The organism is Pseudomonas sp. PKS (genome assembly GCF_051913525.1).
Taxonomy (GTDB): Bacteria; Pseudomonadota; Gammaproteobacteria; order Pseudomonadales; family Pseudomonadaceae; genus Aquipseudomonas; species Aquipseudomonas guariconensis_D.
Genome location: NZ_JBEGDO010000016.1, coordinates 57672 through 113508 on the forward strand (window position 1 = coordinate 57672; position 55837 = coordinate 113508).

Here is a 55837-nt window from a genome sequence, read left to right on the forward strand (position 1 = left end):
CTGCATGACGAGGAGGACCGTCACTGGTCAGATGGCACCAGAGGTCGGATCTGACCGGCTGGATGCCATGGTCCCCGGTGACTGCTTACGGCAGCACCGTCGGACTGTCGGACATGGAACCAGTTGGTGACTGATAAATAAAATCGATTTATCGTATTTCACACATAAGCCCAGCTTGTAACGGAGTGCGTCATGTCGGTCTCCCACGCTCAACTGAAGGCCTTTCACGCTGTCGCCCTGCACGGCAGCTTTACCCGCGCCGCCGAAAAACTCTTCCTGACCCAGCCGGCGGTTTCCGATCAGGTCCGCAAACTGGAGGAGCGTTATGGCGTGTTGCTGTTTCACCGCAACAAGCGCTCGGTCCAACTGACCGACCTGGGCGAGCGTCTGCTGGGCATCACCCAGCGCTTGTTTGCCTGCGAGACCGAGGCGGTGGAACTGCTGCAGGACTCCCGCGCCCTGCACACCGGCAGCCTGGTACTGGCCGTGGATGCCCCGGTACACGTGCTGCCGCAGATCGCCCGGTTCTGCCAGCGCTACCCGGGCATCCAGGTGAAGATCGAAACGGGCAACACCGACGAATCCCTGGCCCGGCTGTTCAGCTACCAGGCCGACCTTGCGCTGCTCGGCCGCGATGTGGATGACGAGCGGTTGTTCTGCGTGCCCATGCGCCGCGACCCGATGGTCGCGTTCGTCTCCCACAACCACCCTTGGGCCAGCCGCGGCGCGATCCACCTGGCCGACCTGGACGACACGCCACTGGTGCTGCGTGAGCCCGGCTCGGTGACCCGCCAGACCCTCGAAGAAGAAATGCAGCGCGCCGGACTGCGCATGCGCTCGGCGATCCAGGTGGAGGGCCGTGAGGCGGCTCGCGAGGCGGTAGTGGTAGGGATAGGCGTGGGCGTGGTCTCAGCGGCCGAATTCGGTGCCGATGCACGGGTATGCGCCTTGCCGATCCTTGATTGCCAACGGCACCTGACCGAGACGCTGGTCTGCCTGAGCGAGCAGCGCACTCGGCGGGTGGTGGCGACTTTCCTGCAGATGGTGCAGGACGAACACTGACAATCGCGGTGGCCTGTTCACGGGTAAACCCGCGAATAGGCCGGGACAGGCAATACCAGACGTTTAGCCGTCAGCGTCGCCCGATGACATATGCTCAAGACACCGTTGTTGCGCATGGACACACTGCATGCTGTACCGCCTCGCCGCCGACGTTTTGGTCCTCGTACACCTGGCGTTCATCCTGCTGGTGCTGTTCGGCGGCTTGCTGACCGTCAAATGGCGCCCTGCCCTGTTCATTCACCTGCCCGCCCTGGCCTGGGGGCTGGCGGTGGAGGGCCTGCACCTGGCCTGCCCATTGACCGGCTGGGAAAACCGGATGCGCGCCGCGGCCGGTCAGGCCGGCTACCAGGGTGGCTTCGTCGAGCACTATCTCTGGCCGCTGATCTACCCCGCCGGGTTGACACCGCAGATTCAGACGCTGCTGGGGTTGTTCGTGCTGTTGCTCAACCTCGGCGTGTACAGCTACGTGATCTGGCGCTGGCGCCGCCCTAGCGGGTAGCGACCACGAACAACCGTGGAAACGCCAACAGCACCTTGCCATCGCTCGATGGCGGGTAGTCGCGCTGCATCGCTTGCAGGTACAACTGCAAAAAATCGCTTTGCTGCTGCGCGTCCAGGCGCGCCAGGTAGGGACGCAAGGCTGAGCCCTTGAACCACTCGACCACAGCCTCTGCCCCGCCCACCAGCGGATGATGGTAGGTGGTGCGCCACACATCCACGCGGCTGCACAGCGGGCTGAGCAAGTCGTAGTAGAACGCCGCGTTGTGCCGGGGCGGCAGGGAGAAGTCGGCGAACAGGTCGGCCCAGGGGCCTTGGCTGGCGATCTCGCGCAACTGGCGATGGGCGGGCTCATCCAGGTTGTCGGGGGTCTGCACCGCCAGACTACCGCCCTCGGTGAGCTGGCGAATCAGGTGCGGATAGAGGGTGCCATGGTCGGGCACCCATTGCAGCGAGGCATTGGCGAGAATCAGGTCCTGGGGCTCTGGGGCCGACCAGCCGGCGATATCGCCGACTTCGCAACGCACCTGCGGCACGCACAGGCGGCGACGCTGGCGCGCCTTGTCGATCATGTCCGGGTCACTGTCCAGCGCCACCACCATCGCATCGGGATGCTGACCGCGGAGCACTTCGGTGGAATTGCCCGGCCCGCAGCCCAGGTCAGTGGCATGGCGTACCGGCCGAGGCGGCACCGCGGCCAGCAGGTCACGCACGGCGCGGGTGCGCTCGTCTTCGAACAGGGAATACTGCGTAGCGGACCAGGCCATGACGGGGCTCCTGCGAAAGGCTCAATGCCAAGAGCCTAGACTTCGGTCAGCGGGATGTCACCGGCACTGCCCTTGCCCTCGCGCCGCTCGCTCATCCAGTCATTGATTTGCTGGCCGAACTGCGCTGGCGCCTTGCGCCCGAAACGCCGGGCCAGGTCGAGGATAGTCTGCTGGGCCAGGGCCTCCTCCATGCGCTTCTGCGCCCCCAGCATCACCGCATGGATGGCGCAGACGCCCTCGGTGGCCCAGCCCGGCGGCGCGCCCTCGAACAGGACACAGCGCTCGCGGATCTCGCGGCAATCGAAAATCTTCTTCGGTCCATCGATGGCGTGGACGATGTCCAGCACGGTGATCTCATCGGACGGCCGCGCCAGGCGAAAGCCGCCACGCACGCCTTCTGTAGCGGCCACAAGCCCTGCACGGGCGAGCTTGGTGAACACCTTGGCCAGGTATTCCTGGGGCACGCCTTGCAACTCGGCCAGGTCACGGACGCTGGACTCACGGCTTTCACCACGCTCGTCCACCAAAAACAGCAGGCAATGGATGCCGTATTCGACCCCGGCACTGTAAAGGGACATGTCAATCTCCGACCAATATTGTCGCAAATAGTACGCCTTTGTGAATCGGCGAGCAAAATTTCACGATGCCGTCCGTCTTGCTCATGATCGTCGCAAGTCCCCTTAAACCGAAGGTTCCAGCCAAACGGTGGGCGGCGCTTGCAGCGCCGTGCGCAAAAAAACCTTGCCGTTTTAAACTACGATCAATACAGTCGTAGTTGTTCGGCGACAGTGCAGCCCCTCGCCGAAGGCTCGTCCACCCTCCCCTTGCGACCCCTCTTGGAGCACCTTCATGAACCCACATATCCTGATCATCGGTGCCGGCTTTGCCGGTGTCTGGAGCGCCCTGAGCGCCGCCCGCCTGCTCGACCAGGCCCAGCGCGGCGACGTCAGCATCAGTGTGCTGGCTCCCCAGGCGGAACTGCGCATCCGCCCGCGCTTCTACGAAAGCGACGTGCACAGCATGAAGGCGCCGCTGGGCGCCCTGTTCGAGACCGTAGGGGTCACCTTCATCAAAGGGCACGCCCAGACCATCGATGTGGAGGGCCGTAACGTCGGCTACACCGATGCCAACGGCCAGCCTCAGCAGATTGGCTACGACCGCCTGGTGCTCGCCGCCGGCAGCCAGGTGGCCCGCCCACCGGTCCCGGGCCTGGCCGAGCACACCTTCGATGTCGACCAGATGGAATCGGCCATGCGCCTGGAGCAGCATCTGGTCGGCCTGGCCAAGCAGCCGGCCTCTCCGGCCCGCGATACCGTGGTGGTGTGCGGGGGTGGTTTCACCGGCATCGAGACCGCGACTGAAATGCCGACGCGCCTGCACGCCATCCTCGGAGAAGACGCCTCCGTGCGGGTATTGGTGGTCGACCGTGGCCCCAGCATCGGCGCGGCGCTGGGTGCGGGCATCACGCCCTCGATCGTCGAAGCCTGTGAACAGGCGGGGGTGCAATGGCTGACAGGGCGCTCGGTGGTGGCGGTCGATGCGGGCGGCGTGACCCTGGACGACGGCGAGTACATCGCCAGCAAGACGGTGATCTGGACCGTGGGCGTCAAGGCCAGCCCGCTGACGGCTCAAGTGCCCGGCGAACGTGATGGCTTTGGCCGCCTGCGAGTGGATGACCACCTCAAGGTGATCGGCCAGGAACACATCTACGCCACTGGCGATGTGGCCTGGGCGGCGGTGGACGAGACGGGCAATCACGCGCTGATGACCTGCCAGCACGCCATCCCCATGGGTCGCCACAGCGGCAACAACGCGGCCGCCGACCTGCTGGGCGTAACACCAGTGGTGTACCGCCAGCCGGTGTACGTGACCTGCCTTGACCTGGGCGGTTGGGGCGCGACGTTCAGCGAGGGCTGGGAACGCACACTCAAGTACAAAGGCCAGGAGGGCAAGGACCTCAAGCGCCAGATCAACACGGTGTGGATCTACCCGCCGGCGGCGGATCGAGCCGTGGCCCTGGCGGCGGCCGATCCGCTGATCCCTGTCGTGTAAACCCCTGTCTCAAAGAGGCCGCTATGCGGCCTCTTTTTTTTGACGTCTTTTATTTGACTGCCTGTTCAGCAATGGTGGCACTGTGTCATCATTCGGCAAAAAACAACATGAATGGTAAGGACTTAACCTAATCCGCAGCCTAGAGCGCTTGATCATCCCTGCCATCTTGCGCTCCGGATACTGCCAATGCGATGGAGCATTTCAATGCAATTACGCAACCTGAAGATCGGCATACGGGCTGCCTACATGTTCGTCCTGCTGGGCGTCCTGGTCTTGCTCATGGGCCTGGTCTCTCTTTACGAGACCCGGCAAATGGACCAGGCCACCGATGAGATCCGCGTCACCTGGATGCCCGCGATCATTTCCCTGGGCGATGTCAGCAGCGCCCTGGGTCGAGCCCGGGCCTTGACCCTACGCAGCGCCCTGGAAGACCAGGCCTCCGCACGAAAGACGACGCTGGAGAGGATCAGCGAAATCAACCAGAACCTCACAAGCAACGTCGATGCGTATGAACGCACCATCATCGCCGATGACGACCGCGCCCTGTTCAACACCTTCGTGCAAGCGAGCAAGCGTTACCACGGCCTGCAGAAATCCATCCACGATGCGGTCGCCGCGGACCAGCTCGACGAAGCTCGTCGGTTGATCAACGGCCCCTTGGCCGAATACGCCGACACCATGATGAAAGCCCTCGCGGCGTTGATCGAGTACAACACCAACGGCGCCGAACAAGCATCCCAGCGCAGCAGCGCGGTGTTCGAGGAGGCCTTCTCGCTGATCATCGTTGCCTTGGTGATGATACTTGTAGCGCTGATCGCCATCGCCACCCTGCTCACCCGCAGTATCGTCCTGCCCCTGGCCGATGCCGTGGCCGTGGCCGAGCGCGTGGCCACCGGCGACTTGACCCAGGATATCCAGGTGCTCGGACGCGACGAACCCGCCCTGCTGCTGCGCGCCCTGAGCCGCATGCAACAGAGCCTGCGCGATACCCTCCGCAAGATCGCCGCCTCCTCCGACCAGCTGGCCTCGGCCTCCGAGGAGCTGCACACCGTCACCGAGGACACCAGCCGCGGCCTGCACCAGCAAAGCGCGGAGATCGACCAGGCCGCCACCGCGGTCAACCAGATGACCGCCGCAGTCGAAGAAGTCGCGAACAACGCCGTGAGCACCGCCGACGCGTCCAAAGGCGCCGACCAGACCACCCGCGATGGTCGCGAGCAGGTCAACCAGGCCCTGGCGTCGATCCAGCATCTGGTCAGCGATGTCACCGACACCTCAGGGGAGATCGAGCAACTGGCCAGCAATGCCAACGAGATCAGCCGCGTGCTGGACGTGATCGGAGCGATCGCCGGGCAAACCAACCTGTTGGCGCTCAACGCTGCCATCGAAGCGGCCCGGGCCGGCGAGGCCGGACGTGGGTTTGCCGTGGTCGCCGATGAAGTGCGGGCCCTGGCCCACCGCACGCAGCAGTCCACGGCGGAAATCGAGCAGATGATCAGTGGTATTCAGTCCGGCACCGAGCGTGCGGTCACCGCCATGCATACCAGTCAGGATCGTGCCAACGGCACGCTGGAGGTGGCGCAGTCGGCAGGCCAGGCCCTGGAAGTGATCGCCGAGGCCATCACCTCGATCAACCAGCGCAACCTGGTGATTGCCAGTGCCTCGGAGCAGCAGGCCCAGGTGGCCCGCGAAGTGGATCGCAACCTGGTCAACATCCGCGACCTGGCCATGCAGACCTCTGCGGGCGCCAACCAGACCAGCGCGGCGGCGCAAGACCTGTCCCGCCTGGCGGTAGACCTGAACGCGATGGTGGCGCAGTTCAAGGTCTGAGCGTAGGGGCCGCTCCCACAGGTACAGTGATAGGTTTCAGAGCAACACAGAACCTGTGGGGGCGGGTTTACCCGCGAAGAAGTCGCCACGCACAGGCCCCGTTAAAACGGGCCTGTGCCGCGCTGTCAGTCGCTGACACTCACCGCCCGGCCTACCTTGGCCAGGGACTTGCCCCGGGTCGCCAGGCAGTAGTACAGCGGGCAGGTCACCAACAGGCCGAACAGCCATGACAGGTCCGCCCCTTCCACCAGGTTCGAGTACGGCCCGACATACAGCGACGTATTGGCGAACGGCAACTGGACCAGGATGCCGCAGGCATAGGCGACGATCGCATGATGGTTGAAGCGTCCGTAGATGCCGCCGTCGGCTCGGAAGATCGAGGCGATGTCGTATTCACCTTTCTTGATCAGGTAGAAGTCGATCAGGTTGATCGACGCCCAGGGCACCAGCACCAGCAGCAACGCCAGGATCAGGCCGATGAACTGGCCAATGAAGTCCGCCGAGGCGTTGAGCGCGACCATCCCGCATGCCAGCAGAATCACCGAAGCCAGCACCACACGCACCTTGACGCTGGGCGTCCATTGGGCGGCGAAGGTCTGGATGGCAGTGACGATCGACAGCACCGCGCCATACAGGTTCAGTGCGTTGTGGCTAATGATGTTGCACAGGAACAGCACCATCAGCCCCGGGCCCAGCCAGCCGGTGGCCTGCTCCACTGCTGCCATGGCGTCGGTGCCTTCGGGCACGCACAGCACCGCCACGACACCGAAGCTGAAGCACAGGATGGTGCCCAGGGTGGCACCGAAGTAGGTCGCCCAGAACGGCCGGGCAATGCCCACTTCACGCGGCAGGTAGCGCGAGTAGTCGGAGGTGTAGGGCGAGAAGCTGATCTGCCAGATCACCCCCAGCGATACCGTGGCCACGAAACCTGAAAGGTTGAAGGCACCGCGGCTGAAAAAATCCACCGGCAGCGCCTGGCTGAACATCATGACGAAGCCCGCCAGCAACGCCGAGCCCATGACCCAGGTGCCGATGCGGTTGAGGGTGTGGATGAAGCGGTAGCCAATCACACCGATGGCCGTGGCACTCAAGGCGCCAATCACGATCGCGGTGGGCATCGGCACACTCGGGGCGATGCCGTGGATCGACTTGCCCGCCAGCACGATATTGGAAATGAAGAAACCGACGTAGATCAACGCCGTGAAGAACACGATCAGCAACGCGCCGTAGCGGCCGAACTGGCCCCGGCTCTGGACCATCTGCGGAATGCCCAGCTGCGGTCCCTGCGCAGAGGCCAGGGCGATGACCACACCGCCCAGCAGATGACCCAGCACAATGGCGACGAGCCCCCACAGCAGGTTCAGGTGAAATACCTGGACGACCATGGCGCCGGTGACGATGGGCAACGGTGCGATGTTAGTGCTGAACCAGAGGGTGAACAGATCTCGCGCCTTCCCGTGGCGCTCGGCAGGTGGGACGTAATCGACCGTGTGGTTTTCGACAAACTGGTGCTGCGACGACGGTTGGGACATGGTTTTCAGCTCGAAAGGGTCGTTTTTTATCTTTGTAGGAAACCGCTCAAGGCGGCCTCTCAGCTGCGCACCATATTATGGTATTCCAAGTTTTTGACAACACTGCGCTGCGCTTTTTCGGCGCATCTGCTCCGTATTGCGCTCCACTCCGATGCACTCCCTTCCTCAGCAACACCAATGATTACGGGGCCTGTACCGTTCATCGCATGCGCCGGGCGGGTGAAAATTCCACTTGCAATCCAGGTATTACGGTATACCATCAGACACATCAACGATAAAAATGCGGACCACCGCTGCCCTACCCCGAGGAACACGCCATGATCGACGCAACCGTCTACAAGAACGTCCTGGGCTCCTTCCCGTCCGGCGTCACGGTCATCACCACCCTGGACGACGACGGCTCGGTCGTCGGCCTTACCGCCAGCGCTTTTTCGTCCTTGTCCATGGACCCGCCGCTGGTGCTGTTCTGCCCCAACTACAGCTCCGACTCCTACCCTGTACTGATCAAGCAGAAGCGCTTTGCCATTCACCTGCTCTCCGGCGAGCAGCAGGCCGAAGCCTATGCCTTCGCCAAGAAAGGCAAGGACAAAGCCGCCGGAATCGAGTGGCGCCTGAGCGAGCTGGGCAATCCGCTGCTGGCCAATGCCACGGCGATCATCGAGTGCGAGCTGTGGCGCGAATACGAAGGTGGCGACCACGCGATCATGGTCGGCAAGGTGCATAACCTCATCGTCCCTGAAGAGGCGCCACGGCCGATGGTCTACTGCCGCGGCAAAATGGCCAGCCTGCCAGCCTTCGCCTGAGGCCACCCTTTAGATGACGGATGCCCAGGCATGCGTCGAGACTCCTGACGCCTGCCCCGACAGGCGACACTTCCAAGCTTCGAGGAAAGCCCCATGAAATTTTCGTTGTTCGTGCACATGGAACGTTGGGATGAACAGGTCAGCCACCGCCAGCTGTTCGAAGACCTCACCGAACTGACCCTGATGGCCGAGCGCGGCGGTTTCAGCACCGTGTGGATCGGCGAACACCACGCCATGGAATACACCATCTCGCCAAGCCCGATGCCGTTGCTGGCCTACCTGGCCGCGCGCACCGAGACCATTCGCCTGGGTGCCGGCACCATCATCGCGCCGTTCTGGAACCCCATCCGTGTGGCGGGCGAGTGCGCGCTGCTCGATGTGATCAGCAATGGCCGCATGGAAGTGGGCCTGGCCCGCGGCGCCTATCAATTCGAATTCGACCGCATGGCCGGCGGCATGCCCGCTACCGACGGCGGTAAAGCCCTGCGTGAGATGGTCCCGGCGGTGCGCAAGCTGTGGGAAGGCGACTACGCCCACGACGGCGAGGTCTACAAGTTCCCCACCTCCACCAGCGTGCCCAAGCCGGTCCAGAAGGGCCAACCGCCAATGTGGATCGCCGCCCGCGACCCGGATTCGCACAACTTCGCGGTGAAGAACGGCTGCAACGTCATGGTCACCCCGTTGATGAAGGGTGACGAAGAAGTACTGGACCTGAAGAACAAGTTCCAGACCGCCCTGGACAACAACCCCGAGGTACCACGCCCACAACTGATGGTGCTGCGTCACACCCATGTGCACAGCCCGTCCGACCCCGAGGGCTGGAAGATCGGCGCCCAGGCCATCTCACGCTTTTACCGCACCTTCGATGCCTGGTTCGGCAACAAGACCACACCGGTCAACGGCTTCCTGGAGCCAAGCCCTGAATCGAAGTTTGCCGAAGTGCCGGCGTTCGAGCTGGAGAACATCCGCAAGAACACCATGATCGGCACACCTGAGCAAATCATCGCGCGCATCAAGTACTACCAGGAGCTGGGCGTCGATGAGTTCAGCTTCTGGTGCGACAACAGCTTGCCCCATGCCGAGAAGAAGAAGTCGCTCGAGCTGTTCATCAAGGAAGTGGTGCCGGCGTTCGCCTGATTCCCCGGCGGATAGCGGCGAGCTGCAAGAAACAGCAGCGCGCGCACGGCTTGGAGTTTCCCGCTCAGTTCTGAAGAGAAATTCCATCGCCCTCTTGCACAACCAATATTATGGTATACCATCAGACAACAAGAGCTGATACCCCTCACCAGGAGCCACCCATGAGTTTCGAAATCCGCAAGATCGTCACCTACTCCGAAGAGACCCGCATCGAAGGCGGCAAGGCCACCGACAAGCCGGTGACCATGGTCGGCCTGGCCGTGGTGATCAAGAACCCGTGGGCCGGTCGCGGTTTCGTCGAAGACCTCAAGCCCGAGATCCGCGCCAACTGCTCCGAGCTGGGTGCCCTGATGGTCGAGCGCCTGTGCGCAGCGATCGGCGGTGCCGACAAGATCGAGGCCTACGGCAAGGCTGCCGTGGTCGGTGCCGACGGTGAGATCGAGCACGCCTCCGCCGTCATCCACACCCTGCGCTTCGGCAACCACTACCGCGAAGCCGTGCAGGCCAAGAGCTACCTGAGCTTCACCAACAAGCGCGGCGGCCCAGGCACCTCGATCCAGATCCCGATGATGCAGAAGGACGACGAAGGCTTGCGCTCGCACTACATCACCCTGGAAATGCAGATCGAAGATGCCCCGCGTGCCGATGAGATCGTCGTGGTCCTGGGCGCCGCCGACGGGGGCCGTCTGCACCCGCGCATCGGCAACCGCTACATCGACCTGGAAGAACTGGCCGCCGAGAAGGCCAACGCTCAATAACAACAACCAGACGGGCCGGGGCGTTGCGTGCAAGCACTGCCGCCACGCCCGACCTTCAAGGAGCGCCCTCCATGATTCAGCCTGTTGCTGAACGTACACCCGCCGGGACCAGCTACCTGAGCCTCGGTCAGGGCCAACCCGTGGTGCTGATCCACGGCGTGGGCCTGAACAAGGAAATGTGGGGCGGACAGTTCGTAGGCTTGGCCGGCGACTACCGCGTCATCGCCTACGACATGCTCGGCCACGGCCAGAGCCCACGCCCCGACGCCGACACCGACCTTGCCGGCTACGCCACGCAACTGGCCGAGCTGCTCGACCACCTGCAGATCCCGCAGGCCACGGTCATCGGTTTCTCCATGGGTGGCCTGGTCGCCCGCGCCTTCGCCCTGCACTACCCTCGGCGCCTGGCGGCGCTGGTGGTGCTCAACAGCGTGTTCAACCGCAGCCCCGAGCAGAGCGCCGGCGTCATCGCCCGCGCTGCCCAGGCCGCCGAGCACGGCCCCGACGCCAATGCCGAAGCGGCGCTGGCGCGTTGGTTCAGCCGCGAATACCAGGCCGCCAATCCGGCCCAGGTCGCGGCCATTCGTCAGACCCTGGCCGGCAACGACCCGCAGGGCTATCTGACCACCTATAAATTGTTCGCCACCCAAGACATGTATCGCGCCGATGACCTGGGCAGCATCCAGGTGCCGGCCCTGATCGCCACCGGCGAGCACGACCTGGGCTCGACCCCGGAGATGACCCGCCAGCTGGCAGCACGTATCCCGGGTGCGCGCAGTGTGGTGCTGGCCGAGCAACGCCACATGATGCCGGTCGAGGCACCACGGGAGGTCAACAAGATGCTGCTGGACTTCCTGGCGCACGCCCGCACCCTCAACGAATCCGCCAAGGGGATTGTTGCATGACCCTCGTACGTTTCCAGATGTGCATCGACGGCCAATGGTGCGATGCACAGAGCGGCAAGACCTTCGACAGCCTCGACCCGGCCACCGCCAAGGCCTGGGCGCAACTGCCAGACGCCGATGAAGCCGATGTGGAACTGGCCGTGCAGGCCGCCCAACGCGCCTTCGAAAGCGCCGCATGGCGTGGCCTGACCGCGACCGCGCGGGGCAAGCTGCTGCGCCGGCTGGGCGACCTGATCGCCGAGAACAAAGAGCACCTGGCCCAGCTGGAAAGCCGCGACAACGGCAAGCTGATCCGCGAGACCCGCGGCCAGGTCGGCTACCTGCCGGAGTTCTTCCACTACACAGCAGGGCTTGCCGACAAGCTCGAAGGCGGCACCCTGCCGCTGGACAAGCCTGACCTGTTCGCCTACACCGTGCACGAGCCGATCGGCGTGGTGGCCGGGATAATCCCCTGGAACAGCCCGCTGTACCTGACCGCCATCAAGCTCGCCCCCGCCCTGGCGGCCGGCAACACCATCGTGCTCAAGCCTTCCGAGCACGCCTCGGCGACCATCCTGGAGCTGGCCCGCCTGGCCCACGAAGCCGGTTTCCCGGCAGGTGTGGTCAACGTGGTGACCGGTTTCGGCCCGAGCACCGGCGCAGCGCTCACCCGTCATCCGCTGGTGCGCAAGATCGCCTTTACCGGCGGCGCCGCCACCGCCCGCCATGTAGTGCGCAGCAGCGCCGAGAACTTCGCCAAGCTGTCCCTGGAGCTGGGCGGCAAGTCGCCGAACATCATCTTCGCCGACGCCGACCTGGACAGCGCGATCAACGGCGCGGTGGCCGGCATCTATGCCGCCTCCGGCCAGAGCTGCGTGGCAGGTTCGCGCCTGCTGGTGCAGGACGAAATCTTCGATGAATTCGTCTCGCGCCTGGTCGAGCGCGCCAAGCGCATTCGCATCGGCAACCCCCAGGACGACGCCAGCGAAATGGGCCCGATGGCCACCGCCCAGCAATTGGCCGTGGTCGAAGGCCTGGTCGCCGCGGCCAAGGCCGAGGGTGCCAAGCTGCACCTGGGCGGCAAGCGCGCCGAGGTCGAGGGTGACGGCTGGTTCTACGAGCCGACCCTGTTCGAGTGCGACAGCAACTCGATGAAGATCATGCAGGAAGAAGTCTTCGGCCCCGTGGCGGCGGTGATCCGCTTCAAGACCGAAGAAGAAGCCCTGGCGATCGCCAACGACTCGCAGTTCGGCCTCGCCGCCGGTATCTGGACCCGCGACCTGGGCCGTGCCCACCGCCTGGCGCGCGACGTGCGCTCGGGGATCATCTGGGTCAACACCTACCGTGCGGTCTCGGCCATGGCGCCGATCGGCGGTTTCAAGAACAGCGGCTACGGCCGCGAGAGCGGCATCGACTCGGTGCTCGCCTATACCGAGCTGAAGACGGTGTGGATCAACCTCTCCACCGCGCCCATGCCCGACCCGTTCGTGATGCGTTAACGAGGTAGCACCAAGATGATCGAACCTGGCATCTACAAAGACGTGATGGGCTCCTTCCCGTCCGGCGTCACGGTGGTCACCACCCTGGACGCCGAAGGCGGCATCGTCGGCATCACCGCCAGCGCGTTCAGTGCGCTGTCGATCGACCCGGCGCTGGTGCTGTTCTGCCCCAACTACGCCTCCGACACCTACCCGATCCTGCGTGACAGCAAGCAGTTCGCCATCCATTTGCTGTCCGCCGACCAGACCGCCGAGGCCTATGCCTTCGCCGGCAAGGGCAAGGACAAGGCCAATGGCATCGAGTGGCACCTGAGCGAGCTGGGCAATCCTCTGCTGGCCAAGGCCACGGCAATCATCGAATGTGAACTGTGGCGCGAGTACGACGGCGGTGACCACGCGATCATCGTCGGTCAGGTGAAGAACCTGGTGCTGCCGGCCGAGCCGGTCACGCCGATGGTCTATCACAAGGGCAAGCTCGGCGCGCTGCCGCCGCTGGGTTGAGAACTGAACGGACGGCGTTGGTCTACCCGCGAAGAAACCAACGCCGCTCCCTGTTTCCGGGGGCCGCGCATCCTCCCCCTCACCTTCGGTTGCGGCCCCTTTTTTCCACGCAGGAGCACGGCAATGAGCAACGAGAAGTACGAGAAAGGCCTGAAGATCCGCACCCAGGTGCTGGGCGAGGACTATGTCAACCGCTCGATCCAGAACGCCGACGACTTCACCAAGCCCTTGCAGGAGCTGGTCACCGAGTATTGCTGGGGCCACGTCTGGGGCCGCGACGGCTTGTCGCTCAAAGAGCGCAGCATGATAAACTTGGCCATGATTTCCGCGCTCAACCGGCCCCACGAGCTCAAGCTGCACATTCGCGGCGCCTTGCGAAATGGCCTGAGCCGTGAACAGATACGCGAGATCCTGCTCCAGGTCGGCATTTATTGCGGCGTGCCCGCGGCGGTGGACAGCTTCCGCCTGGCCCGCGAAGCGTTCGCCGAGGCCGATGCGGAGTCAACCCGTTAACAGCGGGCTGTTCGAACCACGCAAGGAGAGCGCCCCAGGTTCGTGGTGCTCCCAGGTTGTGGCCAGGCAGCCTCATTCAGAGCGCAATCGATGAAACGCCAGCCCCTCGACGACAGCTTCAAGGTCAACCGCAACCCCGTTACCCTGCGCGAAATCGTACTCGACAAACTGCGCGGGGCGATCATGAACTTCCACCTGCTGCCCGGCGATCGCCTGGTCGAGCGCGACCTCTGCGACCGCCTTGGTGTCAGCCGCACCTCGGTGCGTGAAGCCCTGCGCCACCTGGAGTCCGAAGGCCTGGTGGAATTCGCCGATGCCAAGGGCCCACGGGTGGCGATCATCACACTAGAAGACGCCCGCGACATCTATGAGCTGCGCTGCGTGCTCGAAGGCCTGATCGTCCAGCTGTTCACCCTCAATGCCAAGGCCAAGGACATCCGCGCCCTGGAGCGCGCCCTGGAGGTCAACCGCGAAGCCCTCGAAGAAGGCGAACTGCAACAGGTGCTCGAATCGGTGCAAGGCTTCTACGACGTGCTCCTGGAAGGCTCCGGCAACCAGGTCGCCGCCCAGCAGCTGCGCCAGTTGCAGGCGCGCATCAGTTACCTGCGCGCCACCTCGGTGTCCCAGCAGAATCGCCGCGGCGCCAGCAACCAGGAAATGGAAAAGATCGTCGAGGCGATCAAGAGCGGCAATCCCCAGCTTGCCCACCAGGCCTCGGTCGACCATGTGCGCGCCGCCGCCAAGGTGGCCCTGGATTACCTGCGCCAGAAGCAGGACGACAACGCCAAGGTCCGTGACATCGTCGAACCCCTGGCCCTCAAAGACCCTCGCATAGGCCGCTGATCATGCCCGCCGCCCCGCGCTACTGCCCGCATTGCACCACGGCGCTTGTCCGGGGCGTTCCCAGTGGCGACACCCACGAGCGCCTGCATTGCACCGGGTGCGGCTACGTCCACTACATCAACCCCAAGATCATCGCCGGGTGCATCATCGAGCGCGACGGCAAGTACCTGTTGTGCCAACGCGCCATCCCGCCACGTCCCGGCACCTGGACCTTGCCGGCGGGCTTCATGGAAGCCGGCGAGACCACCGAGCAGGCGGCGCTGCGCGAGGTATGGGAAGAAAGCGGCGTGCGCGGCGAGATCGTCTCGCCCTATTCGATCTTCAGCGTGCCGAAGATCAGCGAGGTCTACATCATCTTCCGCGCCATCGCCACGGAAGAAACCGGCCAGTATGGCCCCGAGACCCTCGCCTACCGCTTCTTCGAGCCCGACCAGATTCCCTGGGACGAGATCTACTACCCCGCCATCCGGCAGATTCTCGAGCGCTATATCCTGGAACGCCAGGCTGGGGTCTATGGCATCTACATGGGCAACGACGACACCGGCAAGGTGCACTTCATCCGCTGACCGACGTGTCCGGGCAGCTTCAGCGCATCTGCCCGGCAATCAGCCCCAGCGCAATCAAGATCATCACTAGCCCCGACACTCGCCCCACCACCTTGGCCGCCGCCGGCCGGGTGCGCAGCACGGCTTTGGCGCCGTAACCCACCATCAGGTACACCACCAGCGAACTGGCCAAGTGCACCAGGCCCAGCAGCAATATCTGCATCCACACCGGCCAGCTCGATGCCGGGTCGGTGAATTGCGGCAGCAGCGCAACGAACAACAGGAACACCTTGGGGTTCAGGCCACTCACGCAAAACCCTTTCAATGCCCAGCGCGATCCGCTCTCCTGCGCCTGCGACGCACCGGCCTGCGGCACGGAGGGGCTCAGCAGCAGGTTGCCGCCCAGCCACAGCAGGTAGGCGCACCCTGCCAACGTCAGCAATGACAACGCCAGTGGATGCCCGGCGATCAAGCTGCCGACACCCGCCGCAACGATCAACGTCGCCAGGAAATGCCCCGACAGCATCCCTGCCACCGCAGGCATCACCCAACGTCCGCGCATGCCCGCCGAGATGGCGTAGGCCCAGTCCGCGCCAGGAGTGATCACGAACAACATCGATACAGCCCAGAACGCCGTCAACACACTCATTGCCACTTCGAATCTTCCTTCACACGCAGTTGGGTGAAAAAAGATTACGGATTTCATCGGGGAATTTTCTTTCGTATATTCCCGAGACACCTTACAAATATGGAAGATTCTTCCCAATGGACAGAACAGATCGAAAGATTCTTGCCGAGCTGCAAAAAGATGGGCGCCTCTCGGTGACCGAACTGGCCGATCGTGTGGGCCTTAGCCTCTCGCCCTGCCACCGCCGCCTCAAGGCCCTGGAGGAGTCCGGCGCGATCCTGGGCTATCACGCACGCCTGGCGCCCAGCGCGCTGGGCCTGAATTTCGCCGCGCTGGTGTTCGTCACCCTGCGCGAGGTCACCCGACAGCCGGTGGCGGATTTCGAGGCAGCGGTGGCGGCGATCCCGCAGATCGTCGAGGCCCAACGCCTGTTCGGCGACCCGGACTACCTGCTGCATGTGGTCGCTCGCGACTTGCCGGCATTCCAGAAGCTGTACGACGAACAACTCACCAGCATCCCCAATGTGCAGCGGCTGAGCTCCACTTTGGTCATGAAGGAAGTGCTTCCGGATCGGCAACTGCCCATGTAGGTGCGATCAGTCGCCGCGCACCTGGAACATGCGCTCGTCATAGACGAAGTCGAACACCTCCCGCACGCGGATATCGGCCACGACCGGGTGCGAGGGGTTGAGCACCAGATCGCGCTCCAGTTGCAGGACCACCGACGGCACGATCAACCCCAGGTGACTGCGGGCCTCAAGCCAGCGTGTGCCAAAGGCCAGGCTGGGGCTGTCGGTGCATCCCAGACGCTCGGCAGTTCGGCCGGCCCGGACTCGAGGTACAAATTGGGGGGCATCGGGCAGTTCGAAGCAGGTGATCTTCAAGGCAAACTGCGGGCGCCCGGCAGCGTGGACGAAGGTTTCCAAAGTGCAGATCGCCGGTGAAAGGCCCATGTACAGCGCCGGAACATCGACCTGGTACCCCAAGCCTTTGCGCTCGCCGTTTGCTAACCGTTTGTCAGCCTTAGTTTTTTTAACGTTTGTGGGCACATATTTACTAATTTATCGATCCCTTCCCACCCCTCATGATCGCGCTTACAAGAACGCGTCGCCCTTTGCCGGCCCGCACCCGGGCACTTTTCAGCGCCCCCTCCCTGCCTTGGAGTCCGTCATGACCCGTGCAGCTACATCGGCACCTCTCATAGAAAAACACACGATCGGATACGTGCCCCCGCAAGACCGCCATGGAAAGGTAAGGGATTTGTTCACCCTCTGGTTCGGGGGCAACATCGCCCCCCTGCCGATTGTCACCGGCGCCTTGGGCGTGCAATTGTTCCACCTCAACCTGATATGGGGCATCGTTGCCATCCTGGTCGGCCATTTGGTCGGCGGTGTGTTGATGGCGCTGCACTCGGCCCAGGGTCCACAAATGGGCATCCCGCAGATGATCCAGAGCCGCGCCCAGTTCGGCTCGCTCGGCGCACTGCTGGTGGTGGTGATCGCCGGGGTCATGTACATCGGCTTCTTCGCCTCCAACATCGTGCTGGCCGGCAAGTCGCTGCATGGCGTGGTCGAGACCGTGCCGGTCCCGGTGGGCATCGTCATCGGCGCGCTGGGCTCAGGCATCATCGGCATCATCGGCTACCGCTTCATCCATGTGCTCAACCGCATCGGCACCTGGGTGCTGGGCATCGGCATCGTGGTGGGCTTTGGCTACATCTTCACCCACGTGCAAAGCGATGACTTCCTGACCCGCGGCAGCTTCAACATCTCCGGCTGGCTGGCCACCGTGTCGCTGGCAGCACTGTGGCAGATCGCCTTCGCCCCGTATGTGTCCGACTACTCGCGCTACCTGCCGGCCGACGTGAAGGTGTCGTCGACCTTCTGGACCACCTACCTGGGCTCGGCCCTGGGCTCGAGCCTGTCGTTCGTGTTCGGTGCTGTGGCGGTACTGGCGATCCCGGCGGGCATGGACACCATGGATGCCGTCAAGCTCGCCACCGGTGCCATCGGCCCGCTGATGCTGGTGCTGTTCCTGCTCAGCGTGATCAGCCACAACGCCCTTAACCTGTATGGCGCGGTGCTGTCGATCATCACCTTGGTACAGACCTTCGCCTACCGCTGGATCCCCACTGCCAAGAGCCGCGCGGTGCTGTCGCTGGTCGTGCTGGCGGCGTGCTGCGTGGTGGCGGTGTTCGCCTCGGCGGACTTCATCGGCCACTTCGTCGACATGGTCTTGGTGCTGTTGGTCGTACTGGTGCCCTGGACCGCGATCAACCTGATCGACTTCTACGTCATTCACCAAGGCGACTATGACATCCAGTCGATCTTCAAGGTCGACGGGGGCATCTACGGGCGCTACAACCCTCAGGCATTGATCGCCTACGCGGTGGGTATCGCAGTGCAGATCCCATTCATGAACACCCCGCTGTACGTGGGCCCGGTGTCCGCCCACATCGATGGCGCCGACCTGTCATGGCTGGTGGGCCTGCTGGTCACCTCGCCGCTGTACTGGTGGCTGGCGACCCGCGACAGCGCCTACCGCCGCCGGCAAATGAGCGCCAAGCTCGCCGCGGGAGTCTGACGATACCGCGTGACTTGAAACGCACAAGCCCCGCTCTGGCTGGGCTTGTTCTGCCTGGGGTTTGCGATATCCCCTATAGGGCGACTTGATTCAGCTGATACCCATCAAAGCCACTCATCGCCAGCATGCCTGCTCCTCGGACAAGGAGTTCCCCATGCAAAAACTTCCACTGGTCAAGTTCATCGCCCCTCGCATCAACCGCAAGCTCGTCACCACCGTCACCCTCCCGGTACTCGCCCTTGGCGGCCTGGCTGTGCTGTTCAACAGCGTGTTCTTCTACAACGAAGCGGGTCAAATGACCCATGTGCGCACGATCTTCGGCGAAGAGAAAGTGGTCGAGGACGTGGGCTATGCCACCAAGTGGTTCGGACGCAGCACGGTCTGGCGCCGCACCATCGGGGTCCAGTCCGCGCTGCAGGCGGACATCCAGGACGACAGGCGTAGCGGGCAGCCTTCGATCGTCCTGCCAAACCTGCCCATCGTGTTCCTGGGCAACGTCGATGCAAAGGCCGAGTTCAGCACGCAGTTTCGCCTGCCGTCGGGCGAAGCCTTCCTCAAGATCGCCCAGGAATACCGAACGCCAGACAACTTCCTGCAACGCGCCTTGCTGCCCGCGGTCAAGGAAACCCTCCAGGCCACGGCCTCGTTGATGAGCGCAGACGATTACTACGCGGGTAACCGCAGCCACTTCGGCGCCGAGTTCGAAAACCAGTTACGCAACGGCCTGTACCTCACCAGCCGCAAGGAAGTGCGTATCAAGCGCGACACCTTGCCGGCACAGACCGCCATCCTGCAGGCCGGCACCGACCAGGGCAGCTTCGGCGACAACACCGCCACCCGCTTCATCATCGAGAAGAAACTCGACAAACACGGCCAGGAGCTACGCAAGCAGCAGCAATTTCGCCTGTACGGCGTAGAAGTCGTCGACGCGCGGGTCACCCACATCGACCCCAATCCCCAGTACCAGCAACGGATGGTCCGGGTGCAACAGGCCTTGGCGGAACTGGCGGTAGCCCGGCAGAACCGCCTCAAGGAAGAGGAAGAAAAGGAGCTGGTGTCCGCCCGGGGAGCCAAGGATGTCGAGGCCAAGCGCCAGGAAAGCCTACGCCAGCAGATCGAACGCACGACCGAGGCCGAGACGGAAAAACAGCTCACACTGATCAACGCCGAGCGGGAAAAGCGGCGCGCCGAGATCGACAAGCAGACAGCCGAACTGTTACGCGACAAGGCCCGGGTCAATGCCGAGGCAACCAAGATCACCGCCGACGCCGAAGCCTACGCCCGCGAGGCATCCCTGAAAGCCGACGGCGCCCTGCAGAACAAGCTCGATGCGCTGGTGCAGATCAACAAGGCCTGGGCCGATGCAGCCGCCCGGGCCTCCGTGCCCACTGTGATGATGGGCGGCACGGAAGCGGGCATCGGTCGCCAGGATGAAATGAGCAAGCTCATGAGTGTACTGGCCACCAAGGCGGCCAAGGACCTCGCAATCGACCTCAAGACGCCCTGAGCCCAGCACTCGTTGCGCCCTGCAGCGTCAGGGCGCAATGCCCTCGACGATGATCACCTCGGCCTTCGCCACCCCCTGCCGATGTCGGCACGCCTCCTGGTACGCCTCGGACCGGTAACACGCCAATGCCTGTTCGTATGAATCGAACTCGATCACCACGCTACGCTGTGGAGTGGGCCGTCCTTCCATCGCCTCGCTGCGCCCGCCACGGGCCAGCAGGCGTCCGCCAAACGCGGCGAAGGCCGCTGGGGCGCGTTGGGTGTATTGCTGGTACTGCTCAGGGTCGGTGACATCCACGTGGGCAATCCAGTAGGCCTTCATCCATCGCTCTCCTGTAAACGGTTATTTGTGTATGATGGTATACCATAAAAACCACCCTACCACAGTGAGTGTGCAGCATGGCTTTCAACAGCATCGAAGAACTGCTCGAGGACTACCGCCAGGGCAAGATGGTCCTGCTGGTGGACGACGAGGACCGTGAAAACGAAGGCGACCTGCTGATCGCCGCCGAGCGCTGTGACGCCCAGGCCATCAACTTCATGGCCCGCGAGGCGCGTGGGCTGATCTGCCTGACCCTGACCGACGAGCACTGCCAACACCTGGGCCTGGAGCAGATGGTGCCGGCCAACGGCAGTGTGTTCAGCACAGCGTTCACCGTCTCCATCGAAGCCGCCACCGGCGTCACCACAGGCATCTCAGCTGCCGACCGGGCCCGCACCGTCGCCGCCGCCATGGCGCCCGACGCACGCCCTGAGGACCTCGTCCAACCAGGGCATATCTTCCCTTTGCGCGCCCGCGAAGGCGGCGTGCTGACCCGCGCCGGGCACACCGAAGCTGGCTGCGACCTGGCGCGCCTGGCCGGGTTCACCCCCGCCTCGGTGATCGTCGAGGTGCTCAACGATGACGGCACCATGGCGCGCCGCCCGGATCTGGAGGTGTTCGCCGAACGCCACGGCATCAAGATCGGCACCATCGCCGACCTGATCCACTACCGGCTGAGCAACGAGCAGACCATCAAGCGCATCGGCGAGCGCGAGCTGCCCACCGTGCACGGCACCTTCCGCCTGGTGACCTACGAGGATCGCATCGACGGTGGCGTGCACATGGCCATGGTGATGGGTGATATCCACCGGGAACAGCCGACCCTGGTACGGGTGCATGTGATCGATCCGTTGCGCGATCTGGTCGGCGCCGAATACGCAGGCCCCGCCAACTGGACCTTGTGGGCGGCCTTGCAAAAGGTCGCCACCGAAGGCACCGGCGTGGTGGTGATCCTGGCCAACCACGAGTCCTCCCAGGCCCTGCTCGAACGCGTGCCGCAGCTGACCCAGCCGATCAAGCCGTTCCAACGGGGTCAGTCGAAGGTGTACTCCGAAGTCGGCACGGGCGCCCAGATTCTCCAGGACCTGGGCGTCGGCAAACTGCGCCACCTGGGGCCGCCGCTCAAATACGCAGGCCTGGCCGGGTACGAGCTGGAAGTGGTGCAGAGCATTCCGTTCGAGCCCGCCGAGTTCAACTGAGCCGACACCAGTGGCAGCCACTGTCTTGCTCTGCGGTGTGTTCTTCGCGGGTAAACCCGCTCCCACAGGCACCGTAGACCATGTGGGAGCGAGTGCCCCCTGCATTCGCGGTGAACCCACAACCCACTCAGCGAAACGCCGCGCCGTCCCTCTGGAGGACGGCGCGGCGTTTCGCTGAGTGGGCTGGCGTTTTTAGTGATGGCCGGTCGCCTTCGACCTCTTGCGAAAAGTTTGGAATACCATAATATGATATCCCGTAGACCTTAGATTTCCGGCCGCACCTACACTTCAAAGAACGGCCACGCGACATCGTTGGAAAGCTGCTCCCCGAATACATGGCGGGCGACAGGAAGCCCGCTCAAATAACAAAAGCAATGAGGGCGTTAACCATGCTGTTGAGCAAACGAGTCACCGCAGTGCTGTCCGCCAGCCTGCTCTCCCTGGCCTGCCAGGCCACCCTGGCCGCTGACAGCATGAGCTTCGTCAGCTGGGGCGGCACCACCCAGGACGCCCAGAAACAGGCATGGGCCGAACCCTTCAGCGAAAGCAGCAAGATCAAGGTCGTGCAGGACGGCCCCACCGACTACGGCAAGCTCAAGGCCATGGTCGAGAGCGGCAACGTGCAGTGGGACGTGGTCGATGTCGAAGCCGATTTCGCCCTGCGCGCCGCCAGCGAAGGCCTGCTCGAGCCTTTGGACTTCACCACCATCCAGCGCGACCGCATCGACCCGCGCTTCGTCTCCGACCATGGTGTGGGCTCGTTCTTCTTCTCCTTCGTGCTCGGCTACAACGAAGGCAAGCTCGGCGCCAACAAGCCGGTGGACTGGTCGGCCCTGTTCGACACCAAGACCTACCCCGGCAAGCGCGCCCTGTACAAGTGGCCAAGCCCCGGCGTGCTGGAGCTGGCCCTGCTGGCTGACGGCGTACCGGCCGACAAGCTCTACCCCCTGGACCTGGACCGCGCCTTCAAGAAGCTCGACACCATCAAGAAAGACATCGTCTGGTGGGGCGGTGGCGCTCAGTCCCAGCAACTGCTGGCCTCCGGTGAAGCCTCGCTCGGGCAGTTCTGGAACGGTCGGGTCTACGCCTTGCAGCAGGACGGTGCGCCGGTGGGCGTGAGCTGGAAGCAGAACCTGGTCATGGCCGATTTCCTGGTCATCCCCAAGGGCGCCAAGAACAAGGACGCGGCCATGAAATTCCTGGCCAACGCCAGCAGCGCCAAGGGGCAAGCGGACTTTGCCAACCTCACCGCCTACGCCCCGGTCAACCTCGACAGCATCGCCCAACTCAAGCCGGAGCTGGCACCGAACCTGCCGACTGCCTATGCCCAGGACCAGGTGACCCTGGACTTCGCCTACTGGGCGAAGAACGGCCAGGCCATCGCGGCCCGCTGGAATGAGTGGCTGGTCAAATGAAAGTCGCCATCAACGCCTTGCACAACGCCCAAGGTGCCCCTAGCGGCACCGGCGCCCCGGGAGCGGCCGTGCGCCGCCCTCCCCTGAGCGAGCGCTGGCGGGGCAGCCGCAACCTGCTGCCGGCCTTGCTGTTCCTGGGCCTGTTCTTCTTCGCCCCGCTGATCGGCCTGTTGCTGCGTGGGGTGCTGGAGCCCGTACCGGGGCTGGGCAACTATGAACAGTTGTTCGCCAACTCAGCCTATGCGCGGGTGCTGTTCAACACCTTCTCGGTGGCGGGCCTGGTGACCCTGATCAGCGTGCTGCTGGGCTTCCCGCTGGCCTGGGCGATCACCTTGGTGCCGCGCGGCTGGGGCCGCTGGTTGCTGAACATCGTGCTGTTGTCGATGTGGACCAGCCTGCTGGCCCGCACCTACTCCTGGCTGGTACTGCTGCAGGCCTCGGGGGTGATCAACAAGGTGCTGATGGCGCTGGGCATCATCGATGCACCGCTGGAGATGGTGCACAACCTCACGGGCGTGGTGATCGGCATGAGCTACATCATGATCCCGTTCATCGTGCTGCCGCTGCAGGCGACCATGCAGGCCATCGACCCGATGGTCCTGCAGGCCGGCTCGATCTGCGGCGCCAGCCCCTGGACCAACTTCTGGAGGGTGTTCATTCCGCTGTGCCGCTCGGGGCTGTTCTCCGGGGCGCTGATGGTGTTCGTCATGTCGCTCGGTTACTACGTGACCCCCGCCCTGCTCGGCGGCGCGCAGAACATGATGCTGCCTGAATTCATCGTCCAGCAGGTGCAATCGTTCCTCAACTGGGGCCTGGCCAGCGCCGCCGCCGCGTTGCTGGTGCTGATCACCCTGGTGCTCTTCTACTTCTACCTGAAGCTGCAGCCGGAATCCCCGGTCGGCAACGCGAGGTAAACCGCCATGCTCCTGACTCCCAACGCCATGGGCCGGCCGCTGCGCACGGGCCTGTACCTGACCACCGGGGTGATCGCGGCCTTCCTGCTGCTGCCGATCCTGTTCATCGTGCTGCTGTCGTTCGGCTCGTCCCAGTGGCTGGTGTTCCCCCCACCCGGCTGGACCTTGAAGTGGTACGGCCAGTTCTTCTCCAACCCCGAGTGGATGGACGCGGCCCTGGCCAGCCTCAAGGTGGCCGTGCTCACCACGATCTGCGCCGTACTGCTGGGCCTGCCCACGGCCTTTGCCTTGGTGCGCGGACGCTTCCCAGGCCGCGAACTGCTGTATGGCCTGTTCACCCTGCCGATGATCGTACCGCTGGTGATCATCGCCGTGGCGGTGTACGCGCTGTTTCTCAAGCTCGGCTACACCGGCACGCTGTTCTCCTTCGTGGTCAGCCACGTCATCGTCGCGCTGCCCTTCACCATCATCTCGATCATCAACTCGCTCAAGCTGTTCGACCAGTCGATCGAGGACGCCGCGGTGATCTGCGGCGCCTCGCGCTTGCAGGCAATCTTCAAGGTGACCTTCCCAGCGATCCGCCCGGGGATGATCGCCGGTGGCCTGTTCGCCTTTTTGGTCTCGTGGGACGAGGTGGTGCTCAGCGTGATGATGGCCAGCCCAACCCTGCAGACCCTGCCTGTGAAGATGTGGACCACCCTGCGCCAGGACCTGACCCCGGTGATCGCCGTCGCCTCGACGCTGCTGATCGGCCTGTCGGTCCTGGTCATGGTCATCGCCGCCGCCCTGCGCCGGCGCAACGAAGTCAGCGCCTGAGCGCCCGGAGACAACAACAATGAGTGCAGTGATGAAAGATGCCGCGCCCGCCAAGACCCTGGTCAGCCTGCGCAACCTGAACAAGCACTACGGCGACTTCGCCGCGGTGGACAACATCAACCTGGAAATCCAGGACGGCGAGTTCCTGACCTTCCTCGGCTCCAGCGGCTCGGGCAAGTCCACCACCCTGTCCATGCTGGCGGGCTTCGAGACCCCCAGCAGCGGCGAGATCCTGGTGGACGGCCAATCGCTGGTGAAGGTGCCGCCGCACAAGCGTGACATCGGCATGGTGTTCCAGCGCTACTCGCTGTTCCCGCACCTGTCGGTGCGCGACAACATCGCCTTCCCCCTGGCGATCCGCAAGCAGAGCGCGGCCGAGACCGCCAAGCGGGTCGACGCCATGCTCAAGCTGGTGCAGCTGGAAAAGTTCGCCCACCGCCGCCCCGCCCAGCTCTCCGGTGGTCAGCAGCAACGCGTGGCCATTGCCCGAGCGCTGGTGTACGAACCGCGTATCCTGCTGATGGACGAACCCCTCGGCGCGCTGGACAAGAAGCTGCGCGAAGACCTGCAGGACGAATTGCGCCAGTTGCACCGCCGCCTGGGGATCACCATCGTCTACGTCACCCACGACCAGGAAGAAGCCATGCGCCTGTCCCAGCGCATCGCGATCTTCAGCCACGGCAAGATCGTCGGCCTGGGCACGGGTTATGACCTGTACCAGAACCCGCCGAATGCCTTCGTGGCATCGTTTTTGGGCAACTCCAACTTCCTGCGGGTCAAGGCCAGCAGCCATGGCGCGGCCGCATTCGAAGGGCAGTCCTTGGCGATCCGCCTGACCACGGGCCTGAATGCCGGGCAGGATGCGCTGATCATGGTGCGCCCGGAAAAAGCCTTGGCCTTGAGCGCCGAGCAGGCGGCCCGCGAGCCATTGCCCGCCGGCTGGAACGAAGTGACCGCCAAGGTGGGCGAGGTGTTGTTCCTCGGCGAGAGCCAGACCTGCCACGTGGTGACTGCCGGCGGCACCGAAATGACCGTCAAGGCACTCTCGGCAGCCGGCATGCCGATGCAGCCCGCAGACACCGTGAAGGTCCGCTGGGCAGTGGCCGATGCCTGCATCTACACCGAATGGGCCGAGAGTGACCTGAGCAAAGCCGCCGGAGCGCATTGAGCAGGGTCAGGCGCAGAGCGTACTGGCCCTTTCATGGCTAAACCCGCTCCCACAGGCTCTGCGGTGCTCTCAATGACACCGCTGTCCCTGTGGGAGCGGGTTTACCCGCGAACGGAACAACGCGGAACATCAAGGTTCACACAGGCAGCTGATACCGCTCTGCGAAGTACTGCCGAAAGAACTCCACCGCCACCCGCACCTTGGCCGACCCGGCCAGGGGCGTGGTGTACACCGCCCAGATGTCCGCCGCCTGCTGATAGTCCTCCAGCACCTGCACCAGTCGCCCGTCGGCGAGGTTGTCGTGCACATCCCACCACGAGCGCAACAGGATGCCTCGCCCATCCAGGCACCATTGGTGCGCCACCTCGCCATGGTTGCTGGACAACGGGCCGGTCACCCGCACGTTTTCCTCGCCGCCTGGCCCCTCCAGGTGCCACACACCAAAGGGATGGTCACGCTCCTTGATCACCAGGCAGTCATGGCTGGCCAGATCCGCCAGGCTCTTGGGCGTGCCCCTGCGCGCCAGGTATTCAGGTGCCGCGCACAGCACCCGACGGTTACGCGCCAGGAGCTTGGCGATCAGGTTCGGCGCGATGACGTTGCCCACGCGAATGTCCAGGTCCACCCCCTCGGCAATCAGGTCGACCAGCCGGTCGTGTACGTCCAGGCGGATGTCCAGCTTCGGGTAGCGCGCCGCCAACTCCGACAGCGCAGGCGCCACGAAACGTCGGCCCAGCCCCAGGCTGCTGGCGATGCGCAACTGCCCGGCCGGCTCGCGCTGGCCGGCATTGAGGTCATCATCCATGCGCTGAAGCGCCTCGAAGATCTGCTGCGCCCACTGGTACACCCGCTCGCCCTCCTCGCTCACCGTCACCCGCCGAGTGGTGCGGTGCAGCAGGCGCACACCGAGATTCTCCTCGAGCAGGCGGATGCGCTTGCTGATGAAGGCAGCCGACATGCCGCGCTCGTCGGCCACGGCGGCGAAGCTGGCACGACGCGCCACCTGCAGGAAGATATCGAGGTCGTCGAGGTTAGGCAGATTATTCACGATTCGTGCACCAAGAATTGATGATTCACCGGATTATCTCCGGTTCGCGTCCTTATAGCATGACCAGCATCCGTTACCCAGAACAGCGAGTGCGCCCCCATGAGCAAGACCTTCAAAATCGCCGCCATCCCCGGTGACGGCATCGGCAACGAAGTCCTCCCCGAAGGCATCCGCGTGGTCGAAGCCGCCGCGCGCAAGCACGGCCTGAACCTTGAGATCGAATTCTTCGAGTGGGCCAGCTGCGACTACTACCTGGCTCACGGCAAGATGATGCCCGACGACTGGTTCGAACAGCTCAAGGGCTTCGACGCCCTGTACTTCGGTGCTGTCGGCTGGCCCGACAAAGTCCCGGATCACATTTCCCTGTGGGGCTCGCTGCTCAAGTTCCGCCGCGACTTCGACCAATACGTGAACATCCGCCCGGTTCGCCTGTTCCCTGGCGTGCCCTGCCCGCTGGCCAACAAGCAACCTGGTGACATCGACTTCGTGGTGATCCGCGAAAACACCGAAGGCGAGTACTCCTCCCTGGGCGGGCGCATGTTCGAGAACACCGAGAACGAGTTCGTGCTGCAGGAGTCGGTGTTCACCCGCCGTGGTGTGGACCGCATCCTCAAGTACGCGTTCGACGTGGCCCAGACCCGCGAGCGCAAGCACGTCACCTCCGCGACCAAGTCCAACGGCATGGCCGTGAGCATGCCTTACTGGGACGAGCGCACTGCCGCCATGGCATCCAACTACCCAGAGATCAGCTGGGACAAGCAGCACATCGACATCCTCTGCGCCCGCTTCGTGCTGCAGCCGGAGCGCTTCGACGTGGTGGTGGCGTCCAACCTGTTCGGCGACATCCTCTCGGATCTGGGCCCGGCCTGCGCGGGCACCATCGGCATCGCACCGTCGGCCAACCTCAACCCGGAACGCAAGTTCCCGTCGCTGTTCGAACCGGTCCACGGCTCGGCGCCGGACATCTACGGCAAGAACATCGCCAACCCGATCGCCATGATCTGGTCCGGCGCGCTGATGCTCGAGTTCCTCGGCAAGGACAATGACGACGCCCGCTACCAGGCCGCCCACGACGACATCCTCAAGGCCATCGAGACGGTCATCGCCAACGGTGACACCACCCGCGACATGGGCGGCAACCGCTCGACCCAGGAAGTCGGCAAGGCCATCGCCGAGCTGCTGGGCGCCTGATTCGGCGGCGTCTATTTGCGGATAACCCCGTTCCCCCAGGCCACGTCACTCTGGAGGAGCGGGTTTACCCGCGAAATAGGCGCCACCAACCATCAGATTGTCTGACGATCCTATTGCAGTTCTGCCCCATTTCAATGCACACTTCGTTAACCAAAAGATATGCGTAAACTTTAGGTTAACAGTCGAGGAAAAAAGCTCTATCTGACATGGACTTCCCAAGCGCTTAGCATTCCAAACGCTCCAGGAGACAATTGATGTCCCACAACAATAAAAAGATTGATGTGTTCCTGATTACCGTGAGCCTGATCGCCGTACTGCTCACTGTCATCGGCCTTGCTGTCTACCCCGCGCAAGCGGAAAGCATGGCCAACCACCTGTTCGAACTGTCCACCCGTACCTTCGGCACCAGCGTCCAGGTGCTGGTGTTCGGCAGCTCCCTGGCCGTGCTGTACCTTGCCTTCAGCAAGTACGGCAACATCCGCCTGGGCGCTGGCAAACCGGAATACTCCACTGCGACATGGGTCTTCATGTTCATCTGCGCCGGCATGGGTTCCTCGACCCTGTACTGGGGCGTGATGGAATGGGCCTACTACTACCAGACCCCCGGTCTTAACATCGCCCCGATGTCGGCCCAGGCCTTGGAGTACAGCGTCAGCTACTCGTTCTTCCACTGGGGTATCAGCGCCTGGTCGATCTACGCCCTGGCCTCGCTGGCCATGGCCTACCACTTCCACGTGCGCAAGAAGAGCGGCTTGAACCTGGCCTCGATCATCGAAGCGGTGACCGGCTTCAAGGCCACCGGCCCTGTGGGACGCACCGTCGACCTGATCTTCCTGCTGACCATGATGGGCGCACTGACCGTTTCCCTGGCCTTGACCGCCTCGACCCTGACCCGCGGCCTGTCGGACCTGGCCGGCACTCCCAACACCTTCACCGTGCAACTGATGGTGATCGGTGCGGTAGCGTTGTTGTTCTCGCTCAGCTCCTACATCGGCATCGACGGTGGCCTGCAGCGCCTGTCGAAGATGGTCTGCATCGGCGCCTTGTTGTTCGCCGTGGTCGTGCTGCTGGTCGGTCCGACCCAGTTCACCGTCAACAACACTGCCAACGCCATCGGCCTGATGATCCAGCACTACGTGCACATGAGCCTGTTCACCGACCCTGCCGGTGATGGCGCATTCACCCGCAACTGGACCGTGTTCTATTGGTTGTGGTGGGTGTCCTACGCCCCAGGCGTTGCCATGTTCGTCGCCCGTGTCTCGCGCGGCCGTCAGATCAAGGAAGTGGTGTTCGCCCTGCTGCTGGGCGGCAGCTTCGGTTGCTGGTTCTTCTTCGGCGCCCTGGAAAGCTACAGCATGCACCAGTTCATCAACGGCCAGATCGACGTGCCTAAGCTGCTGAGCAGCGTCGGTGGCGAAGCCGCGGTGACCGACCTGTTGCTGGCCCTGCCATGGGGCACCCTGTTCCTGGCGGTGTACCTGTTCATCATGGCGGTGTTCTGCGCCTCGCACATGGATGCAGCGGCCTACGCCGTGGCCGCCACCAGCACCCGCAACCTGCGCGAAGGCGAGGACCCGACCCCGACCCTGCGTCTGTTCTGGTGCATCGTGTTGACCCTGGTGCCGCTGGCCATGCTGTTCGCCAAGGCCTCGCTGTCGACCATGAAGACCGCTGTGGTCCTCACCGCGATCCCCTTCATGGTGATCCTGCTGGTGAAGATCTACGGCTTCTTCAAATGGCTCGCCGCCGACTACGGCCAGGTTCCGGCCTACCGTATCGAGGAAGAAGCCGCACGCCTTGCCGGCGAAGAGCCGGAGCACCAAGTACCGCGCAGCGCCGCTGCCCTGCATTGATCGTATGACCCAGGGCATCGCCAGTCTCCTGTAGGCGCTGGCGAAGCCTGCGATGGGCTGCACAGCAGCCCTAAAGCGTCCGGCCAAATTTTTTTGCCCGACTTGTTAACCATTAGATACGCGTTAACCAACAAGTAAAAACCGAGAAAGAGCCATGAACGATTTCAAACGCCTGCCCGCCAATTTCTGCGCCAACCCTGAAGAGGCCTTCACCCTTCCGGCCAACTTCTACACCCAGGCCGCCGTGTTCGAGCATGAGAAAGAAGCGATCTTCGCCAAAAGCTGGATCTGTGTCGGTCACCGCAGCGAAGTCGCTGAAAAGAATGCCTACATTACCCGCCAGGTGATCGGCGAGAGCATCATCGTCGTGCGTGGCCGCGACGACGTGCTGCGTGCCTTCTACAACGTCTGCCCGCACCGTGGCCACCAACTGCTCGAAGGCAGCGGCAAGGCCAAGAACGTCATCACCTGCCCGTATCACGCCTGGACCTTCAAGCTCGACGGCGAGCTGGCCCACGCCCGCAACTGCGAGAACGTGGTCAACTTCGACAAGGAAAATTCCACCCTGGTGCAGCTGCGCGTCGAAGAGTACGCAGGCTTCATCTTCATCAACATGGACATGGAGGCCGGCAGCGTCGAAGACCAACTGCCTGGCCTGCAAAAGCGCATGCGCGAAGCCTGCGCCGTGATCGACGACCTGCACCTGGCCGCGCGTTTTGTCAGCGACACCCCGGCCAACTGGAAGTCGATCGTCGACAACTACCTGGAGTGCTACCACTGCGCCCCGGCCCACCCAGGTTTCTCCGACTCCGTGGACGTCGGCCAGTACAACCACAGCCTGCACGGCAACTGGACCCTGCAGTACGGCCTGGCCAAGCCCTCGGAGCAGTCGTTCAAGTTCGACGAAACCGTCAAGGACCCCTCCTTCGCCGGCTTCTGGGCGTGGCCGTGCACCATGTTCAACGTGCCGCCAGGAGCCAACTTCATGACCGTGATCTATGAGTTCCCGGTCGATGCCGAGACCACCCTGCAGCACTACGACATCTACTTCCTGAACAAGGACTTGACCGAAGAGCAGCTCAAGCTGATCGACTGGTACCGCGAAGTGTTCCGTCCAGAAGACCTGCGCCTGGTCGAAAGCGTGCAGAAAGGCCTCAAATCCCGTGGTTATCGCGGCCAAGGCCGGATCATGGTCGACCAGCAGCGCAGCGGCGTGAGCGAGCATGGCATCGCCCACTTCCACAACCTGATTGCCGTCGCCCATCTGGACTGATGCACCCGGCCGCCGGCTTCTGGGTCGGCGGCCTTCGGAGAGCCTTGCGTGAAACTTCAAGACAACAAGCTGTTCCGCCAGCAGGCCTACATCGACGGCCGTTGGTGCGATGCCGAGACTCGGCAGACCCTGGCGGTCAACGACCCGGCCAGCGGCGAGCTGCTCGGCCATGTGCCGCTGATGGGCGGCGCCGAAGCCGTGCGCGCCATCGAAGCCGCCGAAGCGGCCCTGGCCGACTGGCGCGGCCGTACCGCCAAAGAGCGGGCGAGCATTTTGCGCCGTTGGTTCGAACTGCTGCTCGAACACGAGCAGGACCTGGCCCAACTGATGACCCGCGAACAGGGCAAACCCCTGCACGAAGCCCTGGGCGAGATCCGCTACGCCGCCTCCTTCGTCGAGTGGTTCGCCGAAGAAGGCAAACGCGTCTATGGCGACGTGATCCCGAGCCCGGCCAACGACAAGCGCCTGCTGGTGATCAAGCAGGGCATCGGCGTGTGCACCGCGATCACCCCGTGGAACTTCCCGGCTGCGATGATCACCCGCAAGGTCGCCCCAGCCCTGGCCGCCGGCTGCACCATCGTGGTCAAGCCCGCCAACGAGACCCCCTTCAGCGCCTTGGCCCTGGTCGAGCTGGCCGAACGCGCCGGCATCCCTGCTGGGGTGTTCAGCGTGGTCACCGGTGATGCCCCGGCCATCGGCGCTCAGTTCACCGGCCACCCGAGCGTGCGCAAGCTGAGCTTCACCGGCTCCACACCAGTGGGTCGCCTGCTCATGGGCCAGTGCGCCGAAACCATCAAGAAGGTCAGCCTGGAACTCGGTGGCAATGCCCCGTTCATCGTCTTCGATGACGCCGACATCGACGCGGCTGTCGAGGGCGCGCTGATCGCCAAGTACCGCAACGCCGGGCAAACCTGCGTGTGCGTCAACCGCTTCTATGTGCACGACAGCGTCTATGAGCGCTTCGCCCAACGTTTCGTCGAGCGTGTGCGCGCCCTGGCAGTCGGACCTGGCAACACCGAAGGCACACAGGTCGGCCCGCTGATCAGCGACAAGGCCGTGACCAAGGTGCGCAGCCTGATCGACGACGCCACCAGCAAAGGCGCCAGCGTGCTGCTGGGCGGCAAGGCCCACGCACTGGGCGGGCAGTTCTTCGAGCCTACCGTGCTCGCCGACATCGCCCCGGGCATGGAGCTGCTGCAGGAAGAAATCTTCGGGCCGGTGGCCGCGCTGGTGCGCTTCACCACCGACGAGGAAGTGATCGAGCTGGCCAACGCCACCCAGTACGGCCTGGCGGCGTACTTCTACAGCCGTGACCTGCCCCGCGTGTTCCGCGTGGCCGAGCGCCTGGAGTACGGCATGGTCGGCATCAATACCGGGCTGATCTCCAACGAGGTCGCGCCGTTCGGGGGCGTCAAGCAATCGGGCCTGGGCCGCGAAGGCTCCAAGTACGGCATCGAGGATTATCTGGAAATCAAGTACCTGTGCCTCGCCGTTTGAGCGAGCCAGTATCTGTGTCACGCGGCAGGGCCTGCCGCGTGATGTGCAAGTCGAGGTGACCCATGGCCAAGCAATACGAAATGTTCAAGGTGCGTGTCACCGACGTGGAACAGGCCACGCCGCTGATCAAGCGCTTCACCCTGGCCCGCGAAGACGGCGCCACCCTGCCCGCCTTCAGCGGCGGCAGTCACGTCATCGTGCAGATGCAGTCGGCCTGTGGCAGCCAGTTCAGCAATGCCTACTCGCTGATGAGCGACCCGCGTGACCTGTCCAGCTACCAGATTGGTGTGCGCCTGGAAGAGCAGTCCAAGGGCGGCTCGGCGTTCATGCACAACCACGTCCAGGTGGGCACCGAGCTGACCATCTCCACCCCCAACAACCTGTTCGCCCTGGACCCCACGGCCGGCCGCCACGTGCTGATCGCAGGGGGCATCGGCATTACCCCGTTCCTGGCGCAACTGCATGAGCTCGAAGGCGGCGATACCCCCTACGAGCTGCACTACGCCTTCCGCGCCCCGGAGCACGGTGCCTTCCAGAATGACCTGGAAAACAGCCCGCACGCCCAAAGCACCCGCTTCTACATCGACAGCCTGGACCGCAAGCTGGACCTGGCCGACTTGTGCGCGGGCCTGGCCGACGACGCGCACCTCTATGTCTGTGGTCCCAAGCCGCTGATCGACGCCGTCATCGCCACTGCCGCCGCTGCGGGCATCGATGCCTCGCGCGTGCACTGGGAGCAGTTCGCCGCTGCAGCGCCCGCCGCCGGCGCTGCATTCACCGTGGTGCTGGCCAAGTCCGGGACCGAGCTGCAAGTCGAGGAAGGCATGACCATCCTCCAGGCCATCGAGAAGTCCAAGGCTGCCAAGGTCGAGTGCCTGTGCCGCGAAGGCGTGTGCGGCACCTGCGAAACTGCGATTCTCGAGGGCGAAGCCGAGCATTTCGACCAGTACCTGAGCGACGAGGAAAAAGCCTCGCAGCAAACCATGATGCTCTGTGTCTCGCGCGCCCGCAGCGCGCGCCTGGTGCTCGACCTGTAACAGTCACAGTGGTCTAGGCTGGTCTCTTGACGACAAGAACAAGAGACCTAAGCCCATGCTGCTGTCATCCCAAGGCTCGACCGCCCTCCCACGGGGGGCGTGAAGCCGAGCCATGAGTATTCTCTACGACGAACACCTGGACGGCCCCCAGCCCACCGTGGACAAGGCTGCCTTGTTGGCAGCCCTGCACGACGCCCTGCCGGATCTTCAGATCCTCCACCACGCCGAAGACCTCAAACCCTACGAATGCGATGGCCTCTCGGTCTACCGCAGCATGCCGTTGCTGGTGGCATTGCCCGAGCGCCTCGACCAGGTCCAGGCCTTGCTGCGCCTGTGCCATCAACGCGGCGTGCCAGTGGTGGCGCGCGGCGCGGGCACAGGCCTTTCCGGCGGCGCCCTGCCCCTGGCCCAGGGCATCCTGCTGGTGATGGCGCGCTTCAACCGCATCCTGGAGGTCAACCCACAAGGGCGCTATGCCAGGGTCCAGCCCGGCGTGCGCAACCTGGCGATCTCCCAGGCAGCAGCGCCTCACGGCCTGTATTACGCGCCGGACCCTTCCTCGCAGATCGCCTGCTCGATCGGCGGCAACGTCGCCGAAAACGCCGGCGGCGTGCATTGCCTCAAATACGGCCTGACTGTGCACAACCTGCTCAAGGTGGACATCCTCACTGTCGAAGGCGAACACCTGACCCTGGGCAGCGATGCCCTCGACAGCCCCGGCTTCGACCTGCTGGCGCTGTTCACCGGCTCCGAAGGCATGCTTGGCATCGTCACCGAAGTCACCGTCAAGCTCTTGGCCAAGCCCCAGGTCGCGCGGGTGCTGCTGGCCAGCTTCGACAGCGTCGAAAAGGCCGGCGCAGCGGTCGCCGACATCATCGCCGCCGGCATCATCCCGGGCGGCCTGGAGATGATGGACAACCTGGCCATCCGCGCCGCCGAAGACTTCATCCACGCCGGTTACCCGGTGGAGGCGGCGGCGATCCTGCTGTGCGAGCTGGACGGTGTGGAGTCGGACGTGCAGGACGACTGCGAGCGCGTCGCCGCCGTGCTGCGCCAGGCCGGTGCCAGCGAGGTACGCCTGGCCTGCGACGAGGCCGAACGCGTGCGTTTCTGGGCTGGGCGCAAGAACGCCTTTCCCGCGGTGGGGCGCATTTCGCCGGACTACTACTGCATGGACGGCACCATCCCCCGCCGCGAACTGCCTCGGGTGCTCAGGGGCATCGCCGAGCTGTCCCGGGAATACGGGCTGCGGGTGGCCAACGTGTTCCACGCCGGCGATGGCAACATGCACCCGCTGATCCTGTTCGACGCCAACCTGCCCGGCGAACTGGAGCGCGCCGAGGCCATCGGCGGCAAGATCCTGGAGCTGTGCGTGGCGGTCGGCGGCAGCATCACCGGCGAGCATGGCGTCGGGCGCGAAAAGATCAACCAGATGTGCGCCCAGTTCAACGCCGACGAAATCACCCTGTTCCACGCGGTCAAGGCTGCGTTCGATCCCAAAGGCCTGCTCAACCCCGGCAAGAACATCCCCACCCTGCACCGCTGCGCCGAGTTCGGTGCCCTGCACGTACACCAGGGCCAACTGCCCTTCCCTGACCTGGAGCGTTTCTGATGGATGCGGACCGCGACATGAGCCAGGACCTGCTCGACCAGGTCAACCAAGCCCTGACGATGGACACCCCCCTGCGCATCCAGGGCAGCAACAGCAAGGCCATGCTGGGCTGCCCCGTGACCGGCGAAATCCTCGATACCCGAAGCCACCGAGGCATCGTGCGCTACGACCCCACCGAACTGGTGCTCACCGCCCGCGCCGGCACGCCCCTGCGCGAGATCGAAGCGGTGCTGCACGAAGCCGGCCAGATGCTGCCCTGCGAGCCGCCCCACTTGGGCCCGGATGCCACCCTCGGCGGCATGGTCGCCGCGGGGTTGTCCGGGCCACGCCGGCCCTGGGCCGGGGCGGTGCGCGACTACGTGCTCGGCACGCGTGTCATCACCGGCCACGGCAAACTGCTGCGCTTTGGCGGCGAGGTGATGAAGAACGTTGCCGGCTACGATGTCTCACGGCTGATGGCCGCCAGTTTTGGCTGCCTGGGCCTGCTCACCGAGGTGTCGTTGAAGGTGCTGGCGCGACCACGTCAATGCATGGGCCTTCGCCTGGACATGAACACTCACCAAGCATTGGAGGCACTGGCCGAATGGGGTCAGCAACCGCTGCCGATCAGCGCCGCCTGCCACGACGGCGAAGCGCTCTACCTGCGCCTGGAAGGCGGAGAAGGTTCGGTGTTGTCGGCCCGCCAGCGGCTGGGGGGTGAGGCGCTCGAAAGCCGCTTCTGGGAGGACTTGCGCGAACAGCGCCTGGCCTTTTTCGACGACCCGGCGCCGCTGTGGCGACTCTCGGTACCGACCGCCACGGGCCCACTCGCGTTGCCCGGCAGGCAATTGATCGACTGGGGCGGCGCCCAGCGCTGGTTGAAGTCTTCGGCCGCGCCGGCGCAGCTACGTGCGCAACTGGCCCAGGTCGGCGGCCATGCCACGGCGTACACGCCGGGCGATGACAGCATGCCGCCGCTGCCTGCCGCACTGATGCGCTATCACCGCGCCCTCAAGCAGCAACTCGATCCCCAGGGCATCTTCAACCCTGGTCGCCTGTACCCGCACCTGTGAGGCCGCCATGCAAACCAACCTGAGCGAGGCCGCCAAGGCCCTGCCACGCGGCGAAGAGGCCGAACGCATTCTGCGCAGTTGCGTACATTGCGGCTTTTGCACCGCCACCTGCCCCACCTATCAACTGCTCGGTGATGAACTCGATGGCCCGCGCGGACGCATCTACCTGATCAAGCAGGTGCTCGAAGGCGCGCCGGCCAGCGCCAGCACCCAGTTGCACCTGGACCGCTGCCTGAGCTGTCGCAATTGCGAGACCACCTGCCCATCGGGTGTCAAATACCACGACCTGCTGGACATCGGTCGCCCCGTGGTCGAACAACAGGTCCCGCGCCCGCTGGGTGAGCGCCTGTTGCGCCAGGGCTTGCGCGCCGTGGTGCCCCATCCTGTGCTGTTCAAGGCCCTGACCCGTACAGGCCAGGCCCTGCGCCCGCTTTTGCCCGGTGTGCTCAAAGCCAAGCTGCCCGCACGAATCGCTGCCCCCGGCCAACGCCCGGCACCCCGCCATGCCCGTCGCGTGTTGCTGCTCGAAGGGTGCGTGCAGCCGGCCCTCTCGCCCAACACCAATGCCGCGGCCGCACGCGTGCTGGACCGCCTGGGGATCAGTGTGGAACCGGTGGCTGCGGCCGGCTGTTGTGGCGCGGTCGACTACCACCTCAACGCCCAAGAGCACGGCCTGGCCAGGGCACGACGCAACATCGATGCCTGGTGGCCTGCCATCGAGGCCGGCGCCGAAGCCATCGTGCAGACCGCCAGTGGTTGCGGTGCCTTCGTGCGCGACTACGGCCACTTGCTGGCAAACGATCCGCACTACGCCGCCAAGGCCGCCCGGGTCAGCGCCCTGGCCCGGGACCTGGTAGAGGTGCTACAGGCCGAGCCCGTCGAGCAACTGGGCCTGTGTGCCGAGCAGCGCCTGGCCTTCCACTGCCCCTGCACCCTGCAGCACGCCCTCAAGCTCGGCGGCGCGGTGGAACGGCTGCTGACTCGCCTGGGCTTTACCCTCACCCCCGTGCCGGACGGCCACCTATGCTGCGGCTCGGCCGGAACCTACTCGCTGACCCAACCTGCGCTGTCGCGCCGCTTGCGGGATGATCGCCTCACGGCACTGGAAAGCGGTAACCCTCAGCTCATCGCCACCGCCAACATCGGTTGCCAGGCGCACCTGGACAGCGCCGGACGCACGCCGGTGCGGCACTGGATCGAGATCGTCGACGCGGCCCTGACGGACACCTAGCCACGCGGGTATGTTCCCACAGGGTTGGCGGTGCCCTTTGCTGGAGCAGGTTTACCCGCGAAGGACTGCCCTGCAGCCCGCGCGCCCTTGCAGCCAGCCCCACAAACCCCGAAGCTTGCCCACTCACCACCCCGGACAGCCCCATGGAACTGCACATCCGCCTGCAAGGCCGCAAAGGCCTGGCCGACCAGCTCTACCAGCAACTGCGCGCCAGCATCGACAGCGGTCACCTGGCCGCCGGCACCCAACTGCCCCCTACTCGCCTGCTCGCCGAACAACTGGGCGTGTCCCGCAAGACCGTCGCCGAAGCTTACTCACGCCTGACCTACGACAACCTGCTCAGCGGCGTGGTCGGTCGCGGCACCTTCGTGACACCGCAACACCCCTTGCAAGCCATCCCGGTCCAGGCCGTCCCTCTGGCCGCCGCCGCGTCCGTGGCGCGCTGGCAGCAACGGGCCACGGTGCTCTCCCGGCCAGCCCTCGAAACCCCATCGCGCTACGACTTCGTCGGTGGCGCATCGAGCAAGACGCAGTTCCCGTTCGACCAGTGGCGCAGTTGCCTTCAATACGCCCTGCGCCGCAGCCAGCGCCACACCCAACGCCAGTTCGACGCTCAAGGCCTGCCAGAACTTCGCGAATCCATCGCCCACCACATCGCCTTCGCCCGTGGTGTGCATTGCAGCGCGGCGGACGTGATGGTGTGCAACGGCGCCCAGCAAGCGCTGGACCTGATCGCCCGGGTGCTGATCGAACCCGGCTGCCAGGTGGCCATGGAAGACCCCGGCTATCCGCCCGCGCGCCAGCTGTTTCTGGCGCTGGGCGCGCGCCTGCAATCGGTGCCGGTGGATGACGAGGGGATGTGTGTCGAGCAGATCGCCGACGGCACGCGGCTGATCTACGTGACCCCGTCCCATCAGTTCCCCCTCGGCATGCCGATGAGCGAACGCCGGCGCACCGCCCTGCTGGCGCGGGCCGCCGAATTGGGGGCATTGATCATCGAGGACGACTACGACTGCGAGTTCCGCTACCAGGGGCCGGGCAGCGATGCCCTGCAGCGACTGGACCGCCATGGGCTGGTGGCCTACGTGGGCACCTTTTCCAAGACATTGCTATCCGAACTGCGCCTGGGTTACGCCGTGCTGCCTGCGAGCGTGCTACGCGCGGCGTGCGTGGCCAAGCACCTGACCGACTGGCACAGCCCGAGCCTGCAGCAATGGGCGCTGGCGCGCTTCATCAGTGAAGGTCACCTGAACAAGCACATCCGCCGTTGCCATGAGGTGTACAGCGCCCGCCGGGAACGAATCCTGGCCCGCCTGGGCGACGACTTGGCGCCCTGGCTGACGGCCGTACCGGCCAACGCCGGCTTTCACTTGAGCGCCCTGGCCAGCCCCGAGGTGGATGTGGACTTGCTGGTGAGCCTGGCGCGCAAGGTAGAGGTCGGCCTGTATTCGCTGGCCCCGTTCTTCAGCGAGGCCCCGGTACGTCCGGGGCTGTTGCTGGGCTTCGGGGCCATCGAGTTGCTGGACATCGACACCGCGCTGGACCGCGTGCGCGATACCCTGCAAGGCCTCAGTTGACCGCTGCCTGGGCCGGTTGACCGGGGCGAGCGATGGCGGCGCCATAGCCGTGCGGGGCGAAGCGCGCCGTGACCAGCAGCATCGCTACCACGGTGATGGTGAGCAAGGTCCAGGAGGCCTGGAAATCGCCACTGATATCGCGCAACCACCCCGTCAGGTAGGGAATGATCCCGGTGATGATGAATCCGATGCCCTGCACGAACGCGGCCAGGCTGCCGGCTTGAGCGGGGTCCTTGCGCAGATGTTCCAAAGTCAGGGTCAGGCTCAGGCTGAAGCACGCGCCCAGGCCCAGGCCGATCATCGCCACCCACACGCCCATGGCCAAGGTCGGTGCCAGCAGCAGGCCAAGAAAGCCCCCCAACTGAATCGACAGTGCCAGCCACAAACCCGGGCGACGGTCCGCCAGGCTGCGCAGCAACAGCGGCAGCCCCAAGGCGCCAGTGACCTGGAAGATCGTCATCAGGCCGACCAGCTCACCACCACCCTGTGCGGTACCGCCGTGCTCGATGTGGTAGGCCGGCAACCACGCCACCATGCTGGTGTAGCCGCCATTGATCAGCCCGAAGTAGCTGGCCAGCAGCCAAGCCCGGCGGTTGCCGAACCAATGCCCGCCCCCGCCACCGGCGAGTTTCGGCGTGTTGTGCCGTGGTCGCAGCACCAGCCAAGCCAATACCGCCAGCACCGCCGGGAGCGCCCAGACGCCCAGGCCAACCTGCCAGCGCCCGGTCACGGCACTGATCGACGGGCCAAGCACGGCCGCCAAGCCTCCGCCGCTCATCAACGCCGCCGAATACAGGCCCATGGTGGTCGCCAGGCGCGTGGGGAACCAGCGATTGACCAGCCCAGGCATCATGCCCTGGACCACAGCCACGCCGAGCCCGGCCAGCACGGCACTGGCGATCAGCGCCCAGGCGCTGTTCAGTTGCAGACGCCATAGGCACGCCAGGGCGATTGCCGCAAGGCCCATGAGCATGCCGCCATGCTCGCTCAACCAACGGCGCAGCCAGGGTTGCAGCAACGGGATCAGGCCCATGCACAGCACCGGCAAGGCGGTCAGCAGCGCAGCCTGCTGGTAGCCCAGGCCGGTGCTCGCGCGCATGGGTTCGAGCAGCGGCCCGATACTGGTGAGGATCGGCCGCAGGTTCAGTGCCAACAACAGCACCAGCAATAGGTTCAGTGCGCCTCTCATCCCTGGTGCACCTGCTTCCATTGAAGGTACAGGTCGGCCTCGCCGGCGGGTTTGAGTGGCCGCAGAGGCAGGCTCTGCTGCTGGGGTGGGCGGGCCATCTGGGCGTACACCGCTGCGGTGGACAGCCCATAGGGCTCGCCCTCGTCGTTGTCATAGGCGAACCAGGCGCGCTCGATGCCGCACAGGTGCATGGCGGCCAGGCACATCGGGCACGGATGGCCACTGGCGTAGATCTCGGCGCCGTCCAGACGCGCCTGCCCCAGGGCCTGGGCCGCTTTGCGGATCGCCTGCATTTCCGCGTGGGTGGTCGGGTCCTGGGTGCTGTGGATTTCATTGACGGCACGCGCCAGGACTTTCCCCTGATACACCAGCACGGCGCCGAATGGCCGGCCACCGGCCTGGATATTGGCGCGGGCCAGGTCGAGGGCTTCGCGCATGAAACGTTCATCGGACATCGTAGGAAATCTCTTGGTGCAAGACCGTCTCATTATCGCGGCTGGGCGGCGCCAGCAAAAATGAAGAGATTGGATGCAGGTCAGTGGCCCCCTGAATAGCTCATTGGCCTCCTGGCAAAGCACAGGATTGGCTATCGAGCCCTTCGTGCCCTAGCGCTAACGTATGACCAAGGCCAGGCGCTGCCTCAGCGCCGGCAAACGTGATCCCACCCTTACACTGGAGTCCGCCATGCACGAACGTATCGAATGGGCCAAGCACGCCCCGCAAGCCTACAAAGCCATGATCGGCCTGGAGCAGGCCCTCGCCAACAGCGGCCTGGAAAACTCCCTGCTCGAACTGGTACGCCTGCGCGCCTCGCAGATCAACGGCTGCGCCTATTGCGTCAACATGCACGCCAACGATGCGCGCAAGGCCGGCGAGACCGAGGCCCGCCTGCAGACCCTCTGCGCCTGGCAGGAAACGCGCTATTTCACCCCACGCGAACGGGCCGCCCTGGCCTGGCTGGAATGCCTCACCCGCCTGCCCGAGCGCGGCGCGCCGCAGCCGGAGTACGAAGCCCTGCTGGAACACTTCGAGCCCGCCGAAGTCGCCAACCTGACCCTGGCCATCGCCACCATCAATGCCTGGAACCGCTTCGGCGTAGGCTTTGCCATGATCCCGGCCTGACACCCTGCCCTGAAAACAGCCACGACAAACAACGTTCGCACCGACTGAAAGCATGGATGTGTACCCCTAGCATCGATCACCCGATCAATAGCCCTCAGGTACCTTTCCATGCCCGCAACCCGATCCACCCGCATCGTCGGGCGTCTGCTCGGTGCGACGTTGCTTGCCAGCGCCACCCTGCATGCCGCCCCCCTGACACGCGACAACGGCGCCCCGGTTGGCGACAACCAGCATTCGCAGACCGCCGGCGCAAACGGCCCGGTGCTGCTCCAGGATGTGCAGCTCATCCAGAAGCTGCAACGTTTCGACCGCGAACGTATTCCTGAACGCGTCGTCCATGCCCGTGGCACGGGTGCCCATGGTGAGTTCACCGCGTTCGAAGACCTCTCCACGCTGACCCAGGCCCGGCTGTTCACGCCGGGTGAAAAGACGCCCGTATTCGTGCGTTTTTCCTCGGTGGTTCATGGCCTGCACTCACCGGAAACCCTGCGCGACCCTCGCGGCTTCGCCACCCGCTTCTACACCAGCACCGGCAACTGGGACCTGGTTGGCAACAACTTCCCGACCTTCTTCATCCGCGATGCGATCAAGTTCCCCGACATGGTCCACGCCTTCAAACCCGATCCACGCACCAACCTGGCCAACGACGCCCGGCGCTTCGACTTGTTCTCGCACATGCCCGAGGCCACACGCACCCTCACCCTGCTCTACTCCAACGAGGGCACCCCCAAGAGCTACCGACACATGGACGGCAACAGCGTACATGCCTACAAGTTCGTCAATGCCCAGGGTGACGTAACCTATGTGAAGTTCCACTGGAAGAGCCTGCAAGGCCGCGAGAACCTCACGCCCAAGGAGGTCGAGCGTATCCAGGGCCAGGACTTCAACCACATGACCCACGACCTCGTAACCGCCATTAGCGGTGGCGAGTTCCCCAAATGGGACCTGTACATCCAGACGCTCGAGCCCGAACAGCTGGCAGCCTTCGACTTCAATCCGCTGGACCCGACCAAGATCTGGCCAGATGTGCCACAGCGCCGTGTCGGCCAGATGGTGCTCAACCGCAACGTAAACAACTTCTTCCAGGAAACCGAGCAGGTGGCCCTGGCCCCATCCAACCTGATCCCAGGCATCGAGCCTTCCGAGGATCGCCTGCTTCAAGGACGCCTGTTCTCCTACGCCGACACCCAGATGTACCGGGTCGGCGCCAATGCCGGCCGCCTGCCGATCAACCAGCCACGGGCCGCGGTGAACAACGGCAACCAGGACGGAGCCCACGACAACGGCCGCACCCGAGGCATGGTCAACTACGCGCCCAGCCGCCTGCAGCCGCGCACCAGCACCGAGTCGGCGCGCTACAGCCAGCTGCCCCTGGCTGGCAGCACCCAGCAACGCGGCATCACGCGGGAGCAGAATTTCAAGCAGGCCGGTGAGCTGTACCGGTCCTACAGCAAGCAGGAGCAGCGCGACCTGGTGAACAGTTTCGGCCAGTCCCTGGCGGGGGCCGATGACGACAGCAAGCACATCATCCTGTCGTTCCTCTACAAGGCCGACCCCGACTATGGCAAGCGCGTTGCCAAGGTCGCCAAGGGTGACCTCACCCGGGTCAAGGCACTGGCACGGGAGCTGCGCGACTGACAGCGCCTAGCGGGTGCGATCGGCCAATCGCGCCCGATAGCTGCCGGGACTGTAACCGGTCCATTTCTTGAAAGCGCGGTGGAAGGCGCTGGGCTCCTGGAAGCCGGTCTGCTCGGCGATTTCGGCGATGCTCAGTACACCTTCGCGCAAACGTTCGAACGCCATGGCACGGCGCACTTCATCCTTGATCTGCTGGTAGGAGCGCCCTTCGCGCTCCAGCTGCCGGCGAAAGGTGCTGGCGCTGATGCCCTGCTGCTCGGCCATGGCCTGGAGGGTCGGCCATTGGCCGTAGCGCCGGACACGCAGATGTCGATAGACCACCGCTGCCAGGCCGTTCTGATTGCGAAAGCGAATCACCAGCCCCTGGGGCGCACTGCGCAGGAAGGTCTTGAGCGCCGCCAGGTCCTGCACCACCGGCAAGCGCAGGTAGGCGCTGTCGAACTCCACTTCCGTACGCCCACTGCCCAGCCGCAGGTCCGGGCCCCACAACAAGGTGTCGTCCTCTTGGGCCGGGCGCGCCACGGCCAGTTCGGTGCGGTCGATAGCGATGCGCCGCCCGGCCAGCCAGCACAGCAATCCGACCACCAGCACCAGGTAGGTCTCCTCGGCATAGACCCGCGTCAACGGATCGGTGATGCTCGATTGCACGCTGATCACCACCCGCCCGCCGCGCACCGAAAACGTACCGCGCACATCGCGCAGGAACAGCGCGAAATTGCCCAGGTATTGGCGCAAGGCCTTTTCCAGGGTGGGCTCCTGGATCAGCCCCCGGCAGATCAGGGCGAAGCTGCCCAAGGGCATGCCATGGCTGTCGAGGTGGAAGAACTCATCGTCCAGCACATGGATCATCTGCAGCCAGAGTTGGGCGAATGCCTTGGCCGGCACCCTGGCCTGGGGCTGCTCGAGCAGTGCCGGGTCGATCCCCACGCCGCGCAGGTAGGCATCGCGCTCGGCGGGGCGCTCGCGCAAGGCATGGAGCATGGCGTTGAGAAAGTACACCGCGACCGAATCGCTATCGCGCATGGCTGGTTTTCACTGTCTATGCTGGGTGGCAAAAAATGCCAGGTTTACTGAACAGATCCGGCATAGGCCAAGCCTGGGCGGTTGCCTAGACTCGACCCATTCCGGGAACACCGGCCATTCTCGCAGAGCCTGTGCCGGTCCCGCCATGCCTTCGCAATCGGAGCCTTCCATGAGCAACGCAGAAATCTACGTCGTCAGTGCAGTCCGTTCGGCCATCGGTGGTTTCGGTGGGTCTCTCAAGGACCTGCCACTGGCCGACCTGGCCAGTGCCATCACCCGCGCCGCCATCGAGCGCTCGGGCGTCGCCGCCAGCGATATCGGCCATGTGGTCATGGGTACCGTGATCCCCACCGAGCCGCGCGATGCCTACCTGAGCCGCGTCGCCTCGATGAACGCGGGCGTGCCCAAGGAAACCCCAGCCTTCAACGTCAACCGTCTGTGCGGCTCGGGCCTGCAGGCCATCGTCTCGGCCGCCCAGACCCTGCTGCTGGGCGACACCGATGTGGCCCTGGCCGCTGGCGCCGAATCCATGAGCCGTGGCCCCTACCTGCTGCCGCAAGCCCGTTGGGGCGCGCGCATGGGTGACCTGCAGGGCATCGACTACACCGTCGGCGTGCTGCAAGACCCCTTCGAGCACTTCCACATGGGCATCACCGCCGAGAACGTCGCCGCCCAGCATGGCATCACGCGCGAAATGCAGGATGAACTGGCCCTGACCAGTCAGCGCCGCGCCGCCCGCGCCATCGCCGAAGGTCGCTTCGACAGCCAGATCGTCCCGATCGAGCTGAAAACCCGCAAAGGCAGCGTGCAGTTCGCCACCGACGAGCACGTGCGTGGCGAAGTGACCGCCGAGCAACTGGCAGGCATGAAGCCGGTGTTCAAGAAAGACGGTAGCGTCACCGCCGGCAACGCCAGTGGCATCAACGACGGTGCCGCCGGCCTGGTCCTGGCCACTGGCGATGCGGTTCGCCGCCTGGGTCTGAAGCCTCTGGCACGCCTGGTGGCCTATGCCCACGCCGGCGTCGAGCCGGAGCTGATGGGCCTGGGCCCGATCCCGGCCACGCGCAAGGTGCTGGAAAAAGCCGGCCTGAGCATCAGCGACCTGGACGTGATCGAGTCCAACGAAGCCTTCGCCGCCCAGGCCTGCGCCGTGGCCCGCGCGCTGGACTTCGATCCAGAGAAGGTCAACCCCAATGGTTCGGGCATCTCCCTCGGCCACCCAGTCGGCGCCACCGGGGCGATCATCGCCACCAAGGCCATCCATGAACTGCAACGCACCCAGGGCCGCTATGCCCTGGCCACCATGTGCATCGGCGGCGGCCAAGGCATCGCCGTTGTCTTCGAGCGCGTCTGAGGAGCCTGAACGTGAGCATTCAACACATCGCCGTGATCGGCGCCGGCACCATGGGCAACGGTATTGCCCAGGTGTGCGCGGTGGCCGGCTACCACGTCCTGCTGATCGACGTCTCGCAGGCGGCGCTGGAGCGTGGCGTGGCCACCCTGGGCAAGAACCTGGAGCGCCAGGTCAACAAAGGCACCCTGGAAGCCGACAAGGCCGAGGCGGCCAAGACCCGCATCCGCACCAGCACCGACTACGCCGACCTGGGCAGCGCGCAACTGGTGATCGAAGCGGCCACCGAGAACCTGGAACTCAAGCAGCGCATCCTCAAGCAGGTGGCGGCCAACGTCGCCAGCGACTGCCTGATCGCCACCAACACCTCGTCGCTGTCGGTCACCGCGCTGGCTGCCAGCATCGAGCACCCTGAGCGCTTCATCGGCGTGCACTTCTTCAACCCGGTGCCAATGATGGCCCTGGTGGAGATCATCCGCGGCCTGCAAACCAGCGACAGCACCTATGCCCAGGCCCTGGTGGTCACCGAAAAACTGGGCAAGACGCCGATCACCGCCGGCAACCGCCCGGGCTTTGTGGTCAACCGCATCCTGGTGCCGATGATCAACGAGGCGATCTTCGTCCGTCAGGAGGGCCTGGCCAGTGCCGAAGACATCGACACCGGCATGCGCCTGGGCTGCAACCAGCCGATCGGCCCCTTGGCCCTGGCCGACCTGATCGGCCTGGACACCTTGCTGGCGATCATGGAGGCCTTCCACGAGGGCTTCAACGACAGCAAGTACCGCCCTGCCCCGCTGCTCAAGGAAATGGTCGCCGCCGGCTACCTGGGCCGTAAGAGCGGTCGCGGTTTCTTCACCTACTGATCGGGAGCGAGCGCCATGCCAGTCACTGCCGCCCTACGCTGTGCGAACTTCGAAGAGCGCCGCGAAAAGGCCATGGCGCTCTTTGCCGAAAAAGGCTTTGGACAGGTCAGCATGCGCGAGCTGGCGGCGCATGTGGGCCTGACCGCCGGTTCGCTGTACCATCATTTCCCCAGCAAGCAGGATCTGCTGTACGACTTGATCGAGGAGCTCTACGAAGAGCTGCAGGCGACCCTCGACCAAGGCCGGCGCGCCCTCGCTCGCGGCCAGGCGGTGCTGCCTTGTTTGATTGCCGCACATTGGCAATTGCACGAGGAGCGCCCCCTGCAGTTTCGTCTGGCCGAGCGGGATTTCTGCTGTTTGAGCGAAGACCAGCAAGCCCGTCTGGCCAGTGCGCGGGCACGCTACGAGAAGGGCCTGCTGCACCTGATCGCGCCACAGGCCCGGCTGCAAGGCCAAGCCTTGGCGGCCACCGGGCATGTGGTGGCCACCTTGCTCAACCAGTTGCCCGGTCTGCTGCGCGGGCGTGGGCTGGACAGCGATCAAGGGCTGGCCCTGATGCAGAGCCTGTTGCTCGGCGCGCTGGAGCGTACGTTAGGTTAGTCCAGTTCGACAGGCAGCGGGGCGTGCCAGGCAGGTGTCACCCGCCGCATTGCCTCCTTGGTCACCGCCTGTTGCTGAGTGAACCACCATTGCTTGGCCTGCTCATGAAGTGCCTCAAGCTGCTGCGTATCCCCGCCAAGACGGGTCAATTCCTGCTCCTGTTTGCGGAACTCTCGCGGCAACTTGAGTCTGGACCCATAGGCGTGCTCCAGGTACTTGGACCAGAAAGGAAGGCGCAGCAGCCACAGTGAGATCGTCTCTTCATCCTGGCCCGCCAGAATGGTTCTGCGAGCATTCTCGACCCCTGCTTCGATGTTTCCTACCGCCCGTGTGAACCGTATGCGGCTGCGGTGCCCGGGGAGTTTCAGGTCGTCGTACAAGCGAACCCGAAAGGCGAGCACCACCTCGACCTCATCCACAGCGCCGGGCATGCTTTTGGCAAATTGCTTGGCGAAATCCTGCAAGGCGTTTTGCCGCCAAAGCTGCCCGCCCAAGTGCAGCAGCCCAGCTTCTGGATCGATCTCGTACTCGCCGTGCTCGGCATCCCACGCCAGCTTCCAGATCTCCAGGTCGACGAAACGCAACAGGGCATTGTCACCACAGTTGGGTTCTTGGGCCATTGCCAAAACGTGTGCACACAGCGATTCGTCTTCCTCCATGTCATGGAGCATGTCGAAAATGCGGTAAGCCAGATCACGCGCGGTGTCGTCGTGGGCAAAATCCTCGGACTGCACCAGCCGTTCCAGCACCAGAACGAATTCCCTGGACTCCGGATCGCTCACCAGAAAATGCCAGCTCTGCGCCATTTTGTCCCGATCCTTGGCATCGATGCGGTCCAGCCACAGCAAGCGCGCCGGAACCTCGCCATCATCGGGCCGATACCAGCTGCGAACCTGGGTCACCGACAGGTTCAGGTCCTTGCTTTCAAACCGCACCCTGCCTTTGTCCCACAGCGGCGAATCGCTAAAACCTGCAGGCAGCGCCTTGAGGTTATTGCCTATCATGTCCAGTTCGTACAATTTCTGATGCGACTCCACACCTTCGGGCATCAAGACCAGCTTGTCGTCACGCAGTATCAGCGTCCTCAACCTCGGCATCCCCGTGACGGAAAATGGGAGCTGCAGTGGGTTGCGCGACAAGTTCAGGTATTGCAATGCCGTGCACCCGTTGATCAGATCCACTTGCTCGGCATCCAGGTGAATCTTGTTATCGGACAGATCAAGAATTCGCAGACGCTCCCGCAGCCCCGTCATGGCTGGAAACCGGGTTAGTTTGCAATGGCTGATTTCCACCGACATCAGATTCGGAAAAGCTTTCAGGAACCCGTCGGGAAGGTGTTTGAGCGCCATCGAGCGAAAGTCGATTGCAGTGACGTGTGGAAAACTGATCGGCTCGGGCAGGTCTGGTAGCTTGGACACACTCAGCCCCCGCGGGAAAACTTGTAGCGCGACTGATCCTCTAACGGCTTGGGCTGTTCGGGTATCAATTGACGCCAGCATCGGATCAGTTCCTTACGCAGCAGGTAGCGCGAACCCCGCTCACCCTGCAAGAAACCCTCTCGCTGCCAGGTCGTGAGTGTGCTGCTGAGCAGTTCGTGCTGATCCTCCAGGTCGTTGAGCACGTTCTGTAGATTGCTGCCGCCTTCGCTCATGGTGCGCAGCCATCGTTGAATGTCCTCATCGCTGAAGCTGGGGTACAGGTACCGAAGCTTGGCCACCAGGGAACTGGGGCTGCCAAAACCAAAGAGCCGACGACCGCCGCTCAGCGGGTAGCCGACCCGGCCATCGTCCAGGCGAAACGGCACCAGGAACGAAGGCGTGGGCTGCTCACGCCCCATCAGCTCGGCCAGTTCGTTGCGGCGTGAGGCGACGTGCCTGGCCAGCGCCTGGCGAAGTTTCTGGGCGAACGGCTCACCAATACCCATCGCCTTGCGCTGCGCCTCGGTGAACAGGTCCGCCAGCACGTCGAACAGCTCGCCGGGCTGGTCAAGGGCATCGCCGCGCGCGTCGCGCAATACGAACACGCCGTCCTGGAGGCTGAGATGGATCGTCTCGATGGCCTCGCTTGCTGGCCGAGGCGCCAGCAGCCCGTCCCCCTCGAACAGTACCCAATGCCGCCCTTGGGGCGCACCCGGCAAAGTATCGATCAGCTTGATGACGCCACGGGCCTGGTCGAGCGTCTGCGGTGTGTCGATGAACAGCCCCTCGAACACCCGCGCCACCCGGATGCGCAGCGCCCGTTGCCGCGCAGCCTGGGCCAGCGACAATGGCACACGCCCGGTCTCGGCCAGCGCATGACGGTCGCCATCGCTCGCGTCGTTCAACAGTTGCTCGGCGGCCAGCCGATGCAAGCTGGGGAAGTCCCGACGCAACGCTTGTACCGAGGCGTCATCGGTCACATTGCCCTTGTCGTAGAGACTCTGCAGCAACAGCCTTCGCTGGTCCCAGACCACCTCGGCCAAGGCCTCGCCTTCCAACCCTTTCGCGCCTGACAGATCCTTCGCTTCGTCGAGCAGCGCCTTGTCCGTCACTTTCAGGCCCGACTGCAGCCGGTCCCTGAGTTCAACGATTCGGTTGGCCAGCACGAAGCGGTTCACCGTATCGGTCAGTTCTGCCTCAGGGGCACTGGCAAAGACATGCACAGCCCGCAGATGGTCCTCTTCCAGACCGTGGGCCAGCAGGGCTTGGTTGATCTGCTGATCGCTCAGGCTGCCGTACGCGGCGCCGAGCCTGCGAAACATGCGTTCGGTGCCGCGCCATTCCGCGGGCCGCTCACTCCACAGCCGCCAGGCGCCGGCACCATTGTGTTCGAGCAATGGCGCATGGTTGTCGTAAGGCTTCAGGTACCAATCCTCGCTGTGCTCGGCTTGGTAGGCCGGGTAGTAATGGCCTTCCATCTCGATCCAGGAATGCTCGCCCAGGCGGTGGACCCCATGCTCATCGACCGTGGCCTGCTCCGGTGGCGCCTCGCTGACGTAAGGCGCCAGGTCCTGGTTCCAGAGTCTTTCGCTGCCATCGTCCAACACCGCCGGCACCAGGCCATCCACCACGATGCTGCGCGTCCACAGCGTCCTGGCCGCCACGACCCCAGCCGTCGTGGCGGCCAGCAATGCCACGTCCTTGCCCACGTTCACCAGATGGTCCAGGGCCGCATTGGTGTCCCCCTCCCGCCAGTCCTTGACCGACTGGAACACCTCGCTGAGCAGTTGCCAGGCCATCACCGCCAGCAACACTGCGCCGACCGCTGGGATGAACAGCCCTGCGAGCCCCAACAGCGCCATCCCTTGCGCATGCCGACGCTCACTCTTGGCCAATGCAGTATCGCCATCGATCCGCGCCACAGGTGTGGCGAACACTGCCGCATCGTCCTTGATCTGCTGGATACGCATCTTCGCCAGGTGCTCGAACAAGGGCGTCGGGTAGACCTTCATGTGCTGGTCCAGCTCCCGCGTGGCCCAGTCGGCCACATCGCCCACGCGCTGTTCGACACTGGCGAAAAATGTGGGGCGGTCACGCTGGAGGACGAAACGCTCGAAAAATCGCCGGTAGTTCTCATCGCGCAGGCGCTTGCCCAGGATCTTCCTGGCAAAGCTTTCCAGGTTCTTGGCGACACACCAGGCACCATTTCCATCCCCAGGGATGTACACCAGCACCCGCTTGCTGCTGTTGAGCAGCAGGCCTTCGTCGATCACGTCGAACACCACGATCTGCTGCAGGTGGCAGTCGAACGCCTTGAGCTGCTTGGCAACGACCGACGCGCCCTCGAGTCGCCCGAGCTTGCCATGGGTATACAAGTCGACCATCAGCTCGAGCTCAGCGTCCCTGAGCACACCCTCGGCGTGGGCCTTGAGGGCGTCCACCAGCAGGTTGGAGCGGTATTGCGCCTGGAGCAAGGCCTTGCAGTCCTGCCCGTCTTGCGCTTGCCCGTTGCCCTGGAGCGCCGCCTCAAGATGGCGCTGATATTGCCCTCCCAGGTCCAGCTCCCGGCAAAACCCTGCAAACACCGACACCGAGGGTGTCGCGACCGCGGCGCCTGGTTCGTCGACCAGCGTGTTACGCGCGTGCTGCCCGCCTTCGGCAGCCTGGGCCTTGCTGAAGTTGGACATTGCTGCGCTGAGCAGTGATACGTCGAAGTAGTCGCTCTGCGGCGTCGGGAAGTGGCTGGTGAAATAACTGTGCTCAGGACTGGTGTAGACATACCACTGACGCAGGAAGTGCTTTTCGGCGTCCAGCGTGGTGTCGAAGCGCGCCTTCAGGGCGGTGTTCAACCGCCTGATGCAGAACCTGTCGAGGCTTTCGATCTTGCTCCAGCACCTGGCCAGTTGCTGACGGCTCTGCAAGCCTTTGACCAGCGCCTCCCTCAGGAGCTCGAAATCAGAGGCCCGGACCTTGCCCATCCAGTCGGGCAGGCGCCTGGCGATCAATTGATCCTGGAACTGCTGCGCAATGGCCATAATGTCCATGGCCGTCGATTGCGCCTTGTCCTTGACGTTACCCATACCGCGAATACCTCACCGAAAAATGAAGCGGTGAGGCTAGAGTGGACCGCCCAGGTGCACGCGTTACATAGTTACGTCTGCCCAGGCAGCGATTACAGGCTCACGCCCAACGCCTGTCGCAATTGATCGGCACGTCCATCGTCGGCCGCGCCGACCAGGGCAAAGTTGTAAGCACCATGGGACCAGTAGCGCGCTTCGAGCTGCCCCTCCGTCCGCTGCCCGCTGGGCATGCGTGTAAAGCGTTCGCTGGGGGAGCGCAGGAACAGGCTGATGCGCTCCCCCTTGTTGTCCTGAAACACCAGCAGCGCCGCCGGGCCCTGCTCGTTGCTCAGCAGCCGGGCCCCCACCGGTTGGAACCCATAGGCACCAAGATCCGGCAACTGCCCGACGCGGTCGAAGTGGCGCTCGAGCCAGGCCTGCAGGTGCTGCGGGTCGCCGGCCTGGACATCCAGCGGGGTCCCCCCTGCGAACAGACGATGCGCCTGCACGGCGTCGGCCATCGGCAGGGTATCGGCCACCAGCGTCGCCTCGCGGGCCTGCCAGCCACCGAACCCACCCACGCCCAGCGCCAGAAGCAGCAGCGCAGCCGATGCCCACTGCCGCTGGCGACGCTGACGCAAGCGCCGCCTCAACTGGCCAAGGTCCAAGTCGGTAGCGGATGTGTTCTGCCCGAAGCCGGCCAGGGCCGCGCGCAGGCGCCGGGCGTCATTGCGCCAGGCCTCCACCCGCGCCGACTCCTGCGGATTGGCTGCCAGCCAGGCATGCACCTGGGCTCTGCGTACCGGGTCGAGCCGGTCATCGACGTAGGCATGCAGCTCATGCTCAGTGGGAATCAACGGGGTCATTTCAGTCTCCGCAAGGTCGGGGGCGTCGGGTCGCCCTCGGTCAGGTCGCGCAGGGCGGCACGGGCACGCGACAGGCGCGACATGACCGTTCCGATGGGGATGCCCAGGGCTTGGGCGGCCTCTTTGTAGCTCAACCCTTCGACGCTCACCAGCAACAGCAGCGCACGCTGTTCGGTGGACAGCCGGGCGAAAGCCGCAAGGTCGGCATGGGCCATGACGATGCGCTCGGTTTCGCCGCCCACCGCTTCCTCCTGGCCACGCCCGAACCAGGCCAGCCAGCGGGCATGCAGGCGCTCGCGGCGCTTGCCGTCGAGAAACAGGCGATAAAGGATGGTGAACAGCCAGGCGCGCAGGCTGTCGGCGTCACGCTGCTGCCCGCTGCGGCGCAAGGCGCGCTCGACAGTGGCCTGGACCAGATCGTCGGCGCTGCCCGACTCACGGCACAGCCACAACGCGAAGCGGCGCAGCCGTTGCAGCAGTTCGCGCCATTGGTGTTCATCCAGGTCATGCATGGTCAGGTCCCGGGCCCTTTGATGGTCAGTCTAAGGGGGCAGACGCGCCGGCACGACATTTATTCCCTCGGCGGGAATAAATCCCTGGCCGGCCCGTCGTACCGGCTCATTCACTGCGTGGAACCTGACCATGACCACTCCTCTGCACTGCCCGGCCAAGGCCTTGCGCCTGACGGCCATCGCCGCGGCCCTGCTGGCCCTGGGCGCCGGCTTCGCCTATGCCGCCGGCTGGATCGGTGCCCCGGCGCTGACACCCCAACGCATCATCGACACCTTCGAAGCCCAAGCCGGCCATTTCCCCGGCTACCGCAAGAACCACGCCAAAGGCCTGTGCGTCAGCGGCTACTTCCAGAGCAGCGGGCTCGCCGAGCCGTTGTCCAGTGCACAGGTGTTCAGCCAGCCCCGCGTGCCAGTCATTGGCCGCTTTGCCATCGGCGGCGCCAACCCGTTCGCCCCGGACACCAGCATCCCGGTACGCAGCCTGGCCCTGCAGTTCAGCACCGATGACGGGCAGATCTGGCGGACCGGCATGAACAATCCGCCTGTGCTGGCGATCGGCACGCCGCAAGCGTTCTACGAGCAGGTCCTGGCCATGGCGCCAGATCCTGCCACCGGCAAGCCCGACCCTGCAAAGATGCAGGCCTTCTTCGCGGCCCACCCCGAAAGCGCAGCTTTCCGCCAATGGGCCGCCACCTACAAACCCAGCGACAGCTTCGCCAGCACCCAATACCACAGCATCAATGCCTTCCTGCTCAAGGATCGCGGCGGCATCAGCCATCCGGTGCGCTGGCAGCTGGAACCGCAAACACCGTTCGCAGCGCTGCCGGCGCAGATCGATGACAAGCAGTTCCTGCAGCACGACCTGCAGCGACGCCTGGCACAAGGCCCGCTGCGCTGGACGCTGCGCCTGGTACTTGCCGAACCCGGCGATCCGGTGGACGACGCCTCTCGCCCCTGGCCTGCCGAGCGGCGCAGCATCGAGGCCGGCACCCTGGTCGTCGAACAGGTCGATGCGCCCGAACAAGGCGCGTGCCGTGACATCAACTTCGACCCGCTGATCCTGCCCAAGGGCATCGAACCCTCCGCCGACCCGATCCTGGCCGCCCGTTCGGCCGCGTACTCGGAGTCTTTCAACCGCCGTAGCCGCGAGTCTCTCGCTACCGGAGCACGCCCATGACCGTCACCGTCTTCCATCCCCTCGCCCGACTGGTGCATTGGCTGATGGCCGTGCTGATCCTGGCGATGCTGTTCATCGGTGTGAGCATGGTGGGCGACTTGTCGCCACGCCATCCGTTGCTGGTCGAGCTGCACAAGGCCACGGGCCTGGCCTTGCTGGTGCTGGTGGTGCTGCGCATCGCCCTGCGCCTGACCCTGCCCCACCCGCCGTTGCCCAGGGACATTCCGCCCGTTCAGCGCCTGGCCGCCGGCGCTTCCCACCTGCTGCTGTATGGCCTGATGCTGGCCATGCCGCTGCTGGGCTGGGCCATGCTCTCGGCCGGCGACTACCCGCGCCCACTGCAACTGCCGGCCATCGCCCCCCATGATCTGCAGCTGTACGCGGTGTTGCGTCGGGCCCACGGCTGGGCCGGCTACCTGTTGTTCGCCACCATCCTGGTGCACCTGGGGGCCGCATTGATGCACGCTTGGGTGCGCCGGGACGGCGTATTGCGTAGCATGTGGCCTGGCCCTGTGCGCCGCAGCGAATGAGCGTTGCTGGGCAGCGTGGTCCCTGACCTCCAACCGACTGGACTGACCATGACCGCTGCAAAGGACCCTGCTGCCCTGATTCCCCCTGCAACCCTGGATCTGCGCCCACTGCTGCTGATCAGCGGCGCGTGCACCCTGTCGATGATGGCGTTCGTGGCATTGATCGGCCCGATCGCCCGCCAGCTGGGCATGGCTACCTGGCAGGCCGGTGCAGCGGTGACCGTGGCAGGGGTGGTCTGGGTAATGCTGGCCCGGCCCTGGGGGCGCGCCGCCGACCGCTATGGCCGCAGACGCATCCTGTTGCTGGGCAGCGCGGGGTTCACGCTTTCATATTGGTCGCTGTGCCTGTTCATCGACGGTGCGCTGCGCTGGATGCCTGGGGCGACCCTGGCCTTCATCGGCCTGATGCTCACCCGCGGCCTGATCGGCGCGTTCTATGCAGCACTACCGGTAGGGGCCAATGCCCTGATCGCCGACCATGTCGAACCCCAACGCCGGGCCCGGGCCATGGCTTCGCTGGGCGCGGCCAACGCCGTCGGCCTGGTCCTGGGGCCGGCCTTGGCCGCCTTGCTGGCTCGCCACAGCCTGAGCATGCCGTTCTATGTCATGTCGCTGTTGCCGGCGAGCGCCTTCTTCGTGCTGCTGTTCAAACTCAAACCACAGCCCTTGGCACATGGCCATGCACCTAGCCCGGTGCGGCTGCGCGATCCACGCCTGCGTCGACCGTTGCTGGTAGCCTTCAGCGCCATGTTCAGCGTGACGGTCTCGCAGATCACCGTGGGCTTCTTTGCCCTCGACCGCCTGCACCTGGCCTCGGTCGAAGCGGCGCAGGCCGCAGGCATCGCCCTCACCTGCGTAGGTGTCGCGCTGATACTGGCCCAGGTATTGCTGCGCAGGCTCGAGTGGCCGCCGCTGAAGATGATCCGCGTGGGCGCCACGGTCTCGGCCTTGGGTTTTGCCAGCGCCGCCCTGGCGAGCACCGCGCCTTGGCTGTGGGGGGCGTTCTTCGTGGCAGCTGCTGGCATGGGGTTTGTCTTCCCGGCGTTTTCGGCACTGGCGGCCAATGCCATGCATGCCACCGAACAAGGCGCCACCGCGGGGTCCATCGGCGCAGCCCAGGGCATGGGCGCGGTGCTTGGGCCGCTGGCCGGCACCCTGGTCTATGCGGTCGATCCATCCCTGCCATTCGCGGCGGTAACCTTGCTGTTGCTACTGGTCGGGCTATGGCCGACACCCGCCGATAAACGTCACTGACAAGCACAGCGCGTTGCTGTCCAGAGTGTGCTTTAATGCGTCGCCCATTATTTTTGACACCTCTCTATCTAACAAGGCGGCTATGGACA

At 64.5% G+C, this 55837-nt stretch carries 53 protein-coding genes (1 of these 53 running past the window's edge); 39 read left to right on the top strand and 14 right to left on the bottom strand.

Annotated features, from left to right (window positions below):
- Positions 1–192: 192 nt before the first annotated feature.
- Together ABOA88_RS16750 and ABOA88_RS16755 are read left to right on the top strand one after the other, a co-directional pair.
- On the top strand, positions 193–1062 hold the full coding sequence (locus tag ABOA88_RS16750; protein WP_367851839.1) for a LysR substrate-binding domain-containing protein: 870 nt from the start codon (positions 193–195) through the stop codon (positions 1060–1062).
- Between the two features lie 127 nt (positions 1063–1189).
- Complete coding sequence (locus tag ABOA88_RS16755; protein WP_196167771.1) at positions 1190–1561, top strand: DUF2784 domain-containing protein; 372 nt, start codon at positions 1190–1192, stop codon at positions 1559–1561.
- Here ABOA88_RS16755 and tam read toward each other — a convergent pair.
- Both tam and ABOA88_RS16765 read right to left on the bottom strand, forming a co-directional pair.
- A complete protein-coding gene (gene tam / locus ABOA88_RS16760) occupies positions 1551–2327 on the bottom strand; it encodes a trans-aconitate 2-methyltransferase (RefSeq protein ID WP_196167772.1) in 777 nt (258 codons plus the stop codon). The genes ABOA88_RS16755 and tam overlap by 11 nt on opposite strands.
- A 35-nt stretch (positions 2328–2362) precedes the next feature.
- On the bottom strand, positions 2363–2905 hold the full coding sequence (locus tag ABOA88_RS16765; RefSeq protein ID WP_196167773.1) for an RrF2 family transcriptional regulator: 543 nt from the start codon (positions 2903–2905) through the stop codon (positions 2363–2365).
- A 271-nt stretch (positions 2906–3176) separates the two neighbouring features.
- Here ABOA88_RS16765 and ABOA88_RS16770 point away from each other — a divergent pair, with 271 nt between their 5' ends.
- Together ABOA88_RS16770 and ABOA88_RS16775 are read left to right on the top strand one after the other, a co-directional pair.
- Positions 3177–4379, top strand: coding sequence for an NAD(P)/FAD-dependent oxidoreductase (locus ABOA88_RS16770; protein WP_367851838.1), 1203 nt, complete (start codon positions 3177–3179; stop codon positions 4377–4379).
- A 246-nt stretch (positions 4380–4625) separates the two neighbouring features.
- Positions 4626–6209: a methyl-accepting chemotaxis protein gene (locus ABOA88_RS16775; protein WP_419183368.1), complete on the top strand. Its 1584-nt coding sequence runs from the start codon at positions 4626–4628 to the stop codon at positions 6207–6209.
- Positions 6210–6334: 125 nt separating this feature from the next.
- Here the strand turns inward: ABOA88_RS16775 and ABOA88_RS16780 are convergent, their stop codons facing one another.
- Positions 6335–7741, bottom strand: a complete 1407-nt coding sequence (locus tag ABOA88_RS16780; protein ID WP_196167776.1) for a purine-cytosine permease family protein — start codon at positions 7739–7741, stop codon at positions 6335–6337.
- Between the two features lie 317 nt (positions 7742–8058).
- On the opposite strand from ABOA88_RS16780, the gene ABOA88_RS16785 reads away from it, so the two are divergent.
- The 9 genes from ABOA88_RS16785 to ABOA88_RS16825 all read left to right on the top strand — a co-directional run bounded on the left by ABOA88_RS16785 (position 8059) and on the right by ABOA88_RS16825 (position 15245).
- Entirely contained in the window at positions 8059–8544 is a 486-nt protein-coding gene (locus ABOA88_RS16785) for a flavin reductase family protein (RefSeq protein WP_070575328.1), read from the top strand.
- Positions 8545–8637: 93 nt separating this feature from the next.
- Positions 8638–9681, top strand: a complete 1044-nt coding sequence (locus ABOA88_RS16790; protein ID WP_367851837.1) for an LLM class flavin-dependent oxidoreductase — start codon at positions 8638–8640, stop codon at positions 9679–9681.
- A gap of 161 nt (positions 9682–9842) precedes the next feature.
- Entirely contained in the window at positions 9843–10439 is a 597-nt protein-coding gene (locus ABOA88_RS16795) for an amino acid synthesis family protein (protein WP_043212716.1), read from the top strand.
- Positions 10440–10510: 71 nt separating this feature from the next.
- Complete coding sequence (locus ABOA88_RS16800; RefSeq protein ID WP_196167778.1) at positions 10511–11344, top strand: alpha/beta fold hydrolase; 834 nt, start codon at positions 10511–10513, stop codon at positions 11342–11344.
- Positions 11341–12822, top strand: coding sequence for an aldehyde dehydrogenase (locus ABOA88_RS16805; RefSeq protein ID WP_070575322.1), 1482 nt, complete (start codon positions 11341–11343; stop codon positions 12820–12822). The genes ABOA88_RS16800 and ABOA88_RS16805 overlap by 4 nt, the downstream gene beginning before the upstream one ends.
- A 15-nt stretch (positions 12823–12837) precedes the next feature.
- Positions 12838–13323, top strand: a complete 486-nt coding sequence (locus ABOA88_RS16810) for a flavin reductase family protein (protein WP_196167779.1) — start codon at positions 12838–12840, stop codon at positions 13321–13323.
- Between the two features lie 123 nt (positions 13324–13446).
- Positions 13447–13836: a carboxymuconolactone decarboxylase family protein gene (locus tag ABOA88_RS16815; RefSeq protein ID WP_070575314.1), complete on the top strand. Its 390-nt coding sequence runs from the start codon at positions 13447–13449 to the stop codon at positions 13834–13836.
- A gap of 90 nt (positions 13837–13926) precedes the next feature.
- On the top strand, positions 13927–14679 hold the full coding sequence (locus tag ABOA88_RS16820) for a GntR family transcriptional regulator (RefSeq protein WP_196167780.1): 753 nt from the start codon (positions 13927–13929) through the stop codon (positions 14677–14679).
- Between the two features lie 2 nt (positions 14680–14681).
- On the top strand, positions 14682–15245 hold the full coding sequence (locus ABOA88_RS16825; RefSeq protein ID WP_196167781.1) for an NUDIX hydrolase: 564 nt from the start codon (positions 14682–14684) through the stop codon (positions 15243–15245).
- A 19-nt stretch (positions 15246–15264) separates the two neighbouring features.
- Here ABOA88_RS16825 and ABOA88_RS16830 read toward each other — a convergent pair whose 3' ends face one another.
- Entirely contained in the window at positions 15265–15879 is a 615-nt protein-coding gene (locus ABOA88_RS16830; RefSeq protein ID WP_196167782.1) for a LysE family translocator, read from the bottom strand.
- A gap of 110 nt (positions 15880–15989) precedes the next feature.
- Between ABOA88_RS16830 and ABOA88_RS16835 the strand changes: the two genes are divergently transcribed.
- Positions 15990–16442 carry an Lrp/AsnC family transcriptional regulator gene (locus ABOA88_RS16835; protein WP_070094069.1) on the top strand — a complete coding sequence of 151 codons (453 nt, stop codon included), beginning with the start codon at positions 15990–15992 and terminating at the stop codon, positions 16440–16442.
- Positions 16443–16448: 6 nt separating this feature from the next.
- Here ABOA88_RS16835 and ABOA88_RS16840 read toward each other — a convergent pair whose 3' ends face one another.
- Positions 16449–16805 (bottom strand): RES family NAD+ phosphorylase, encoded by a 357-nt coding sequence (locus ABOA88_RS16840; protein ID WP_196167783.1) that lies wholly within the window; start codon positions 16803–16805, stop codon positions 16449–16451.
- A 217-nt stretch (positions 16806–17022) separates the two neighbouring features.
- Here ABOA88_RS16840 and ABOA88_RS16845 point away from each other — a divergent pair, with 217 nt between their 5' ends.
- Both ABOA88_RS16845 and ABOA88_RS16850 read left to right on the top strand, forming a co-directional pair.
- Positions 17023–18435: a purine-cytosine permease family protein gene (locus ABOA88_RS16845; protein WP_196167784.1), complete on the top strand. Its 1413-nt coding sequence runs from the start codon at positions 17023–17025 to the stop codon at positions 18433–18435.
- A 154-nt stretch (positions 18436–18589) separates the two neighbouring features.
- Positions 18590–19942, top strand: a complete 1353-nt coding sequence (locus tag ABOA88_RS16850; RefSeq protein WP_070575294.1) for an SPFH domain-containing protein — start codon at positions 18590–18592, stop codon at positions 19940–19942.
- Between the two features lie 27 nt (positions 19943–19969).
- On the opposite strand, the gene ABOA88_RS16855 is transcribed toward ABOA88_RS16850, so the two are convergent.
- Positions 19970–20263: a DUF1330 domain-containing protein gene (locus tag ABOA88_RS16855; protein ID WP_196165665.1), complete on the bottom strand. Its 294-nt coding sequence runs from the start codon at positions 20261–20263 to the stop codon at positions 19970–19972.
- 77 nt (positions 20264–20340) lie between these two features.
- Between ABOA88_RS16855 and ribBA the strand changes: the two genes are divergently transcribed.
- The 5 genes from ribBA (at position 20341) to ABOA88_RS16880 (ending at position 25775) form a co-directional block, all read left to right on the top strand.
- The gene (gene ribBA, locus ABOA88_RS16860) at positions 20341–21462 is read left to right on the top strand and encodes a bifunctional 3,4-dihydroxy-2-butanone-4-phosphate synthase/GTP cyclohydrolase II (protein WP_367851836.1); all 1122 of its coding nucleotides are present in this window, start codon (positions 20341–20343) and stop codon (positions 21460–21462) included.
- 389 nt (positions 21463–21851) lie between these two features.
- Complete coding sequence (locus ABOA88_RS16865) at positions 21852–22877, top strand: polyamine ABC transporter substrate-binding protein (protein WP_070575286.1); 1026 nt, start codon at positions 21852–21854, stop codon at positions 22875–22877.
- Positions 22874–23791: an ABC transporter permease gene (locus ABOA88_RS16870; protein WP_070575282.1), complete on the top strand. Its 918-nt coding sequence runs from the start codon at positions 22874–22876 to the stop codon at positions 23789–23791. The genes ABOA88_RS16865 and ABOA88_RS16870 overlap by 4 nt, the downstream gene beginning before the upstream one ends.
- A 6-nt stretch (positions 23792–23797) precedes the next feature.
- Complete coding sequence (locus tag ABOA88_RS16875; protein WP_043212685.1) at positions 23798–24607, top strand: ABC transporter permease; 810 nt, start codon at positions 23798–23800, stop codon at positions 24605–24607.
- Between the two features lie 19 nt (positions 24608–24626).
- Positions 24627–25775, top strand: coding sequence for an ABC transporter ATP-binding protein (locus ABOA88_RS16880; protein ID WP_196171232.1), 1149 nt, complete (start codon positions 24627–24629; stop codon positions 25773–25775).
- Positions 25776–25911: 136 nt separating this feature from the next.
- Here the strand turns inward: ABOA88_RS16880 and ABOA88_RS16885 are convergent, their stop codons facing one another.
- On the bottom strand, positions 25912–26823 hold the full coding sequence (locus ABOA88_RS16885; RefSeq protein WP_196171231.1) for a LysR family transcriptional regulator: 912 nt from the start codon (positions 26821–26823) through the stop codon (positions 25912–25914).
- A gap of 99 nt (positions 26824–26922) precedes the next feature.
- Here ABOA88_RS16885 and ABOA88_RS16890 point away from each other — a divergent pair, with 99 nt between their 5' ends.
- The 9 genes from ABOA88_RS16890 (at position 26923) to pdxR (ending at position 39146) form a co-directional block, all read left to right on the top strand.
- Positions 26923–28014 carry a tartrate dehydrogenase gene (locus ABOA88_RS16890; RefSeq protein ID WP_196171230.1) on the top strand — a complete coding sequence of 364 codons (1092 nt, stop codon included), beginning with the start codon at positions 26923–26925 and terminating at the stop codon, positions 28012–28014.
- A 254-nt stretch (positions 28015–28268) separates the two neighbouring features.
- Positions 28269–29867, top strand: coding sequence for a BCCT family transporter (locus tag ABOA88_RS16895; protein ID WP_367851835.1), 1599 nt, complete (start codon positions 28269–28271; stop codon positions 29865–29867).
- Between the two features lie 154 nt (positions 29868–30021).
- The gene (locus ABOA88_RS16900; protein WP_367851834.1) at positions 30022–31140 is read left to right on the top strand and encodes an aromatic ring-hydroxylating oxygenase subunit alpha; all 1119 of its coding nucleotides are present in this window, start codon (positions 30022–30024) and stop codon (positions 31138–31140) included.
- A 48-nt stretch (positions 31141–31188) separates the two neighbouring features.
- Positions 31189–32637: an NAD-dependent succinate-semialdehyde dehydrogenase gene (locus tag ABOA88_RS16905; protein WP_367851833.1), complete on the top strand. Its 1449-nt coding sequence runs from the start codon at positions 31189–31191 to the stop codon at positions 32635–32637.
- A gap of 62 nt (positions 32638–32699) precedes the next feature.
- Positions 32700–33674, top strand: coding sequence for a PDR/VanB family oxidoreductase (locus tag ABOA88_RS16910; protein WP_367851832.1), 975 nt, complete (start codon positions 32700–32702; stop codon positions 33672–33674).
- Between the two features lie 112 nt (positions 33675–33786).
- A complete protein-coding gene (gene glcD / locus ABOA88_RS16915) occupies positions 33787–35286 on the top strand; it encodes a glycolate oxidase subunit GlcD (protein ID WP_367851831.1) in 1500 nt (499 codons plus the stop codon).
- Entirely contained in the window at positions 35286–36338 is a 1053-nt protein-coding gene (gene glcE / locus ABOA88_RS16920; RefSeq protein ID WP_367851830.1) for a glycolate oxidase subunit GlcE, read from the top strand. The genes glcD and glcE overlap by 1 nt, the downstream gene beginning before the upstream one ends.
- Positions 36339–36345: 7 nt before the next feature.
- A complete protein-coding gene (glcF, locus tag ABOA88_RS16925; protein WP_367851829.1) occupies positions 36346–37569 on the top strand; it encodes a glycolate oxidase subunit GlcF in 1224 nt (407 codons plus the stop codon).
- A gap of 143 nt (positions 37570–37712) precedes the next feature.
- Positions 37713–39146 (top strand): MocR-like pyridoxine biosynthesis transcription factor PdxR, encoded by a 1434-nt coding sequence (gene pdxR, locus ABOA88_RS16930; protein WP_367851828.1) that lies wholly within the window; start codon positions 37713–37715, stop codon positions 39144–39146.
- Here pdxR and ABOA88_RS16935 read toward each other — a convergent pair.
- Both ABOA88_RS16935 and ABOA88_RS16940 read right to left on the bottom strand, forming a co-directional pair.
- A complete protein-coding gene (locus ABOA88_RS16935) occupies positions 39139–40335 on the bottom strand; it encodes a cyanate transporter (RefSeq protein WP_196171221.1) in 1197 nt (398 codons plus the stop codon). The genes pdxR and ABOA88_RS16935 overlap by 8 nt on opposite strands.
- Positions 40332–40790, bottom strand: coding sequence for a nucleoside deaminase (locus tag ABOA88_RS16940; protein ID WP_367851827.1), 459 nt, complete (start codon positions 40788–40790; stop codon positions 40332–40334). Before ABOA88_RS16940 ends, ABOA88_RS16935 begins: the two co-directional genes overlap by 4 nt.
- A 229-nt stretch (positions 40791–41019) precedes the next feature.
- Between ABOA88_RS16940 and ABOA88_RS16945 the strand changes: the two genes are divergently transcribed.
- Positions 41020–41457, top strand: a complete 438-nt coding sequence (locus tag ABOA88_RS16945; protein WP_196171219.1) for a carboxymuconolactone decarboxylase family protein — start codon at positions 41020–41022, stop codon at positions 41455–41457.
- A gap of 108 nt (positions 41458–41565) precedes the next feature.
- The gene (locus ABOA88_RS16950) at positions 41566–43095 is read left to right on the top strand and encodes a catalase (RefSeq protein WP_367851826.1); all 1530 of its coding nucleotides are present in this window, start codon (positions 41566–41568) and stop codon (positions 43093–43095) included.
- A gap of 6 nt (positions 43096–43101) precedes the next feature.
- Here the strand turns inward: ABOA88_RS16950 and ABOA88_RS16955 are convergent, their stop codons facing one another.
- A complete protein-coding gene (locus tag ABOA88_RS16955; protein WP_317847383.1) occupies positions 43102–44118 on the bottom strand; it encodes an AraC family transcriptional regulator in 1017 nt (338 codons plus the stop codon).
- A 169-nt stretch (positions 44119–44287) separates the two neighbouring features.
- Here ABOA88_RS16955 and ABOA88_RS16960 point away from each other — a divergent pair, with 169 nt between their 5' ends.
- Genes ABOA88_RS16960 through ABOA88_RS16970 form a run of 3 tightly spaced genes read left to right on the top strand, consistent with a single transcriptional unit; the run spans position 44288 to position 46932 of the window.
- Complete coding sequence (locus ABOA88_RS16960; RefSeq protein ID WP_196171216.1) at positions 44288–45472, top strand: acetyl-CoA C-acyltransferase family protein; 1185 nt, start codon at positions 44288–44290, stop codon at positions 45470–45472.
- Between the two features lie 11 nt (positions 45473–45483).
- Positions 45484–46332 carry a 3-hydroxybutyryl-CoA dehydrogenase gene (locus ABOA88_RS16965; RefSeq protein ID WP_367851825.1) on the top strand — a complete coding sequence of 283 codons (849 nt, stop codon included), beginning with the start codon at positions 45484–45486 and terminating at the stop codon, positions 46330–46332.
- 15 nt (positions 46333–46347) lie between these two features.
- Positions 46348–46932: a TetR/AcrR family transcriptional regulator gene (locus ABOA88_RS16970; protein ID WP_196171215.1), complete on the top strand. Its 585-nt coding sequence runs from the start codon at positions 46348–46350 to the stop codon at positions 46930–46932.
- Here the strand turns inward: ABOA88_RS16970 and ABOA88_RS16975 are convergent.
- The 4 genes from ABOA88_RS16975 to ABOA88_RS16990 form a co-directional block, all read right to left on the bottom strand.
- Positions 46929–48350: an NEL-type E3 ubiquitin ligase domain-containing protein gene (locus ABOA88_RS16975; protein ID WP_367851824.1), complete on the bottom strand. Its 1422-nt coding sequence runs from the start codon at positions 48348–48350 to the stop codon at positions 46929–46931. The two genes, ABOA88_RS16970 and ABOA88_RS16975, sit on opposite strands and share 4 nt — an antisense overlap.
- A gap of 2 nt (positions 48351–48352) precedes the next feature.
- Positions 48353–51430 (bottom strand): dermonecrotic toxin domain-containing protein, encoded by a 3078-nt coding sequence (locus tag ABOA88_RS16980; RefSeq protein WP_367851823.1) that lies wholly within the window; start codon positions 51428–51430, stop codon positions 48353–48355.
- 92 nt (positions 51431–51522) lie between these two features.
- Positions 51523–52275 carry an anti-sigma factor family protein gene (locus ABOA88_RS16985; protein WP_367851822.1) on the bottom strand — a complete coding sequence of 251 codons (753 nt, stop codon included), beginning with the start codon at positions 52273–52275 and terminating at the stop codon, positions 51523–51525.
- Positions 52272–52787 carry a sigma-70 family RNA polymerase sigma factor gene (locus tag ABOA88_RS16990; protein ID WP_367851821.1) on the bottom strand — a complete coding sequence of 172 codons (516 nt, stop codon included), beginning with the start codon at positions 52785–52787 and terminating at the stop codon, positions 52272–52274. The genes ABOA88_RS16985 and ABOA88_RS16990 overlap by 4 nt, the downstream gene beginning before the upstream one ends.
- A gap of 124 nt (positions 52788–52911) precedes the next feature.
- On the opposite strand from ABOA88_RS16990, the gene ABOA88_RS16995 reads away from it, so the two are divergent.
- From ABOA88_RS16995 to ABOA88_RS17010, 4 genes are all read left to right on the top strand, one after another.
- Complete coding sequence (locus ABOA88_RS16995) at positions 52912–53964, top strand: catalase family peroxidase (RefSeq protein WP_367851867.1); 1053 nt, start codon at positions 52912–52914, stop codon at positions 53962–53964.
- Entirely contained in the window at positions 53961–54494 is a 534-nt protein-coding gene (locus ABOA88_RS17000; protein WP_196171212.1) for a cytochrome b, read from the top strand. The genes ABOA88_RS16995 and ABOA88_RS17000 overlap by 4 nt, the downstream gene beginning before the upstream one ends.
- Before the next feature lie 48 nt (positions 54495–54542).
- The gene (locus ABOA88_RS17005) at positions 54543–55748 is read left to right on the top strand and encodes an MFS transporter (protein WP_196171211.1); all 1206 of its coding nucleotides are present in this window, start codon (positions 54543–54545) and stop codon (positions 55746–55748) included.
- Between the two features lie 82 nt (positions 55749–55830).
- A protein-coding gene (locus tag ABOA88_RS17010) for a cupin domain-containing protein (RefSeq protein WP_043214747.1) crosses the window boundary here: on the top strand, positions 55831–55837 show its 5' end (the start). 539 nt of this gene lie beyond the right edge of the window; the window shows 7 of its 546 coding nt (coding positions 1–7); it begins with the start codon at positions 55831–55833; the stop codon falls past the right edge of the window.

Bases quoted from the DNA above. Each gene is read 5' to 3' on its own strand.
- ABOA88_RS16840 (WP_196167783.1), bottom strand. From the start codon at position 16,805: ATGGGCCTTTCACCGGCGATCTGCACTTTGGAAACCTTCGTCCACGCT.
- ABOA88_RS16810 (WP_196167779.1), top strand. From the start codon at position 12,838: ATGATCGAACCTGGCATCTACAAAGACGTGATGGGCTCCTTCCCGTCC.
- glcD (WP_367851831.1), top strand. From the start codon at position 33,787: ATGAGTATTCTCTACGACGAACACCTGGACGGCCCCCAGCCCACCGTG.
- ABOA88_RS16895 (WP_367851835.1), top strand. From the start codon at position 28,269: ATGTCCCACAACAATAAAAAGATTGATGTGTTCCTGATTACCGTGAGC.
- ABOA88_RS16870 (WP_070575282.1), top strand. From the start codon at position 22,874: ATGAAAGTCGCCATCAACGCCTTGCACAACGCCCAAGGTGCCCCTAGC.
- ABOA88_RS16955 (WP_317847383.1), bottom strand. From the start codon at position 44,118: ATGCGCGATAGCGATTCGGTCGCGGTGTACTTTCTCAACGCCATGCTC.
- ABOA88_RS16945 (WP_196171219.1), top strand. From the start codon at position 41,020: ATGCACGAACGTATCGAATGGGCCAAGCACGCCCCGCAAGCCTACAAA.
- ABOA88_RS16815 (WP_070575314.1), top strand. From the start codon at position 13,447: ATGAGCAACGAGAAGTACGAGAAAGGCCTGAAGATCCGCACCCAGGTG.
- ABOA88_RS16950 (WP_367851826.1), top strand. From the start codon at position 41,566: ATGCCCGCAACCCGATCCACCCGCATCGTCGGGCGTCTGCTCGGTGCG.
- glcE (WP_367851830.1), top strand. From the start codon at position 35,286: ATGGATGCGGACCGCGACATGAGCCAGGACCTGCTCGACCAGGTCAAC.
- ABOA88_RS16970 (WP_196171215.1), top strand. From the start codon at position 46,348: ATGCCAGTCACTGCCGCCCTACGCTGTGCGAACTTCGAAGAGCGCCGC.
- ABOA88_RS16910 (WP_367851832.1), top strand. From the start codon at position 32,700: ATGGCCAAGCAATACGAAATGTTCAAGGTGCGTGTCACCGACGTGGAA.
- ABOA88_RS16985 (WP_367851822.1), bottom strand. From the start codon at position 52,275: ATGACCCCGTTGATTCCCACTGAGCATGAGCTGCATGCCTACGTCGAT.
- ABOA88_RS17000 (WP_196171212.1), top strand. From the start codon at position 53,961: ATGACCGTCACCGTCTTCCATCCCCTCGCCCGACTGGTGCATTGGCTG.
- ABOA88_RS16850 (WP_070575294.1), top strand. From the start codon at position 18,590: ATGCAAAAACTTCCACTGGTCAAGTTCATCGCCCCTCGCATCAACCGC.
- ABOA88_RS16845 (WP_196167784.1), top strand. From the start codon at position 17,023: ATGACCCGTGCAGCTACATCGGCACCTCTCATAGAAAAACACACGATC.
- ABOA88_RS16940 (WP_367851827.1), bottom strand. From the start codon at position 40,790: ATGTCCGATGAACGTTTCATGCGCGAAGCCCTCGACCTGGCCCGCGCC.
- ABOA88_RS16795 (WP_043212716.1), top strand. From the start codon at position 9,843: ATGAGTTTCGAAATCCGCAAGATCGTCACCTACTCCGAAGAGACCCGC.
- ABOA88_RS16790 (WP_367851837.1), top strand. From the start codon at position 8,638: ATGAAATTTTCGTTGTTCGTGCACATGGAACGTTGGGATGAACAGGTC.
- ribBA (WP_367851836.1), top strand. From the start codon at position 20,341: ATGGCTTTCAACAGCATCGAAGAACTGCTCGAGGACTACCGCCAGGGC.
- pdxR (WP_367851828.1), top strand. From the start codon at position 37,713: ATGGAACTGCACATCCGCCTGCAAGGCCGCAAAGGCCTGGCCGACCAG.
- ABOA88_RS16805 (WP_070575322.1), top strand. From the start codon at position 11,341: ATGACCCTCGTACGTTTCCAGATGTGCATCGACGGCCAATGGTGCGAT.
- ABOA88_RS16755 (WP_196167771.1), top strand. From the start codon at position 1,190: ATGCTGTACCGCCTCGCCGCCGACGTTTTGGTCCTCGTACACCTGGCG.
- ABOA88_RS16825 (WP_196167781.1), top strand. From the start codon at position 14,682: ATGCCCGCCGCCCCGCGCTACTGCCCGCATTGCACCACGGCGCTTGTC.
- ABOA88_RS16780 (WP_196167776.1), bottom strand. From the start codon at position 7,741: ATGTCCCAACCGTCGTCGCAGCACCAGTTTGTCGAAAACCACACGGTC.
- ABOA88_RS16890 (WP_196171230.1), top strand. From the start codon at position 26,923: ATGAGCAAGACCTTCAAAATCGCCGCCATCCCCGGTGACGGCATCGGC.
- ABOA88_RS16770 (WP_367851838.1), top strand. From the start codon at position 3,177: ATGAACCCACATATCCTGATCATCGGTGCCGGCTTTGCCGGTGTCTGG.
- ABOA88_RS16865 (WP_070575286.1), top strand. From the start codon at position 21,852: ATGCTGTTGAGCAAACGAGTCACCGCAGTGCTGTCCGCCAGCCTGCTC.
- ABOA88_RS16980 (WP_367851823.1), bottom strand. From the start codon at position 51,430: ATGGGTAACGTCAAGGACAAGGCGCAATCGACGGCCATGGACATTATG.
- ABOA88_RS16785 (WP_070575328.1), top strand. From the start codon at position 8,059: ATGATCGACGCAACCGTCTACAAGAACGTCCTGGGCTCCTTCCCGTCC.
- ABOA88_RS16935 (WP_196171221.1), bottom strand. From the start codon at position 40,335: ATGAGAGGCGCACTGAACCTATTGCTGGTGCTGTTGTTGGCACTGAAC.
- ABOA88_RS16880 (WP_196171232.1), top strand. From the start codon at position 24,627: ATGAGTGCAGTGATGAAAGATGCCGCGCCCGCCAAGACCCTGGTCAGC.
- ABOA88_RS16990 (WP_367851821.1), bottom strand. From the start codon at position 52,787: ATGCATGACCTGGATGAACACCAATGGCGCGAACTGCTGCAACGGCTG.
- glcF (WP_367851829.1), top strand. From the start codon at position 36,346: ATGCAAACCAACCTGAGCGAGGCCGCCAAGGCCCTGCCACGCGGCGAA.
- ABOA88_RS16900 (WP_367851834.1), top strand. From the start codon at position 30,022: ATGAACGATTTCAAACGCCTGCCCGCCAATTTCTGCGCCAACCCTGAA.
- ABOA88_RS16835 (WP_070094069.1), top strand. From the start codon at position 15,990: ATGGACAGAACAGATCGAAAGATTCTTGCCGAGCTGCAAAAAGATGGG.
- ABOA88_RS16960 (WP_196171216.1), top strand. From the start codon at position 44,288: ATGAGCAACGCAGAAATCTACGTCGTCAGTGCAGTCCGTTCGGCCATC.
- ABOA88_RS17005 (WP_196171211.1), top strand. From the start codon at position 54,543: ATGACCGCTGCAAAGGACCCTGCTGCCCTGATTCCCCCTGCAACCCTG.
- ABOA88_RS16820 (WP_196167780.1), top strand. From the start codon at position 13,927: ATGAAACGCCAGCCCCTCGACGACAGCTTCAAGGTCAACCGCAACCCC.
- ABOA88_RS16800 (WP_196167778.1), top strand. From the start codon at position 10,511: ATGATTCAGCCTGTTGCTGAACGTACACCCGCCGGGACCAGCTACCTG.
- ABOA88_RS16855 (WP_196165665.1), bottom strand. From the start codon at position 20,263: ATGAAGGCCTACTGGATTGCCCACGTGGATGTCACCGACCCTGAGCAG.
- ABOA88_RS16775 (WP_419183368.1), top strand. From the start codon at position 4,626: ATGTTCGTCCTGCTGGGCGTCCTGGTCTTGCTCATGGGCCTGGTCTCT.
- ABOA88_RS16765 (WP_196167773.1), bottom strand. From the start codon at position 2,905: ATGTCCCTTTACAGTGCCGGGGTCGAATACGGCATCCATTGCCTGCTG.
- tam (WP_196167772.1), bottom strand. From the start codon at position 2,327: ATGGCCTGGTCCGCTACGCAGTATTCCCTGTTCGAAGACGAGCGCACC.
- ABOA88_RS16750 (WP_367851839.1), top strand. From the start codon at position 193: ATGTCGGTCTCCCACGCTCAACTGAAGGCCTTTCACGCTGTCGCCCTG.
- ABOA88_RS16875 (WP_043212685.1), top strand. From the start codon at position 23,798: ATGCTCCTGACTCCCAACGCCATGGGCCGGCCGCTGCGCACGGGCCTG.